The sequence below is a fragment of the Pectobacterium polaris genome (assembly GCF_002307355.1).
GTDB lineage: Bacteria > Pseudomonadota > Gammaproteobacteria > Enterobacterales > Enterobacteriaceae > Pectobacterium > Pectobacterium polare.
The window spans coordinates 3,572,019-3,629,689 of sequence record NZ_CP017481.1 but is presented as its reverse complement, the minus strand read 5'-3'; the positions used below and the strand labels follow the sequence as shown (position 1 = coordinate 3,629,689).

The window sequence follows — 57,671 nt, the reverse complement described above, 5'->3', positions numbered from 1 at the left end:
GTACGATAATAGCGCGTCGGTCTTTAAGCCACCGATAGCCGATGGGGTTAATCGCCCAACGGAAAATAACCAGCTTAACGTTTACGTTTAAGATGGTATCAGACAGATAAAAATGGGCAATCGCGTACTGTAAACGATCGTTTCGGTGCGTAGGTTGCCCTCTTTTTTTCACTTTATTTGCATCAAGCCCTCCTAAAAAAGCATCTTCTTCTATAGTAGTCATTACGCTAGGGATAGTCGGTTTAATCGCATATTTTTTAGCGTGTCGGTTTCCTAAACTGCGTCGCTTTTGTGTTTCCATGAGCATTGGAATGGCAAATATTTCTATGAGAGAGAACAGATGAAGAAATTACTTAATATTGCATTAATAAGAAGATTTACTGTTATTGCACTGTTTGTTTTTTCAGCATCGGCATGCTCATTGAATCAGGGCAGTAGCCATTTCGAAAAAGCATTGCTCACGCCTGAACAGATCAACGAAGCAATCGTCTATCAAAAGGATGCAGATAAAAATAGCGATGTTAAACCGAAAGAGGGGGAAAAATGGTTTAACGTCATCTTAGGACAGGAGCCCATTATCATTAGCGCCCCCCATGCTACCGAACCGTTTCGGGATGGAAAATATCGTTTCTCTGACGGAGGAGGGACGGCAGCACTGGCAATCATGTTGGGAAAACTGACGGGGTCGACGGTCATCTATACAACAAAAGCCTCTCCTTCAGACCCCAACTACTACGATAATAATGATTATAAAGCGAGGCTAGCCGAATTAATAAAATCACAAAAGCCGAAACTCATTATTGATATCCACGGCAGCCACCCTTACCGACCCTATGATGTCGATATCGGAACCATGAAGGGAAAATCTCTGCTGGGTAAAGACGAACTGGTGACCAAACTCATCGCCTCATTGCGAAATGAAGGCATTTCCAATTACTCAAACAACTATTTTGCCGCCTCCAAGAACGAAACCGTCACAAAGTTCGGCTCAGCACATGGTGTACCAACGATCCAACTTGAGGTTAACAGCGTTTGGATGGTGCCAAGTGAGGGTAATTATGAATCACATCGGTTTGCGCAATTGCTCCAGGGCATGGTTCGTTACGTCAATAGCGTAAAATGACAGTCGAGCACGCCCGGTTGAATCACGTCGATCAGGTTATCTGTATTAGCTCAGACCCAATATTCTAGTGTTGACTGTCTGATGAGTACTAGATATTGCGGACACACAGATTTAGTGATTCCATAAACAGGGCGTCCGTCTTATGAAAAATCATAAGACGGACGCTTTAACATACTGATATTACTGAGATAGAAAAGGCTGTTGCTGTCTTGCCTGCTACTCGGCTTACCGTCAGTCCTGGAACATACTCTATGAACTTATCTTGGTAGTGCAGTATCGCGCAATCTTCCATGATCCAGCTGCGGGCCTATGTAGCAGAAACAGCTCCTGATAAGCCGCTGGAGTGATGATGCCCGTTGCTTTGTCTGTTTCTGTTCCCTCGGTAGCGCTTCGAACGAATGCCCAGTCGGGGCTGATTTGCTCCACTTCCTTTATTTCATATTTCATACTGAAGCCGATTGTTTCAAATACGCTATTATAGGCCAGCTCAAGCTCATCCTTGCCTATTGACGCTGGTCTGCCCGGTCCCATAAGCACACCATCATTAGTATATGTTTCGATTAAAGCAGGGATGTCGGCGCGATTGAATGCAGTCAGATAAGCTACTGCTGCCGCTTCAATTTTCACCAGTTCTTCATTCAATGTCTTATTCATTATTATTCCTCACTAAGTGTGCGTGTGGTATCGGTGTCCAGGTAAGACAAACCGGGCAACCATCTCCCCGGAATTCCGATTCTGGCAGCCATGAGTGTTGGTCACCAAAAACTCGCTGGACACGATATCCGATAAATTTATGCTGCTGTGCAGCCTCGTGTGTCTTCCTCCTGATCGGAGAGGGGCCCATCTGGGTTTACCGACTAGGTAGTCATCGGCGTCATGACGACGCGATTTTTGAGCGTCATATCATTCTTTAAAGGAAAAGAATCAAAGAGGGCGTTTAAATAATTCATAAGATTTTCGTTAAATTTTTGACTTGGGAGGAGCCAGGAAACAATGCATTCGCTTAATATAAAGGTGATTTATTAAGTGGACTAGATGTATAAAAATACTTAGCCTTATCATTTAAATGATAAATGGTGTGGAGAGGAAGCTTTGCGTCGCGAAGAAATTGCAGATCTGACTGCGTTCGTAGTTGTTGCTGAAGAACGCAGCTTTACCAAAGCAGCTCTACGTCTGGGGATGGCGCAATCAGCACTGAGCCAGATAATTCGCCGTGTTGAGGAACGCCTAGGTCTACGACTTCTGGCACGCACGACACGAAGTGTCGCGCCAACAGAGGCTGGGGAGCGCCTGCTTGCGAAGCTTGGTCCGATGCTTCATGACCTCGACCTTGTGATTAGCTCTCTCGGTGAGCTGCGTGACCGGCCTTCCGGAACGATTCGACTCACGACGGTGGAACATGCGGCAAAGACGATACTCATGCCCGCCATTGAAAGACTACTACCAGAAAACCCCGATATTCATATTGAAATCAACGTTGATCATGCACTGGTGGACGTTGTGGCCAATCAGTTTGATGCTGGTATCCGCCTTGGAGGAGAGATCGATAAGGACATGATTGCTATGCGGATTGGTCCAGACATCCCGATGGCAATCGTTGCCAGTCCTGCCTATCTGACAAGATTCCCAGCACCAAAAATACCCACTGAGCTAATCGATCATAACGTCATCAATTTCCGGCTGCCAACATCTGGCACAGTAATAGGATGGCGCCTTATGAGTGACGGACATGAAATAAAAGTTAAAGGCAAAGGGCAACTGGTCGTCAATACTATTGAGCTACTGGTCAACGCAGTACTTAATGGCCACGGTCTGGGATATATCCATCTTGATCAGGTGCAGGGATTTATTGACAACGGAAAACTTATCCAAGTACTCGATAAATTCACACCGGACATACCGGGTTATCATCTTTACTACCCTAATCACAGACACCACTCTTCTGCGTTCTCTTTACTCGTAGAAACCCTCCGATATCGCAAATAATCTGTTATATATTCTGCAATTTGCGTGTGATCCGTTTTTGTCATCGGGATGGCTATCAAATGGACTGATTACCATGCGGCCCGGTCTGAATGGAATCTCTGACCTGTAGCTCCGACAAGAACAGATTTTCTTTCGAGAAATAGCCGCCGTCCAGCATCGCGATCAGGCGGTTAATCACTTCGTTGATCATATCGCTCACCGGATCTTTGACGCTGGAGAGCGACGGTTTCAAAAACGGGGCGGTGGGAATGTCGTCGAACCCGACGACAGAAACGTCGTGCGGCACGGCAACGCCAGCGTCATCCAACGCTTTTATTGCGCCAATCGCCATATCGTCATTGCTGGCGAGAACGGCACTGAACGATACCTGATTATCGCGCAGGGCGTTAATGGCGAGCGACCCGCTGCGCGGCGTCCATTTTCCTTTCACAATCAACTCATCCCGTACCGCGATATTGGCCGCTGTCAGGGCATCTTTATAGCCGGAAAGGCGTTCGATAGCGGTCGGCGAATCCAGTGAACCGGTGATAAAAGCGATATCTCGATGGCCGCGCGCGATCAGATGCTGCGTGGCGTTATAGCTGGAACCTTTGTGATCGCAACAGATGCAGTGGCTCTGGTGTTTACGCAGTTTACGGTTAACCACCATGATCGGCTGCTTGTGCTTCTCGATGATGTCATCCATTTCATCCACGGTGAGAAAACGGGGATAGATGATGATCGCATCACAGCGTAACCCCAACAGGAATTGAATCGCGGCGCGTTCTTCATCGGCGCTGTGTTTGCCATCGACCAGAATCAGCTGACGCCCGTTGTCTTCCAGCTTTTTGGCGGCCTGTGACAGCAGTTCGTTAAAATAGCTGCCGTTATAGAGCGTGTTGGTTACCACCAAACCAATACAGGCTGATTTGCTGGTCGCCAGATTCCGCGCCAGTAAATTTGGCCGATATCCCGTCTCCTCAATGGCCTGATAGACCAGCGTTTTGGTTTCTTCACTGGTATAGCCTTTGCCCGATAGCACGCGCGACACCGTCGCTTTCGATACGCCTGCTTTCTTCGCCACTTCCTGCATTGTCGACATGGGACATCCTGAGACGTTGAGTACTCCCGTCATTTTACACACTTTATATCCGTCATACTTCAAGTTGCATGTGCGTTGGCTGCGCTTAGTCACCCGAATCACTTACTTGAGTAAGCTCATCGGGATGCCTTCGCTTGCCGCCTGCCTGAAACTCGAATTATTTAGGATATGGGCCGGTAGCAGGGTGATGAGTGCAGAACCGAAGCGGACGAGGGGAGTAACACGCTATTCATGACGATCACGATCACATAAGCAAAATATTCATAACAAAATTATTGAAATCGCATTCATATATAAACACTATCATGTGGAACCGGTTACCCATCGGCGTTTCATCACGTTGCATGGAGCAGGGATACCGGCATGAATACTTTCATAACTGTATGAAATTGAATAATAAATGTGCGTGCATCAAGTGATATTCCCGTTTCGAACGGTGTGTTGAATTGGGTGTAGCGTGCGCGATTACGAGAGATTGTCTATCCATGTCAAAGAATTATGCGGCTGTATCCCGTTCGATCGTCGATGCCATCGGTGGTGCTGATAACATCGCTGCCGTGACGCACTGTATGACCCGTCTGCGCTTTGTGCTGAAAGATAATGATGCGGCGAATGTGGCCGAATTGAAGGCGATAAGCGGCGTGTTGGGTGTCGTGAAAAATGATAACCAGTGTCAGGTCATCATCGGCAACACCGTTTCTCAGGCCTACGCCGAAGTGGTGAAACTGCTGCCAGAAGGCGTGGAAGCTGAAAAAGCCGTACCAGTGAACAATAAAATTACGCTGCGACGCATCGGCGCGGGGATTCTGGATGCGTTGATTGGCACGATGTCACCGCTCATTCCCGCGATTATCGGTGGCTCGATGGTGAAACTGCTTGCCATGATCCTCGACATGACCGGGCTGTTTGAGAAGGGCGCCTCGACGATAACGATTCTGAACGTGATTGGTGACGGCGCGTTCTTCTTCCTGCCGATCATGGTGGCGGCGTCTGCGGCGGTAAAATTCAAAACCAATATGTCGCTGGCGATTGCTATCGCCGGGGTGCTGGTTCATCCGACGTTTATCGATCTGATGGCAAAAGCGGCGCAGGGTCAGCAGGTGGTGTTTATGGGGCTGACCGTCACGGCGGTGAAGTATACCTACACCGTGATTCCAGCGCTGTGTATGACCTGGATTCTGTCTTACATTGAAAAATGGGTAGACCGTATTACGCCAGCGGTGACCAAAAACTTCCTGAAGCCGATGTTAATCGTGCTGATTGCCTCCCCGATTGCCATTATGCTGATCGGCCCGATTGGGATCTGGATCGGTAGCGGTATTTCTGCGGTGGTGTACACCGTGCATGACTATCTGGGCTGGCTGTCTGTTGCCATCATGGGCGCTATTTGGCCGCTGCTGGTGATGACCGGTATGCACCGTGTGTTTACCCCGACTATTATTCAAACCATCGCTGAAACTGGCAAAGAAGGCATGGTAATGCCGTCTGAAATCGGTGCGAACCTGTCGCTGGGCGGATCTTCACTGGCGGTTGCCTGGCGCACCAAAAACCCGGAACTGCGCCAGACGGCGCTGGCGGCGGCGGCCTCGGCCATTGTTGCCGGGATCTCTGAACCGGCGCTGTACGGTGTGGCTTTGCGTCTGAAGCGTCCGCTGATCGCCTGTTTAATTACCGGTTTTATCTGTGGTGCCGTTGCGGGTATCGGCGGGTTGGCAAGCCATTCAATGGTGTCGCCGGGACTGTTTACCAGCGTGCAGTTCTTCGATCCGACCAACCCGATGAGTATTGCTTGGGTATTCGGTGTCATGCTTCTGTCCGTCGTGATTTCCTTCTTCGTTACCTTACTGCTGGGCTTTGAAGACATCCCAGTCGAAGAAAAATCAGAAGAGAAGCGCGTACAGGGCGATGAAGTTTCCGCGCCACAGCACGCAGCGAACACGAATTAAATTAAGCACTGATTAGTACAAAGGAGAATAGCGTATGTCTGCATCAACATTTCCCAATGGGTTCTTATGGGGGGCGCGATTGCGGCCAATCAGGCAGAAGGCGCGTACCTTGAAGGCGGTAAAGGGCTGACGACGGTGGACATGATTCCCCACGGCGTGAATCGTCTGCCGGTGAAACTGGGGCAAGAACCGCGTTTCGCGCTGCGTGAGGATGAGTTTTATCCCAGCCATCAGGCGATCGATTTCTATCATCGCTATAAAGAAGATATCGCGCTGATGGCGGAAATGGGGTTCACGGTGTTCCGTACCTCCATCGCCTGGAGTCGGCTCTATCCGAATGGCGATGAGCTGACACCGAACGCGGACGGCATCGCCTTTTATCGCGATGTGTTTGCCGAGTGCAAGAAGTACAACATCGAGCCGCTGGTGACGCTGTGCCATTTCGATGTGCCGATGCATCTGGTTACCGAGTACGGTTCATGGCGTAACCGGAAAATGGTTGAGTTCTTCGCCCGCTATGCTCGCACCTGTTTTGAAGCCTTTGACGGGCTGGTGAAATACTGGCTGACGTTCAATGAAATCAATATTTTGCTGCATAGCCCGTTTTCTGGCGCGGGGCTGGCTTTTGCCGAAGGGGAAAATCAGGAGCAGGTGAAATACCAGGCTGCACACCATGAACTGGTAGCGAGCGCGCTGGCGACGAAGATTGCGCATGAGGTTAACCCGGAAAATCAGGTTGGCTGCATGCTGGCTGGCGGCAATTTCTATCCGTGGTCGTGCAAACCGGAAGATGTCTGGGCGGCGCTGAATAAAGATCGGGAAAACCTGTTCTTTATCGACGTGCAGGCACGCGGCACCTATCCGGCGTATACCGGCCGTTTGTTTAAAGAGAAGGGCATCACGATTGCATCAGAGCCGGGCGATGATGAGATTCTCAAGAACACGGTAGATTTTGTGTCCTTCAGCTATTACGCCTCCCGCTGTGCCTCGGCGGATATGAACGAGCACAATAGCAGCGCGGCGAATATCGTTAAATCGCTGAAGAACCCGCACATCAAGGCGAGTGAATGGGGCTGGGGAATCGATCCGCTGGGTCTGCGCATCACCATGAACATGATGTATGACCGCTACCAGAAGCCGCTGTTTTTGGTCGAAAACGGGCTGGGCGCGAAGGACGAGATTAACGCACAGGGCGAGATTGATGATGACTATCGCATCAGCTACCTGCGCGAGCACATCAGTGCAATGGCGGACGCCATTGGCGACGGTATTCCGGTCATCGGCTATACCTCATGGGGCTGTATCGATCTGGTCTCTGCCTCCACCGGTGAAATGAGCAAACGCTACGGTTTCATCTATGTCGATCGCGACGACCAAGGTGAAGGCACATTAGCCAGAAAGAAAAAGAAATCGTTCTACTGGTATAAGAAGGTGATTGCCAGCAACGGAACTGACCTGAGCTAAAAGCAATAAGGTTACTCAACAATTCCTGCTATAGCCCCCTGACGGAGACGTCTGGGGGTTATTTTTTTCCTAAAATGCGAGGAACGTGAATTGTGGTGACTTACTTATTTGTGCATAATCGAGCATATTAACTACGCAACATAACGCATAATCGAGCCATGGTGAGCATTGCGATTTATCATCGTCAATGTTCAACAACGCCGTCATGCCAACGTGATAGGAAGGTAAACACCATGAGTCAGTCGCTTCCCGATATTGCCTTTTTTCATGAACTCGCCACGCTGGCTAGTCAGGAAACGTTACCGCGTTTTCGTGCCCTTACCGCAGACCAAATTGATACGAAGCCCAAAGAGGGCTTTCGCTTTGATCCGGTCACGGAAGCCGACCGAGAGGCTGAACGTGTCATTCGCGAGCACATTACGCGTCATTACCCCGATCACGCGATTATGGGCGAAGAATTTGGCCTGAGCGGGGAAGGTCCGGTGCGTTGGGTCTTGGATCCCGTCGATGGAACCCGGCCTTTCTTATGCGGATTACCGGTGTGGGGAACGCTCATCGGCCTGCTGCACCATGAACGTGCCGTGATGGGGATGATGAGCCAGCCGTTTACCGGGGAGCGCTTCTGGGCCGATGGTTCGCAGGCGTGGCGCAGCGATCGGCATGGGGAAATACGCTTAAACACGCGCAAAGGCGTGTCGCTCGAACAGGCGATTCTTCACACCACCGCCCCTGAACCGCTGACGATGCACCCGACAGTTCGCTTCGCCGATCTAGCAGAAAGCACGCTCATGACGCGCTACGGCGGCGAGTGTTACGCGATGGCGATGCTGGCAGCAGGCCAGATTGATATCTGCGTGGAGTTTGCATTGCAGCCCTACGACATTGTTGCGCTGATCCCGATTATTGAGCAGGCGGGCGGCACCATTACCGATCTCAACGGACAACGAGCGGAAGCGGGCGGCACGGTAGTCGCGACCGGTAATCCCGAGCTACACCAACAGGTGTTAGCCATTCTGAATGGAACGTGGTCATAACCGCTGTTTGTAAACCAGCAAAAGACAACGGCTAAGAAGGAATCATGATGAAAGTGGCACACGTGGCATTATGGACGGCCGATCTGGCCGCGCAGGCGGCATTTTGGCAAGAGTTCTTCTCCGCTCAGGTGGGGGAAAAGTATGTGAGCCGGAATCGCCCCGGTTTTGAATCGCATTTCGTTCAACTGAGTGAAGGCGCATCTATTGAGCTGATGACGCTGCCGGTGTTGGCTGAAGCCTTAACCAATAAAGAAGGCTGCGGCTGGGCGCACGTCGCAATTTCGGTCGGGAGCAAAGCGGATGTGGAAGTGTTAGCCAGCAAAGCGGCGGAACGCGGCATTCTGGTTGCCCAGCCTCGAATGACGGGGGACGGATTTTACGAAGCGATCGTCAGCGACCCAGATGGTAATCTGATTGAGATAACCTCAGACTGATAATTTATTACTCAATAGTTTCGTCGAATCATTAGTTGCGTTAAGGAACAGTCGGTTGTTGTCGTTAACTGGTTTTTGGACGCTCTTCTTCACTTAGCTATCTTTAAGATGTATCTGGAATAAGCGAATATTGTCGAGCGTTGAGAGGATACTGAAAACCAAAGTTCATACATTGTGAGAGAAAATTATATGTCATTGGACAGGCATGACCCGATATTTTTTAAGGCAAGCTCAAAGCGTTCATTCCAACCATCAGGTAACTCAACGGTAATATCTAGCGAGAAGCTCCCTGAGGTCGGTTTTTGAGTTACCATGTCTGATAAAAACGCTGGAAGTTTCTCCGCTTGTTCGATGATGTTTCCAGCAATACCAAAAAATAATTTATGAATTTCAGAGTATAGTTCGCTAACTCGTGAAAAATAAATTATTTCCTCCCATTCTAATGCACTTTTACATACTTCTGCATATAATTTGCATATCAATACTATTTCAGTATCCTTGCCCGGCTCGCCGGGTTCCCCCCAAGCTTTCTTAAATTCAAAATTAATTAATTTTGTAAATGCCTCCGTGATTAATGTTATTTCTTGAAATCGGTCTAACGTCCATTCAATGAATTCATCATCAGTAATTCGAATGATTGGTTTAATATATAGCCCCTGCTTTAACGCTTTCCATCGTTGTAATGAGTAATTCATTTCAAAACGTAAGACTTCAGCTGTAAGTTGATGCTCCCAATAATCTTCTTTTTCTAATATTAAACGTTCTGCTAGATAACTCAGTTTCCCAAATTCACTAAGATGGCGCTCTTCATATCTTTTCCTTATTTCAAATGCTACTTTTCCAACTTTTTCTGCTATATAGTTATCATGCTCGCGCTGCCATTCAAAAAGCAAACCAGCAGGGTATTTAGTAGGGTCATCATCTACTAGTTTATGACAGTTACTGCATAGCCATATTGCATTAGATATAGCGCTTCTCTCCATTGAAGTCATTGATGACTCATAACGTGCGGAACCTTGATGTGCGCCATAAATATGCGCAGCCTCTCCAAGATTTACTGAGTCATTTGGGTCAGCAGATGGCCCACTGGTTATTGCTCGACAGGATGGGTTGGAGCAATGATTCGCTGCTCGTTTAGCTAAAGTAGTGATAATTTGTTGTTTAAACCTATTATTAAATGACATTGTTCTAATGACCTTTTTTCGCGATCTATCATGGTTGTCTTTTTCTTATATAGAATAATAGAACAGCAAGTTAATAAGTCGATTTATTTTTTAGAACACTTAGCTGGAATGCGCTGCCACTGTGTTAAGTAATCAATCTTCCCAATGGAACAGTGCATCGAACTGTGTGAAGCCGCGATCTGTGAGCACCGTCGGCACGCGAGTGCCGGTGGGCAGCAGCGATGTCAATTGTTCCTTATAAGCGCGCACAAGCCCACACTTCTCCAGTTCTGATTGAACCTGCTGGCTCAATGCAATAACGGCGGGTGTCTCCAGCCTATCGATCATTTCCAGTTCAGGAAGCGCCTGAGAACCACCGTGAGCGTGCCAGTTTTTCTCGCTCTCCATAAAAACGAAATAGGGCGACAAGCGGCTTAATAAAACGGTTAACCCTGTGTGTTCTTCGCCATGGCAAAGCGGACGTTTGACGTCAAAATCCAGTGTGTTCTTATAAAACCAAGCGTCGACAAAAGAGGCATATCCAGAACCGTAGTGATTCCATTCTATCCTCGACTTGGTGTTGGTCAGGCGCATGACCTGCGCACAAACCCCTTTAAAATGCTTTTCGATAGCTTGTTCATCATTGCTTACCCAGGGATATTCATCCGAAATACACTGTGCTACGGGTTGTAAAAGACACGAGATCTCGTGCGGTGAAAGTAGCGGCGAGACGACCTGATGACTTTTACTTGTTGAACTTCTTGCCATTTTTGCTCTCCTTAAGAAATGGCTTAGCTTTTACAACAAACCGCATCAATTTCTGTCTACGGAAAACTTGCTGTGTCTATTCTGACATTCTTCAATTGAATAACTCGCTTGTCCAGTCGGAGAAAGCTCGAACGGCGGGAGAAAGAAAACGCGGGTGCGATGCGGGTTGTCTTCTGTCTGCAATGCATTACTGGTCAGCGCAGCAACGTGTCTGGCAGGGTAACCCCGCCGACTTTAATATTATTAGACAAAATCAAACCCTCAATGATTTTTCATGCTTTAATTGTTATGTTATAACATAACAATAGGTGTGTAGGGAGATTATCGCGATGGGTGCTTAAAAGCGAAACATTCGTGGCGATGAATCATTCCAAAGCAGAACAGTAAAAATGCAAATCATTAGAGAGTGTGAAATATGGCTGACGTTGTAGCTCGACAGAAAGCAGATGCAAGACTACCTGTGACCGTACTATCCGGCTTTCTCGGCGCGGGAAAGACCACGTTACTTAACCATATTCTGAATAATCGCGCTGGCCGCCGCGTCGCGGTGATCGTCAACGACATGTCAGAAGTGAATATTGATGCTGCGCTGGTGAGGGAAGGTGGCGCTGAGCTTTCACGGACGGACGAAAAGCTGGTTGAGATGAGTAACGGCTGTATCTGTTGCACGCTGCGTGAAGATCTCCTGCTCGAGGTTAATCGGCTGGCGAAAGAGGGGCGTTTTGATCAGTTGGTCATTGAATCAACCGGTATCGCGGAACCGCTTCCGGTCGCGGAGACATTCACGTTTGCGGGTGACGATGGGGAAAGCCTCTCTGAAGTCGCTCGGCTGGATACGATGGTGACCGTTGTCGACGGCTATAATTTCTTAAAAGATTACACGTCGGTGGACAGCATCCAGTCACGCGGAGAATCGTTAGGAGAGGGGGACGAGCGCAGCGTCGTGGATTTGCTGATCGACCAGATCGAGTTCTGCAATGTCATTATCCTCAACAAAACCGACCTTATTGATGCGGCACAACAGCAGAAGCTGGTTGCGATTATTCGTTCGCTGAATCCGGGCGCAAAAATACTTCATGCACAATTTGGTGCTGTGCCGCTGAATGAGGTACTCGACACGGGATTGTTTGATTTCGACAAAGCGGCGCAGGCCCCTGGATGGTTGAAAGAGCTACGCGGCGAGCATACGCCTGAAACGGAGGAGTATGGCATCGCCAGTTTTGTTTTCCGTGCGCGTCGGCCGTTTCATCCTGCCCGCTTCGCGCAGGTCATGGAAAACTCGCTCACCGGAGTTGTCAGATCTAAAGGCTATTTTTGGTTGGCAAGCCGTCCGGAATATGCGGGATCGTGGTCTCAGGCAGGCGGCGTGGCGCGTCAGGGGCTGGCTGGTTCATGGTGGGTCAGCGCACCAAAAGAAAGGTGGCCGACAGATAGCGAATCGCTTGATTACATTCGTTCCATATGGGTGGATGGCGTGGGTGATGCACGGCAGGAACTGGTGTTTATCGGTATCGATATGGATGAACATGCGTTGCGAACCCGTCTGGAGGCTGCACTGCTGACGGACAAAGAAATGACAGAAGGTCTGGCGATGTGGCTAGATTATCCAGACCCGATAGAGCCCTGGTTTGTGTCATAAAGTGTGGGTAATTTAGAAAAGGTCTGATTGCTCAGGCAGAGGGAAGATTTATCGTCCCCGCGCGTGTCGAGGACGATAAATTGGTTTATGAAAAATCGTACTTTGGTGCAGAAAAAACGGTATTACGGAATACGAACTCCCGTTTTACCGCGCTTCCGCTACGTTAGCTTTCATAGCTAACCGCATGCGCTTCCGTCGGTGCGGGAAGCTCCCATTTCGTCAGCATACCTTGCAGCGTTTTGTTGCTTAATGTGGTGTCTCGTTTACCGTTGCGGCGCAGCAATTCCTGACGCGGACGCTCCAGATAGACGATCTCCACTTCTGCGCCGTAGGCGTAGCACAGATCCAACGTGCGGGTGCGCATTTGCTGGCTGAGATGCGTGGCATTCCACACGAACGGTTCATGCGTTCGCAGCAGTGAACGGGCTTTGTCGGTTGCCCAGTGCACGGCTTTTCCTTCATTCTCACCGTGTTTCAGCCCCAGCTCTGTTCGCGCATCGTCGAAAGACACCACGGGTAAATCGCGCCGATGCGTCCGCACCCAGGTGTCTTTTCCCGACGCGGGCAAACCGCACATCACGGTGACTTTCGATCCCGGCTCCTGAAACAGCGGATAGTCTGGATGAACATCAGCACCGCGAAAATAGCTCAGGCGCGTGTGGGCATCGACAAACGCTCTCGGCTGGCCGTAACAGCCTTCTTCCCGCGCCAGCTCGCGGAACAGCTCAATACTGTCGAGCACGCGCGCTTGATCCTGACAGATGCGCCCACGCATATCGGCTTCCGCCAGCGTTGCGAGCAGCGGAATGCTCAACTGCCAAGAGAGTTCGCGAATCGTAAAGATCGGCGACATCCGACGGCGCTCATCCTCAAGGCAGTAAAACGGCACCTGATGCACCGAAATTAAGCGGCAAATCGCTTCCCGAATCGCAAACGGAACGCCTGCATCCCACAGCAGCACCCGGGCATCGATGGCGCCTTTGCGCGAGTGTCCCGGCTGACCAATCTGCCCCGTTACTGGGTCAATCACCGTCGTGCGGTATTTGGCAACGTCATGCAGCAACGCAGCAAAAAACAAGACTTCCTGCTGCTCGCGCGTAGCGTTCTGGTAATCAGGAAGCTGCAATAGCGACTCGACCACCATGATGGTGTGTGTCCAGACATCACCTTCGCCGTGATAGCGTGGCTCCTGCGGCGTCTCTTTGGCGCGTTGAAGCACTGGGAACGCGTCCAGACAATCAGCAAAATCTGGCTGCGCGCCAGAGGCGGGGACCAATCCCCTAATGGTATTCCAATCCATGATCATCATACTCCTTACTTATTGGGCATGGCGGTGGCGAGTGCGTCTAAAGAACGCAGCGTATTCAGCCCCAGCATTTCCCAGGATACGGTTGGACAGGGCGCGTACAGATCAACGCCGTCAGCCAGTTGGTTCGGCAAAATCGGGCGTCGGGAATGATGCGATCCGCTGTCCAAAATGGTCTGGATAAAGTCATGGCGTACCAGCTTGTAACGTGCCAGTACCTGTTCATCATCTTCAACCTTCAAATAAAGGCCTTCCGAACGGTCCGATTTATCGGTTTGCTGCCAGCACAGCGCGAGCGGTAAGCCTTCACGCTGCACGGTGGATTCAAACGAAGTCTTCCAGTTCTGGCTTTTCGCCAGCGAACGGAACACCAGTTTCCACAGCAACGCCGGATTCGTCGGCATCTCCCCGGCATAGAGCACCGGAACGGACAACACGGGCGAACCGGCCAGCATCGCGTGTCGGCGTGCTGTCGATAAAAAAATACCGTCACGACGATCGTAAATATCAAATTCGTGAAAGTAGTGCGGCAACCGGTCATAAAACACGGAATGCTTGCTGTACGCCCATTCGCCGTACATCACGAAACGGTCCTCCAGCAGTTCAAGAAAATGCATTTCGTGCGCGGTAGCCCAGAGCTTGAACTGATTGAACTGTCGCTCCCGCGAACCGCCAGCCAGATAGTGGCCGCGCGACTGGAGCAGGAGTTCCGCCGTTTCATTGAAGGACACGCCGCTGTTCGCGCCGTCGATCTTTTCTTCGATCACGACGTAACGGCCTGCCAGCGCTTTCAGTGCGATTTGATCCGACGCATCATCGCCGGGCTGTAAACGCGAACCTTCCAGATGCGGGGTACGCGGATACTTTAATAACGGTATTGAATGTAAATACATGTTTTTCGCCTGCTGCGTTATTGGCGCAGCCAGGCCCATCTACGGTAAAAAAGAGGGCCGACGAACGTATTCTGGCGCGAGTCAATAGACTGTCCACTGGCATTCCAGAGGTCAGAGTCGCGGGGGGAGGAAGCGGGAGGTTCGTTTTCTGCTCCGCACAATAGTGGGGAAAACAGGGAACTCGTACCGCAGCCAACGCTGGCGCAGACTGCGCCGAATCGAGGCTGCTTAATGCAGTCGTCGGCGGTTAGTGGGGGGCTGACGTACAGGGCACTTTAGGGCTCCAAATGACACATGGGGGTGAGTAAACGGCGCGATTCTAGCGAAGGAATTCTCCGACAACAAGTTTTTGTATAAAAAATGCTATTCTTTCCTGTAGTTGTAGAATGCGTTGTCGCGTGTAAACGTGGTAAAAAGGCCAGAGGCTATCGACGTCAGCGTGATAAGAATAGCGAGTGGTGAGATAGGGGATGCACACAATGAAGAGTCGAGGAATATAATGAAAATCAGTGTGATAAAGAAAGGGATTGCGGGTCTGTTACTGGTGCTGCCGCTGTACGGTGTCGCAGAGACAAAAGATCCAGATTTATTCGTTGGCTATACCACGCAGGATCTTACCGATGCGTTGCCTGCGCAGCTGTTGAACATGATTCAGCGAGACAAAGTGGTCGATCCGGCAAACCACATGGTGCAGACCGAGTATGTTGACCCTACGACAGGCAATAAGGCGTTGGTTTCATTGTTCATGCTGCCGCCAGATAGAGATGGCAATGTCCCGATTGCCTCCAAGCCCAGCGATCTGGATGCGGTGATCGCCAGTACCGAAAAAGAGATGCTGCGTCAGCGTATTAAGCCCGACCAGCGTGCGGGAAACATTGACGGTGCGACGCCTTTTCGCTGCTTACAAACGATTCTGAATAACAAGGTTTTGCATTCGCTGTGTTCGACGCTGATTAAAGGGCGCGTGCTGGAAGTGCAGGCGATCAACACGGTTGAAAATATTCAGGATGAAGCCGGGCTGAATAAGGTCATCGGGCAACAGAATGAATTCGTTGTCGAGATGGGGAAAACGTTGCTGGCGCTGAAAAAGTAATCCGTACTGACGCAGCAGGACAGGCGTCAGCGGTGACAGACCGCCACGGTTTCTCATCAACATTCCTGAGCGAAGGCAAGCACCTTCGCTTTTTTTGCACCAAAAATCCCCCGGTTCTCCCTTGCCAGATTCTCAGCGTTCGTGCATAACTGCCGGTGCCAAAGGGCCGATGCCTGAAATCAGGCATGACGAAACGACATTCATGACGAAATGTATTCATCACGAAACGACACCGGATAAACGCTATGCTTTTGTTACTCGTTTTGGCTGTGATTGTAGTCGCCGTTTACGGCTGGTTAAAACAGCCGCAGTATGTATCACCAGAGGTCAAGCCCCAGCCAGAAAACCCACTCTTTCGCGATGGTGCGTTTCATAACCCAGTGGCTCGCCCGACGGTCGATAGCCAGAACCGGTTTGCGCTGCTGTACCGCTTTCTTTTTGAAAAGGATGCTGGCGCGTTGCCAGATACCCGTCTGCCGTCGGAAAAGACCGATCTGCATCAGTTAAGTAAAACGGATAACGTCATCATCTGGATGGGACATTCCAGCTATTTCATTCAACTGGAAGGGAAAACGTTCCTGCTGGATCCGGTATTTAGTGACAACGCCTCGCCGGTGCCGCGCACCAATGTCGCTTTCAAGGGCAGCAATGTGTATTCACCGGACGATGTTCCCACCATCGACTATCTGTTGATCACTCACGATCACTGGGATCATCTGGATTACCCCACGCTGAACGCGCTACGCGGGAAAATCCGCCGCATCGTCACGCCAACGGGCGTAGGTTCCTATTTTGTAAAATGGGGCTTCCCGCAGAAAGACATTACGGAAGGCGGCTGGTTCAGCTGCCTGAAAGAGAACGGAGTCGAAATCCATGTGCTTCCGACACAGCATTTTTCCGGCCGACTCCTTAAGCACAATCAAACGCTGTGGGGTTCATTTGCGCTGATTACGGAACAACATCGTCTGTATCTCGGCGGGGACAGCGGCTATGGCGCTCATTACAAAGCGATCGCCGAGCGTCTGGGCGGATTCGATATCGCGATACTGGAATGCGGGCAATACGATCGGGACTGGCCTCATGTTCATATGACGCCGGAAGAGAGCGCACAGGCGGCCAGTGATTTACAGGCCAAAGCGGTATTACCAAGCCATAACAGCAAATTTAAGCTGGCGCACCATCGCTGGAACGATCCGCTGGAGCGCATTTCTCAGGCGAGTGAAAATCAAGACTGGCGACTGATGACGCCCCGCATTGGCGAACGCGTTCAGGTCGATAACCCGCAGCAGACGTTTAGTCAGTGGTGGTAGAGCAGGGCGGAACGAGAGTTAAGCTCATCCCTTCAACGTTCCTCACGTTGTTGAAGGGATGAGCGGTTCACCATCAAGCAAATGTTTTCTCACTCAGGCAGTCAATAAATGCCCGGAGTTTGGGAGACAGATCGCGACTGGCAGGCCAGAGAACCCACATTGGGCTGCTATTTTGAGTGAAGTCATCAAGGATGGTCTGTAATCGGCCATCGCGCAGGTATTTCGCCACGCTGAAATCTGGCAGGCAGGCAATGCCTTGGGCCTGTCGGGCCAGATGGATGCGCATTTCTATGCTGTTACAGACCAGCGAGAGCGGAATGTCGTAGGCGTTTTCCTCTGCTGCTAGCGGGAGCGGCCATTGCTCAAGGCGACCGGAGCTGGGAAAGCGGTAATGCAGGCAGATATGCGTTTGAAGCTCCATCGGGTGTTGCGGCAGTCCGTGTTCCTTAAAATATTCTGGCGCACCGACCAGAACGCGGCGGAACGTGCCCAACTGACGGCGCTTGAGCCCTGAATCCGCCAGTGTTCCGGTGCGTATCGCGGCATCAAAACCATCACCAATGACATCCACTAAACGATCGGAGAAATCCAGATCCAATTCTACCGCCGGATAGCGCTGCATAAAATCTGCGATGACAGGCTCGAACAGGCTGCTGTGTCTGGGCAGGCTGACGCGCAGTTTACCGTGTGGCGTCTCGCTGGCCTGCGTCATTTCCAGTTCAGCGGCTTCGACCTCGCTAAGGATGCGGCGGCAGCGTTCAAGGAATTTTTCACCTTCGGCGGTCAATGCCAGCGTTCGCGTGCTGCGATGAAAGAGGCGCACACCCAAGCGTGCTTCCAGTCGCGCAACCGCTTTGCCGACAGAGGAGGGTGATACCCCCAATTCGCGCGATACGGCGGAGAACCCAAGCCGTTCCGCCACGCGTACAAAAATGCCAATGCTGCCCAGTTTATCCATCATCACGCTGACCTATTTAAGACATTTTTGTCCGAAGTGTTAATAACCTTATCCTATTTTTCTCGATATGACTTTGACTTAAGCTGCCGCAAACGCTCGATTACCCCTGTTGGTGTCTTTGGGCATCACGTTATTGCAGACGAGAACGATGACTTCACTTTCTTTTTCCTCCGCCAGAATCTGGCTTCAACTGCTGGCCGCTTGCCTCACCGGCTTATTAATACCGCTGTGCTTCACCGGTCCGGCGGTCGTGCTACCGGCGATCAGTCAGGAATTAGGCGGCAGTCCCGCGCAACTTAGCTGGATTATGAACGCTTACATCCTCAGCTATGGCGGCGCGATGATGGTATCGGGCAGCCTGACCGACATCTACGGGCGCAGACGCATTTGGCTGATCGGGCTGGCCTGGTTTTGTGTTTTTACCTTCGCGATTCCGTTTTCCCCCAGCGTACTGTGGATCGATCTACTGCGCTTGCTACAGGGGCTGGGCGGCGCGGCGGCTTTTGCCGCGGCGATGTCATCGCTGGCACCGCTTTTTGCTGGCCGAGCCCGCGCGCGTGCTTTTAGCTTACTGGGCACCACCTTTGGCCTCGGGCTGGCTTTTGGCCCGCTGGTATCAGGATGGATGGTTGAGGCCAGCAACTGGCAAGGCGTCTTCTACGCAACGGGTATTGTGGGTCTGCTCGGCTGGGGACTGGTCGCGATAAGCACTCGACGGGTAAGCGAAACAAACTCCGGCACGATGGACTGGCCGGGCATGATCAGCTTCACACTGGCTTTGGGGCTTTTTACCTACGGCATGCTGCTGGTACCGGAACTGGGATGGCGCAATACGATGGTTATCGCCATGTTGCTCGCGTCGGTTGCCGTGTTTGCTGGTTTTGTGGCTATCGAACGACGGGCAGCACAGCCGATGCTGGATTTGGGATTTTTCCGCTCTCCCGGATTTATTGGTGTACAGGTGCTGGCCGCTTCACCCGCCTTCCTCTTCATCGTGCTGATTGTGATGCTGCCGGGGCGCTTTATCGGTATTGACGGCTACAGCGCATTGCAGGCAGGGCAGATGATGGTGTGGCTGGCAGCTCCGTTGCTTGTGGTGCCATTTTTGGCGGCGCTGCTGACGCGCTGGTTCACTCCCGGCTTGCTGTGCAGCGTCGGGCTATTCCTTGTGGCGGGCGGACTGCTCGGGTTAGCGCATGGGTTTGCTCAAGGAGGAGCTGCGTTACATTTACCGCTGTTGCTGATTGGTATCGGGATCGGCCTGCCGTGGGGGCTCATGGACGCGCTGGCCGTCAGCGTAGTGACGCCGGAACGAATCGGCATGGCGACGGGGATTTTCAATACCGTGCGGGTATCCGCAGACGGTGTCGCTATCGCCATGATTAGCGCCTTGCTCGCCACCTTGATCCAAAATGGCATGGCGCTGGAGATGGGGGAATCGGTCTCACAGGCTGCGCTTCTGGAAGCGGCCAGCCGCACCGCATTAGGAGAGCTGCATACCGCCGTGTCAATCCTGCCCGACCATGAGGCTCTGCTATCACAACGCTATGCGGAGTCGTTCATCACTGTCATGTACGTATTGGCAGGGATCGCCGTACTGACGGCCTGCGCGGTATTCGTTTTGCTGCGTGAACGACCAGAGGGTGCGAGTACCAGACAGCGGACGTAATATGGGATTTCATCATTCGATGGTATTAACGAAATGACCCGTACTGAGTGATAGGCAGAATGGTTCCCACCCACCTGGCGGGGCCCATTCACCCGAACCATAAATCACATTATTCTGAATCTCATTAATAATCACGCCATCGATAGCACATTGCTTTGATTGCCAGATGATTCCAGAGTCTACGTTAATGAGAAATGTGTATAAAAACGTCGTTGCAAGAAAGGTGCTGCCGAGCACGCCAGAGGTGATGTCTGGGACTGGATAAAGATGACCGACATAATCGTGTAAATGTATGCTTTTTACTTCATGCGATACGGTGTCGAATAGGTGAACATGCTGACCATACAATAATGCAATCTTATTTTCGTTAAGAAGAAGATCGCGAAAGCACTGCTCGAGTAGATAACCGTTATCATCAATCTCAACGTAAATACAGAGAATGACCACGGGTTCATCATGCTTGCAGATGAGAACGCTCTGTCGCTGCTTGGCACCATGAGGAAACGGATTGATATCAATCTTGAGAATGGTGCTTTCAGGATAAAATTCAGTATCGAGAAACTGTGCGGTATAGACCATAGTAAATTTTTAGCATTTTGCTACAAAGACGGTGATGTCATTATATGCTCGTTTTTCACGATCTCCGTCAACATACGTGCATGTTCTGGTATTTAAAATAACGTGGAAATTGGTTTAGCGTTATGATTTTATTTAAATGATAAGGATATTTTATGAAACGAGTGGTTTTTCCTCTCACCTTTCTGACATTAAGTGTGATGGGATCAGTACAGGCTGAATCTCTCCAGGAAAGTTTATTGCATTGTGATAACCGTTTCTTCAGCGAACTTTATATCCAGCAGAAGACATTCATCGGATCTGCGCTTCTGAAGACTGATAATAAACACCATGCCTGGTTTGTCCCTCCCAAAAATGGAGGAGATGTTATCTGGTTTTCCCAGCCAGTAAAATCTGACAACTTAGTGCTTTCTGGCTATTTCATACGTCAGAATGATTTAGATGAAATGGGAAAATACTACTTCTGGGGTTTGATTATTGATGGTTCAGCCGCAGAGGTTGCTGCTACTTTATCCAAAGTAAATTGGCAAAAAGCGGGAGATGAGTATTTCGCTAACCCTATGATAAAACGCCCCGGAGACCAGATGTGGAAACTTAACTCTGGTGCTGCAAATGGTATTGCTCCAGCGAAAGGAAGTGTGGAAAAACTTGCCTTGTTAAGTGACAGCGGGGATAAAGCACAATTACTCTGCTCGGTACAAGGTAGTGTGACAGATGAGATTTTACTGCCTCTGCGCCCTGACTTGATAGGGAACGAAAAATGATTAAGTCTTTTGGGCTATTTGCAATATTAGCTTTGCTGGCTGGCTGCACCAACCACAGCCAACTGAAGAAAGAAAATGTAAGTAACTCTCCAGCAGGAGTGATAAAAATTATGAGCGATGAGCAAGTTCTGACCTTTGCGGACTTGCGTAATGTCTCATCCTATCAGGGTAATAACCGTCTTCGTCGGCTATATACGATCAATAATTATACTGAAAGTAAAAAGATCGGTAAAAACCCCGATATTTATGTCATGAGCTCCCGTGCTATTAACGTCATCAATTGCGACTCTCTTGAAAGAGCGGTATTCGAACGTGTCTATTTTTCACAGCCTTATGCACTTGGTGATGTAATAGCAATAGTGGATGAAATAGGGCAATGGGGGCCATTTCATAAAGAGTCAATGATGGGACTTATCGCAGGTATGGTTTGCCAAATTGCGCCAGAACGATTGAAACCGGAACTACCAAAAGAAACACGTACGCCAGTGTTAGGGTAAAAAAACATGGTATTCATTTTTTAAGAGACGTTGCAGGATTGCATGAGATAACGAAAGCTATTTAGACGGTAAATAGCTTTCTTATTTAATCACATTAGATAGCGATTCCACTTTGGCTAACCTAAGGGCCATCGTATCCATATTCTCGCGTAGCCAGATGTAACGGACGCCATTAGGGCTAATATCTGCTGAATAACGATCGTTCATCTGATGGGATACCTGTACTCGACCGAGACTGCTTGAAAGCGGCAAGTCTGTTGCCGTATGGCGCAGGAGCTTGATATCAAAGAGGAGACATTTTGTATCTCCACTATTAGGTAAGGCCTTTTACCCCCAAGGTTTCACCTGCCGAGGGAAATTCAGGTGTTGAAAAATCAACCAATGCGAGTAACGTGCTATAATTGATTTGTTGCATACACTTCTTGCAAAAAGCAGACCTAAGCCTGAAGTACTTCTTTTCAAGGATGTGCCATGCCTCCACAAGCTGACGTCGGAATTCATCAACAAGCAAACAACGTTATTGTGCTCTACCGCGAGATGGCGTGGCTGTCACAGGCCATTAATCAGGTTATTTGCAGCTATTTAAAGCAAGAGGGGCATGAACGCCACTGGACAGATATTCCCCCTCCGGATCTGCAGGAAGGCACACCCTATGCTGATCTGATTATTGACTGGCAACTCTCTATTTTTGACCGTCTGGCCCTGGCGCTTGCCATGGCGCCGGGCGTGAAACCCGATACCCTCGATATATTCTTTGGGCTTAACAGCCTTATCGATCGTCCCTTTACGGAATTTGGCGGCGTCAGTGATAAAGCCTTTAGCGGTTTTATTCCCACCGGGCAGACGCTCAACTTTCTTATTAGCGCCAATGACCCCGACTGGCGCGCTCATGTTCAGGCTATTTTCTCGAATAAACATCGCCTGATGGCGGAACAGGTCACCCAACTGCTGTCCGTTGATGATGGGGTGCCCAAATGGGCCGGTATTTATCGCTTAAATGAAGAGTGGTTGCACTATTTTACGACCGGTGAGCGCCTGCGCCCGGAATTAAGCGCCAGCTTCCCGGCTCATCTGCTGGAGTCGCCACTGGAATGGGGAGATCTGGTGCTGGATGCTGACGTGATGGCGCAGATTGAAGAGCTGCATGCGTGGCTTAAACATGGCCACACGTTGATGAACGAGTGGCAGCTGGCGAAAAAGGTGAAACCGGGTTATCGGGCGGTGTTCTTTGGCCCGCCGGGGACAGGTAAAACCCTGACCGCCGCGCTGTTGGGCAAGGCCACGCAGCGGGACGTTTATCGCGTCGATCTCTCTATGGTGGTGTCAAAATACATTGGTGAAACCGAGAAAAACTTATCCCGCGTGTTTGATGCCGCCTGCTACAAAGAGTGGATCCTGTTTTTTGACGAAGGGGATGCGCTGTTTGGTAAACGCTCGGAGGTCAGTTCATCCAACGACCGGCATGCCAACCAGCTAACGGGCTATTTACTGCAAAAGATAGAAGATTTTCCCGGCACGGTGATTATCGCCACTAACCTGAAAACCAATATGGATGAGGCGTTTACCCGCCGCTTTCAGAGCATGGTGCAGTTTACTATTCCTGGTCCTAAAGAGCGGCTGCTGCTATGGCAAAACGCCTTTCACGGCGCGTGCGATCTTGCTGACGATGTCAATTTACCCGCCATTGCTGACCGCTATGAGGTTGCCGGTGGGCAAATTATTAACGTCCTGCGCCAGTGCGCATTAATCGCCATTCAGCGAGGGGAACGTAAAGTGAATCAGGACGACATTATTGCCAGCATTCGCCAGGAGTTCAGAAAAGATAACAAAATGTTTTTTGAATAAATACGCCGTCGAACCACGGGCAGCAGGCAAGTGGGAAAGCTAACTGGCTGACACAGCTGGATTGATAACGAGGATGGTTATTATGTTTACAAAACAGAAGCCACAGCAGCAATCAACCCGCCAGGCGGTATCCCAGCGCAAAGCGAGCCATGTTTCGGCCGCTCTTAAGGACAATCGTGCTGAGACCGTACAAAGACAACCCAATAAAACCGGGCTGCCCGATAACCTGAAAAACGGGATGGAAAACCTTAGCGGCATGAGCCTGGATAATGTCCGGGTGCATTATAACTCATCAAAACCGGCCGCCGTGCAGGCCCATGCCTATGCGCAGGGCAGCGATATTCACCTTGCTTCCGGCCAGGAAAAACATCTGCCGCATGAACTGGGGCATGTGGTGCAGCAGGCGCAGGGCCGGGTGGCGGCAACCACTTCCGTTGGTGGAATGGCGGTAAATGATAGTCCGGCGCTGGAGCATGAGGCGGATGTGCTGGGGGGAAGGGCGTTGCGGGGGGGAGGATAAATAGGCTTAATAAATATCGTTCTACGGTGACCGAGTTGTTATAGGTAGCTGAAAACAACCGATAAAATGCGAGAAATAAAAATTAAAAGGTTTTATATATGTATAAATACGTAGATAAGCCGAAAGGAAATAAAAGTAAAACTGTTTCGTATGACCAATCAAAAATGATGAGCGGGGGGGGGGCTACTTTTCAACTTTTTGATAATCGGCCTGAAACAATTCAGAGAAGAAAGTTGCAAGAGATGGCGAATAATAACCTACAACTAAAGCAACATCATCAATCACCTAAAGGCAAGTTTGGAAAAATAGAAAGATCTGACGTGCTCCAATTAAGTAAATGGAAATGGAACTATTATCTATTTAAATGGTTTCCCGTTGGCGAAGTATGGTCTGATCCACCAGAGTTCCAACCTGATATTACTAGACATAATCAGGAATATGATGATGGGATATATCCGCCCTCAAGAGTGATGTATGGAGAGGCGGACTTTAGTTATTCACACTCCTATGTCGGAAGACACCCCAACTTTGGTGGGCATACAATGGCTACATCATATGAAAGTGGGGAAACCGTTGAAAGATTGTATCCAAATACACGAGGCAATACCGGTTCATTATTGGATCATAGTGTAGATGTTCAACATGGTGTGGATGCAACTAGCCATAGTGGGGGATTCGATGTAATACATTTCAATTTCCCTCACACAGGTAATAGAAATAAAACCCAAGGTGCTTTGACTTCAGAGATGTTGGATTCATTTTTTAGAAATTGTCAAAAAAAAGAAGAAATAGGCTCGATTGTTAGAATGGGATTAGTTAATAAGCAAAGTTATAAAGGTATTTATGGACTTTATAAAACAGTGCCTAAATACGGATATAAATTAATCAAAAAAACAAAGTGGGATGTGCCTGGATATGGACACAAGCAAACCAAGGTGGACAAACCAGCATCTACAGCTGAAGGCGATGGTGCAGAGTTTTGGTTTCAATTGATGAGTAAAACGCAAACTGAAGCTAATTTTACCGACCTTCATCAAGTTGATACAGATTCTGATAATGATAGCGATGACGAGAGAGAAATGTTCAAAGACAAAAAGTTATCTGAATTCAGGGAATCTGGGACATATAACTATAATGGTACTACTCATGATATGAATAGTATTTTAAGTGGTATTCATGACGTAATCGGAAATCAGGCTTGGGGACGTTTTGAGGAAATAATCTCAGATTCCTTATTTTCGAATACATCAATGAGTAATTTTTTATTCAGTATTTCCACTATAGATACTTATTTCTTTGATCTGATTCAGGATAATCTTCCTCAGTTATGGGATAGCACAAAAAAATGAGCTCACGGTTGTTCCTATTCACAAGGGGCTATACTGATAATCTTGTAAGCTCATGACGAAACCTAAAAGCCATTAAATTAAACTGGTCGTTATAGGTGCTGAACAAAATCTATAACGTCCAATCAAGAAAAAATATAAAGGTTTTAGATATGTATATACAATCAAATAATCCGAAAACGATTAAAGCTAATTGTGTTGTTCAAAAGAAAAGCAATACAAAGAAAGCTTTTGGTTTTGTTGATAATCGACCTCAATCAATAGAGTTGGTTCAGTTGCGAAAGGTTTTTAATGAATCAGTTCAGTGTGTGAAAAATAAAGAGGCTAAAAAGGCACCATCCGAAGATGTTAAAAAGAAGATAAAAAAAGCTGATTTTCATAAACGGGTAATAAAAGGACTTCCGACAGGGAAAATGAAATATATAATCGGTCAACATGGTGCAAAGAGCTGTGAACAGAAACGTTTAAAGAATATTAAGGGTATAGCTGTATCAGGTTCAACTCATGAATCTGAACATACTATTGGGTACGCGGTACTGTCTGGTGGATTTTTACCACGAGGTGAATCGACAGATGCACAAGTACTTGAAAACATAGCCCCTGCTTACCAGGAGGTGAAGGCTTTACATCGTGATCACATAGGGACAGGTTCCAGTTCTACACCTGATGAAACAAATATGAACGCCGATCAATATCGAAATATGCAACGTGGGTTACTAACTGGTGAGACTGGCTATCACAAAGAGTTAGCCAACAGACCTTTTAATTCAATTGGAGTGTCGTTGACTGAAGGAAAAAATGCTGTTAGTAACGCCGTTCAGATAAATCAACTCGGTTACGGTCAGCAATTGCGCAATAAAAAATATTCACATATTAGCTCAACCGCACTGGGGCAAGCCAACGATTCCTATAAACGTATGGTTGATAATATGCAGAGTATAGATTATGTTAAAGATGCACACAATGCAGATAAAGCTACCGTATTGGAACACTCTAAATTAGAAATGATCCTGGCTCGGTATGCAGCGATCACCGGCAAATGGCCTAAGGAACAAGCGAGTGAACTGAATGAACTTCTTGGGGCCTCCACAGTCGATACGAAGAAAGTTAATCAAGTTATTAACTCACTTAATTTTTATTAACGTTTGTGGCTCTCGATTAGAACTTGTTTAATATATGTTATAAGTACACTTCTATCTCTGTTTTTTTTGGTAGTGTTTTAATTATTGTTGAATATTAAAATTACAACTTATAAAGGTATGTGGTATGTTTAAACAAGATGGCGGTTCTAAAGAAAAATGTAACGGAGTTGTTACTGATTATTTTTCTCAAAAGAAAAACAATTTGAATAAAGTTTTTGGGTTTACGGATAATAGACCTAAATCGGTTTCGCAACGAAAGCTGCAAAAGATAGAGAATAATGCTACTACAAATCCGGTGCTTCAGCGTGTTATAGATGAAGTCTACATAAAGTATAATATTCTACCCAAACTTACTAAGGCAAAGGAAATTTCACCCGACAATGTTGCTTTTTTGGATAAGATGTATTTGAACATTGAAGAGTCTGTGCAATCCAAAAATGGAGGCGCGATCATTAGAGATGTTATAAGGTTTTATGATTTCGTTAATCTATTGAATATTGAAAAATCAAAAGGTGAAAATAAATGGCATCCTACAGGTGGAAAAGTTCCTTCACTTGATGAAAGGATTTCTACAGGTTCTGTTTATCTTCATTTTACAAATCAAGATAATTTTATTTCCATTCTTCAGGCAGGAATAATTGAAGATAGAAGTCAGCTTCTTGGAAATAGGCCAGGTAGTTCCCCAGGAATTTATGTTGCGCCAGGAAGACAAACATTTAACCCAGAGGAAGCTCACCTTAATCTTTTTCTGGGTCAGGATGCCTATAAAGATAGGGGGAGTTTTGTTTTCGCCTTTACTTTACCAGAGGGAAGTGTTACTGAGGGTGCACCTTTAACAAGTGGAAGCCCCTACAAGGAAGCCAAACACATTGGTGATATAGATATATCTAATGCAATTTATAAGGGACTAAACCCATTTATAACAGGCCATCACTAAAGTTTTATAGAAAATAATAATCACTATTAATAGAGCCAGTTATTCAAGCTGCGATAGGTAAGGCATTGCATTTTTCCTGTCTTCCCAGAAAAAATCACTTTGGCGCACCATTGTTTATGCACACAAAAACTAGCATAAACAAGCACGGGGATAAGACTTCCGTCAGTTATCCCCATGCTGAAATATCACCCTTTACGGCTTATCCCCTTCCTTCCTCACCATCCTGACCGCAAATAATATCCAGCCCATTACTATTATAAAAATTAACATAATAGGCCCTTGATAAGCCTGAAACGCGGGGTCGGCGACAAATACCAGCATCAGTCCGCTAATAGACAGCGACGTCAGCGCCACAAACGGTAAGCGGCTCAGGTGTTTTCTCAGTGGGAACGACCAGATGCAGATTATCAGCAGCAACAGAATAAAGAGGAACGACACAAACAAACCGGCTCTTAGCTCCCAGCGATGAATACAGATCCAGTTTAACATTTGGCTGACGCTGTTCAGCACCTGATTAATAGGCGGTGGGTACTGCTGCGCTTCCGGGAAGAAAGTTTTATCAATCAGCTTCTCATTGACGTCGCTTAACGGCAGCGGCCAGTAGCCAGCGCCCAAAAAGCTCCAACTGGAGAGATTGACCAGTTGAGTCAGGGCAAGCGTTTCATTACGGTTATCTTCGCTGATAAGCATAGGAACCAGCCGTTTGTACACCTGCTGGACGTCAAGCTGATCTGACTGTTTGCTTAACCATCGCTGTAAGCCTTTTATCTGGTCGAGTTCGTCACCGGCTGTATCGAATTTTGTCGGCGAGCCTGGGCGAGCGATCAGCAGGTTGGTTCTTTTTGATAATTCATTGAAATCATTGAATTTAAAAAAACTCTTATTCCTCTCGACGACCTCTTTTGTGGGGACGATAACGTTCAGATAATATTTATCGCTGCTGGTGAGTTCACCATCTAATTCACTGACGCTGGAGTGGCGGTGCTCGCTCTGACGGAGCGCAACCTTAAGTTTGTCCAGGAATGAGAAAAAGGCCTGCTTGCTTTCTGGGGTGTTGAGGATGGAAAGGTCGATATCCAGCGTAATGCCATCGGCCATCGTCGGCACGCCCTCGAGCCCGAAGCTTATCCACGGCAGCAGATTATTGATGACGTATTTATCCATAGGCGCAGTAACGGATTCAACCAGCTGTTTGACCATATCGTCGGTAAACAGCCCGATCAGCTGACTCCGGGAGAGATCCCTTGGCGTCGTTACCACCAGGTCGAGCTTCGTGCGATAACGATGGGTCGTCTGAATAAACTGGCTGAATTTTTGATCGGCTAACCAGTTTTGTGGCAGCACCAACGTATTGCCTTCTCCTTCCGGTTTCATCACCGCACCCACGTAGCCAATACGGTCTAAGCGGCTAAAATCAATGGCTTGCCCTTTTACGAGATGCTGCCAGTAAGGATAAAAGCCATAAAAAGTCCCCATTGTGAATATCGATTTGACGGTGTCCTGACACCCGCAGTCCGCTGGGGCGACCCACTGTAGCGCTTCGGCATGAATAGGGATCGGGCCTTTTTTCATATTGAACATGTCATAGTTCTGCAGATCGTCGGGTTTAATGCCCAACTCATTAATCGCCATCTGAAAGAGATAGAGGCTGGGAAAAACTTCATCCTGAAGCGGCGCAAGCGCTTTCAATATTTCTTCCGGTGGAACGGTTAGCTTAAAATCGGCGATGGTTTTACCTAATGCTTCGGGATCCAACTGCCACACCAGCTGTGGCGCTGTCGTTTGAGTATCGCTTTGTGTGCTGGTCTCAATTATCTGCGTGGATGGGACAGGGGGACTGGCACTGGTATCATCAATGTTGTGATTTTCTGCGCTGCTATCAACTTCTTCACCGCTAGTGGACGGGGTGGTGTTTGTGCTGGTGCTGGTGCTGGTGCTGGTGCTGGTGCTCGTCGAGGCGCTGGTGCTGGGATGCGGGATCTCAATGATGCTGGATTTAATTAAGCTATCAATATTCGGACCTGGCGTCTGGGTAATATTAAGCTGATCGAATAAGTCGCTGAGCTGATTGTACAGCTGGCTGCGCTGATCGAACTGCTGCTTCTCTAATTTCACCAGGCTGGCCAGTACGGTCTTACGCTGCTCCAGACTGGCGAAATCTTTCTTAGCCAGTTGGTAATAATAAGGGGCTGTATTGCTGTTGGGCTTTTCTGGAACAGAGGGTTCTTCAGGTTTTGACGTATCAGCGTTTTTATCGGGGGCCGCGCGTTTGAGACCGAGTTCTATCTCTATCTCAGAGGACGTTAAAGAAAGCAGCTGCGGGGGCGTTATTGCCGTGCGCCACGTCGAATAAAGCGTATTTCGCTGGGCGGCGAGGTTTAACTCCAGCATCAGCGAATCGACAAATACCTGGTGCTGATCGTTGGATGTTTCGGGAACGTTGAACGCAAATTCATTGCAGAAATAGTCCAGCCAGTAGCGCGTGGTGGGGCCGACGACGCCGTCGTTGAGCCGCTGGCCTCTTTGCAACTGGGCCTGAAAATCGGCATTGTTCTGATAAAGAGAGGCAAGCCGCGTTTGTATCTCTTTCCCCAGATAGCGCTTATCGTTCGCCGTTAGCTGCTTGCTGCACGTTTTATACGGCTGGGCGCTGTCGACCAAACCGTATTGCGCGGCGTAGCCCGTCGTTGGCAGCGTGCACAGCAGGCCGCCAAACAGAAGTCCGCTGATGACCTGTCTGGCAAGGCGCGTCGTGGGCTGACGAATAAGCGATAACAGACTGAAACCAGGATTTATCATTGTTTTATCCTTAGCGCCATGACACAAACAGAGGGACATCCATCCAGGGGTATTTAATGGTCTGAAAACTCCACGGCAGCTGGTCGAGCAGCATGTCAAAGGTGCCGGGGATGATGTTCAACTGCCAGTGTTCAGGGGTAAGGCTGAGCATACCGTCACGTTGAATAAAGGTGGATTGCAACCCGCTGACCGAGGTTTTTCCTAAGACCCGCCAGTGGGCAATAATGGCCGTGAGCAATCCTTCGATAAGCTGCTCGGCCCCTTCCGGCAGTGCCACCTGCTGTGGGATGGGCGTGGAGGGCGCCACTCCGCAGAGCACCTTATTCAGCAACAGCTGATATTCAGGCGCGCTGTTGGTGTTATTCGTCATCCACTGCAGGCAGAACAACGCCTGCAGCTGCGCCTGGTTATCCACAAACTTACGCCCATCGGTCAGTGCCAGCCGCTGAAATAGCATGGGAATATAGACTGAAGCGATAACTAATCCTGCATTGTGAACGGTAACGGGTTCCGTGCTGACGGCGGCGTTATCCTCTGGTTTTTCCCATGGTGTCCCCGCGTCTTTCTTCATGTCCTTGCCTGTCATATCAATGGCCTCGATAAGCTGTTTGATTTCGACTTGCTGATGATTCAGCTGCGCCGCCCACGCCGGGGTATCCGGCGGTTTCTGTTCACTACGCCGTGCAATGTGTTCTAACGTTTTTCGCTGTGATGTCGAGGATATAAGCGGCAGTAATCGACCAATCAGCACCGCAACCGACGCGTCGTCGGGCGTGGTGTCCTGATGGCTGTGACTGCGCCAGCGCTGATTTAATTCGAGGAGAACAGCATCTAGGAAAGGCCCGGCGGTGATGGCGATCCCTTTGAGCCAGTGCTGGCGATAGAGCGTTTGCCAGAACAGGTATTCGCCCCGTTTTGGTGAGGCAAAAAGCTGGCAGAACGCCTGGCGTAGGGCCAGTAACGCAAGCGTTGTGCTGGTGAGCGTTGGCAACAGCAGCGCTTGATGTGCCTGCGGCGCGATTTCCTCCAGCCAGCGCTGCATATGACGCGGATTTGCCAGCATGCGCTGTAACCATTGCCGTAGAGAATGCTGCATCGGGTACTGCGCCAGGCTCACCAACCAGCCGGTCGCTGGCGCGGGCGCTTTACCGTCAAACCACAGCTGCAACCCTTCGCGTAATCTCTCCTCGGGGAGAAGGCTATCTAACCACCGTTTGCGTTCCGCCAGCGGCTGATGAATCAGGTTGCTGCTGAGAATAAACTGCTGCAGTTGAAGGGAGTGCTCAGCGTCCGGTGCAGCATTATGTCTGTTCATCTGGCGCAGCAGGCGTTGCAGCCATTGCTCCGGGGTGGCGGGGCAGTCATTGCTGAGCAGCAGGGGGTAAAACCAGTGCAGGGTCAACCTGAACTGCCGGACGATCGCCAGCAGCAGAGGGAGCAGCGCCAGGGTGCGCTCACCGATTGTCGGCTGCATACTGCGGACCAGCCGCGTGAGCTGGACGCTATTCCAGGTCTGCAGCTGTGTTGCCAGTGCCGGAGTATTGATGGCGGCATAATGCTGTACGAGTCGGCGCTGCGACTCACTGATGACCCTATGTTGGTCATCGGATTGAATATTTGCCAGCAGCTGATGTGCGGTGACCGGAGGCTGCGTATGTTGCCCGACAAGATCAATCAACTGCTGGCGCCATAAAAAGCCGCTATCGCTCAGGCTTAACCACTCGTTAATTAACACTTCGACGCGCACCTGATAGCGGGCAGAAAGCTGTTCGGTGATATTCAGCAAATACTGGTACTGATTAAATTCACTTCCTCGGCGGCTTATCACGTAGTGCAGCGACAGCTCCCATAGCGCGTTTCTTCTATTGCGGGTAGGGCTGGCATCAGGCGAATTTGAGGTGTGGCTAATGGCCGTTCCGAGGGTTTGGCTCTGATGAATAATCTCCCGTACGGTCCCGGTGGCCGAAGAATTGATAATGGCGGTTAATGTCAACAGAGCTGAGTCATCGAAATGCGCCACCCAGCGCTTTATGCTGGAAACGGAAAGCCCGATGCTGAGAATAAGCTGAGCCAGTCGTGGTCCGTAATCGCGCTGCCACCGGGTAATTTTGCTGTCCCACAACGTCTGACTGGCGCTTTGTAACGTCGTGACGATCTCTTCAATGTCCGCCAGCTGCGTCAACGAGAGGTCGCTTGTCAGTGATGGTGCAAGCGCTAGCTGAAAGAGAGAAGGAGACGACTCAGAATCCTGAGTGGACTCATCAGGGAACCGGTCAGGGTTGAGTTCGTCCAGCAGAGCGCTCAAGGTCGTGCCTGCCAGAGAAAGGTCTCCGGTGCTAAGTGCGTTATTTCGCAGAGCTTCAAGCTGGTCGCTAAAAGCGATATTACGCCAGGCCGCTATCCGCTGGATTAAATAGCGGAGGTAGTTTTTAGGGGTAAATGCGCCGCCGCTTTCCACGATAAGAAAGGCGAAGGTGATTTGCCATAGCATTGCTGCCGTCTCGCGTTCTGAGCTCCTGGATCCCTGCCAGGCAAACAGGCGCTGTTCGGCGATAAGGCGTAATAATGGCGTCGCCAGTGGCTCCAGTACCTCGACCAGCGACGCTAAGGTTTTAGCAGAATAGGTTTCGGCCCAGTGACGGCGAATATACTCAAGCTGACCACACCAGCGTAGCAGGGCTGCAAACGGCGACGAAACAGGCGGCCAGTAGCGCAGGAGCTGCTGTTCCTGGCCCGAACTGAGCGCCAGCAGCAGTGCGTTAATATCGGCAAATGGCGCTGCGTTGACGCCCGCCTGTTGCACCGCAGCGTCAAAAATGTGGGTTTCAGCTCTTTCCGGCGTTTTTAAAGACGACGTTGATGCAACGATTGGCTCGATGGTGTGGAGCAAATCCAGTAGTTGCCCCCGCAGCGCGCTGTCGATGGTCGTACTGTTAAGCGTTGAAATTAACGACGCCAGCAGCGCATCGGCCTTTTGGTTTTGCGAACGGGCCATCTGCACAACGAGGCCAGACATATAGCTTTGGCGGTTGAACGCGCTGCCGCGATTGATAAGCAGGAACTGAAGCGTAAACAGCCACAGCTGCTGGTGGATTTGTGACGGCGATAAAAGCCCGATGGGATCTGCTGGGGATAATGCCTGCTCGTTCTGAACAGGCGCCGTTGCCGCATCGGTGCGCTGTTTCGGCGACCACCATTCCGGCATATGCAATATTGCCTGCAAAAAGGGGTATTCCTGCGGCGTTAATACGCGAAGTAGCTGCAAACGCGCGGTTTGCTTCAGGTCACGCAGCAAAACCCAGGGAAGCTGGCTATCGCTATGCCGCTGGTAAAGGACCTTAATCAGCTGTGGTGAAAACTGCTGCAGCAGCTTTTCCCAGTCGGCAAGAAGCGGGGCTAAATTGTGTTGGGCGAAAGCCTGTGTGAAACGGTTAAACCACGCCAGTGCCAGCCGGTCGGCTAATTCCCCCCGTCGACTTTTAGGATGCGCTAACAGCAGCGACATGATTGTCCATTGCTGCGCCGCCGTTAACGACGGCAATAGCGCCGCAATGTGGCCGTCGGGGAATTGCTCAACGACGCGCTGCAATATCTGTTCAGGCCGGTGTGCGTGATTGAGTTGGTTAATTAATCGCGCGGAATGCTCGGCCAGCATCTCAGATAAGCCGAGGGTTTCCAGCGTCTGTTCACCGGCAGCCGACCACGGCAGCGTGCCGGTGCTGAGGAATTGCCAGAGCAGGTTCCAGCGCTGTTGCTGCTGGCTCAACACCTGCATAGCAGACGAAGAGGGTTCAGCGGCGTCTGAGGCCTGTTGGCTGGCGTGCAGCTGGGAGCGCAGCGTTGCCTGTAGCAACTGCCTGAGTTTTTCGGGCGCCGCCTGGTAAAAGCTGCTGGCGCTGAACGTGCCGAGATCGAGGGTTAGCCTGTCGAGAACCAGGGTTTGATGCTCAGGGCAGATCTCGTCAAATACCGTCTCCATCACCGGGAGAAACTGCTGAACCACCCACTGAGCGGCACGTGACTCAAAGTTTTCCGCATCGGCAAAGCCGGTGAAATCACATTCGAGGCTGAGGTGATTGATTTTGTGGCGCTGGCTCATCGGCTCTCTACCCCGTCTGTCTCAGTGCCTGCGCTTTGTATCAGCAGGTAAAGCTGCTGAGCAATGGCATCACACTCCGGCTGGCGCGCTTTGTGCTGTAAGGCGGCGGATTTTGCCTGGCGCCACTGGCTATACAGCGTTTCGAACTGGCTAAAAATCGCGAAATCAAGCCACCGGCACTGCGTCAACAGATGTGCCGGGCTGTTTTCAATGATGAGTTGCTCCACCTGTTCGCGAAATCTGAGGTTGCTAAAGCGCGCGGTGTAGCCCGGTAAAACCAGAATCACCCGGTTGGCGTAGTCGCTTAACGATGCGCTGGTCTCTTCAGTGCGCAGTAAAATCGGCTCAACGACGTACAGCCCTTCGCTGTCCCGGTTGAGTTGCACGAGCCAGCGTTGCAGTTGATGGCACAGCAGGGTGAGTGCCTGTTGGTCCTGGTGGCTGGCTATAGGGAACCATTGCCTGCTACCGTCGAGATCGACGCTAAAAAAGAGCTGATGATAGCCATGATCCTGGCGTGAGAGCAGACGGTAGCGGCGGTTATCAATACCAAACTGCAACAGCGCATCGGGCAGGGTTTGCTCGCGGAAAAGAGGGGCGGTTAATAGCCTGTCCTGAATATCAGCGTCATTTGGGTATTCCGTTAAGGGGTTTTCCGCGACGGGCAGAAGCGCCGCTTGCGTTTCGGGGTCGGTTAACCACCGCGCTTGTTTGCCGCTATCGCGACCGAAATAGTGCTGGTCTGACAGCGGGTATAATGAGTATCTGGCCAGCGCCTGCGCGTACCCCTCTGAGGCGTCGGCCTTGGGGAATAACCCCAGCAGTAACCCAAGGCGCTGGCAATATCCGCCCTGATGCGTGGGATGGAGTAAATTATCGCCAATTCCCCGACCATTGGTCATGGTGACGATATTCAGAATAAAGGCCTGTTTATATTTGAGGAGCTGTTTTTCTAAGCTTTCGGCAGAAAAATAGGGGTTGAACTGGCGGTGCAGCCACTCTGGGTAGCGTTCGCTATACAGGGCAAGCAGATAATTAAAAATACGGTTCTTGCGTTGCGGATAATCATCAAGCCGGGCGCGCAGGAGCTCCAGATTTGCGCTGGCGTCACGAGGGTAATGTTTATCGATATTATAAAACTCATCATCCTGCAGGCGATGGGCGTGATAGGTGTGCCCGCTGGTTAATGACAGCGAGAACAGGGCGTTTAACCCGGCGATATCATCACAAAAATTCGCCATCAGCTGGTCAAACAGCAGCAGGTAGCTGCGCAGCTGATGCCGTTGCGCCTGCTGCTGCGCATGGTAATGGTTTGGCGTTCCCGGCGCTAAATGGTAGTTCCTCGGGAACAGGGTTTGGATCGATTCATAACGTCTGAAATCAAAATATTGCCCCGTGGGCAGCGCGGAGGGGATGGCCGCTTTGAGCTGGGCTGAACGCTGTTGGTACTGGATCTGCTCTATCTGAATGGCCAGATCGGCGTAGTCAATGTTGACCGGATGCTGGAACTGAACGATCTCAATACCTGAATGCGTGGAGGCTTTCGGCAGCAGCAGATAAGAAAAAGGCGCAATAGTATCAACGAGCTCCGGCTTACCCTGACCGACGTTGTCGTCATGCTGGACAAATTCCAGACGATCGATTTGCAGGATCCCGTCCCCGGCGAGCAGAGCGTCCTTGATGACATCAACAGGTGTGTTTTGCGCGTTCGACGCAAGCCACTGGCCGATCTGGTTGTAGATGCAGGCGGCAAGCCAGGTCACATCCGCAATATCATCGCTAATGTGGATGACGGCGGTGAGCGTCAGGGGATGCTGCCCGGTTAATTCAATGGCGGCCAAATCCTCACCCACGGCCCGCACGCGATAAAATTCGTGGCGAATGCGCTGAATGGCGGCATGCTGCTGGTTATAAACCGAACGCGTGTCGCGCTGCTGGCTTAATGCGTAAAAGTGGTTGAGCTGCGCGTTGAGGGTGTAGATACCCAGCTGCGGGGCATGTTCGCTGTCGCGCAGCCACACTTTATCCAGCTCGGGAAGCCGGGCCAGTAGCCATGCTTCATACTCTTCAGGCTGCTGGGGCCAGGACGGGATGATCTCCTGCGCCAGGGCTAACCCATGCGCCCGGTAATCAATGTTTCCCGTAGGCTCACTAAGATAGTCGGTGACCTCAAACTCGCAGCGGTAGATAAGGTCGGTCAGGGCATAGCACACCTGCTCGAGGATCGTCATTCCCGGATCATGGGTATTGTAGTCAGTCCACAGATGGCCGCTCAGCTGCTGAATGTAGGTCAGGCCAAGCTGGTAAAGATGTTCAAAACTATTCGGATTATCATTATGGCGTTTTTTCGAAATAGTCTTAGACATTATTGAATTTACTCCCCGGTCGCCACGTGCTGGCACTGCTGCATAAAGGGGTCATTCCATAATTGCGTTATATGGTACTGAATGGTCTGGTCTGCGCCGAATGGCGTATTGGTGCGAATTTGCAACGCGTAAGGGCGCAGGGTGCCCCGGTGATTTTGTTGACGCCAGCGCAGCTGGATTTTATCGGCAGAAGAGTGAAAAAATGCCTGAGTCATATGGATGGGATTTTTATCTCCCCAGTGCCACCAGCGTTTATTGGGTGCACAGGTATTAATGGCGATAGCGTGCGCCAGCGCATAGCGTCCGCTGTAGCGGATGCCAATCCCGGCGACCACTTCGAACATATGGCACCCTTCAAGCTCAGGGGTAATATCGTGCCATTCGCCGTCAGCGGGAACCGGCGTATCAATCATCGCGCTGCCCATCCGGCCCTGAGAGGCAATGGTGCCGTTGACATCCAGCGCCTGCCGGGGCGCTGCGTTATTAATCCCCACCTGTCCTTTGGGAGTCATCGACAGACTGATGGCCTGTACCGTTTCGCCGCCCTCAGGGCTCTCATCAGTGATATCCGCCACCGGGTTGGCGAAAACCTGCAGGTTAATGCTTTGTGGGGCAAATCCAACGTGCCACAGCGGGGTATCAGGACTATTTTGCTGATAAAAACTCAGCAGGTGCTGCTGGTCTAATGCTCTGAGCTGCAGGCCCGTCTCCGCTGGCTTGATAAAGCCTTCATCACTCTGATTAACGCATGAATCTATTAAGTCTGAAAAATGCTCCGCTGACGGCATGGTCCCATGACGAAAATAATTCTTAAGCGTACTTCTGTTACGTTTAGCCATTATTTGGAGTGCCTTTAGGGTTAGACGTTGTGGATGTGCTGACAATAAATTGCTCCCCGATCACCAGTTCGCCAATGCCGACGGTCACCGGTTTATGGGAAAGGTTATCGGGTGAAATTTGAATGTACTGATGCTCTTCCGGAATCAACAAATACCATGGAAAGGCAGCGCGTATTGGCTGACTGGTCGCCGCGCTGTCCTGCAGGCTGTACTCGGTATCTTCATCAAGGCTAATTTTCAGCGCGGAGAGCGCGCTGACCTTAACGACGTTTTGTTGCCTGAGAATAAAGGCGCTGAGTTTCTCAAGCGATAAGCAGAACCCTAGCCCGGTGTTCAGGGTATCCGCCTCCCAGGGGCATAGCTGTGCTTTGATAGCGTATTCCAGTCTTCGTAACGCAGGGCCATGACTGACCCCCTCTTTTAACGTGACTTTGCAGCGGATCTGAATTTTTTCGTAGCCGGGGTTACGCACTTCTATCTGCACGTGTGAGCGCGAGACGGACAGCAGGAAACGACGAATAGCGAGCAGGTATGACGAATCTAACTGCTTCGGCGAGCAGAGCGAGTGATCGCAGGCGGTATGGAGCGGCGTCACGATAACCAGTACGCGGCCAGGCTCCCGGCCCTGAGAGTAGTAGCTGCGCGTAGGGAAACAGTGTACGGAACCGACTTCGGGAAAATTTTCCAGAATAAGGTGTTCGTAATCCCAGGGAGTTAATGCCTTGCCTTTATGACGCAGGTTTTCGCTCACCCGCATCTGAAAGTGCTGTTCGCTCTCGACTTCGGGGATCCTGATCATCGCATTGAGTTGCGCAATAGCGGCCAGATTGGCTTTTCGCGGCGTGCTGCGCCAGGCAGAAAACGGGAGCGGGGTGATGCCATCGTCGGTGAGGGGTGCGCCTTTGCCGGTGACTTTCACCACGTGCGTGGCGACATGCAGACAGTCAGGATATCGGTCGACCCCTTTGTTGGTACTGACGCGCAGCCAAAACAGGCCCGACGGCATCACGCTGTGGTCCGTATTGATGTCATTCGGCAGATCTAAGGTGACAATGCCGGTCGTCAGAAAATTGAGGGTAGTATCATGAATAATCTGATGCGGGTTGAGCGCCTGCCATTGATTATCCACCAGGTAATACCAGCGATAGGCGGTGGATGGCCAGGGCATCAGCAGCCGGGAGCTACCGTCAAATACGAAGAAAATATTTAAATATCCCGACAGCTCACTGGCGGTGATACCGATAAAACAGTGGCTATCCTCCTGGTAGTTCGGGAAGAACCGAGGCCGGTGGAGCTGGCGGGTTTGCCTGGGCGGATAAATAACGTTTTCGCCAAACGGGTGCAGGTGCAGGATCTCACTCTGGCTGTGCGCGTCGACGCTTAATAAATCAATGGTTGATTGCGCCGAATAGTCGATGGAAATATGGGTGACTAACGGCGTATAGGGCTGATTGGGCAGGATCTTTTTATGCTTTTTGGTGACGTTATAGGTCAGCGTGTCGCTCAGTAAGGGCGCATAGTCTTTATGACCGAATGCCGGTTCCGGGCCCGTGAGCAAAAGCTTAAACAGCCCGTTACGTAAGCCAGACTGGTTGCTATAGGGCGTTTTCGGCCAGGGGCGGGTCACGGGGGTGTAGCCATTTCTCATGTTTGAGAAATGAAGATGCCGGTCATGATGTAGCGCGCCGCGTGCCGGGGTAAATAACGCAAAGTCTGCGGGGCCGAATTCAACCCACTGCCCGTTGCTGAGTACTTCAGCACGCATCTGAAAACTGGCGTTGCTGTAGGGGTAAGAATATTGCGCATAGTACTGTTTGAAACCGTCTGAACTCCGAGGCAGGCCTCCCCAGTCCAGGTGCAGCGATAGCTGACTGATGGATTTGCGGGCAATCTCTTCGTTCGCCATAACCACATAAGCGTCAACATAAGGCTGAGAGCCAAATAAGAAGAAGGGCTGTGAGGAGTCAACTTGCCCTTCAGGGTTAAATAACTGCATCTGGGTTACGCCGCTTACCTGGGTTGTCATCACCAGTTTTGATAATTCAAAATCACGGAAAATGGCGTAGGGGAAGCAGTTGCTTTGCCGCTTCAGGGTTATTTTTAGCGATGCGCTGTGAGGGAGATGGGCCTGACGCGGGACCACGGGCGCAAAGCCGGTATCAATATGACATCTCACCTTGAACCCCGCCTGGCACTCATGGCTGGTGCAGGGGTAAATTTCTACCTTATCAAGCACCTCCCAACCGTTTTCAGTTGAAGCTTCAATATGAAAAACGCCCTGGAACAACTGGTAAAAAGCGGCTGTAGAGGAGTGACTGAGCAGCTCTTCAATGGTGGTGTAAGCCGTAGGATCGGTGGCAAGAATCGGTTTTAAAGCGGTCAGGGCGGTTGCAATATCCGTTTGGGTTAACCATGGCGCCGTATAAAGGCAGCGTCGGCTTACCATCTGACCGATGATACGAAAGAGCAGGTCTGTTTTTGATAAACCGTACTGCACCCCTTTCTCCGGGGTTGAACAGATATAGTGCAGCGTTTGCAGATAAAATAATTTGTAGGCGACCCAGACTCGCTGTGACGCTCTGAGCTGACGAAACTGGCTAAGCTCTTCCTGACTAATCTGTTTTGTCAGGCCCCTGGCGGTTATGCGGGCAGCCCAGTCTTCGAACAGATGGCTATGCACGGAGAGCAGCTGCGCAAATATTCGGCTTAACGCGGCGGCGGTTTGCTTATTATCATCCACGGCCAGTAATTCCTGAGCAACGATGCTCGAACGCACCTCTTTAAGATGCACCACGATTTCGATAATGCGGTTACCCTGCTGCATAGAAAATAAGGGGTCGGAGATAATCAACCCCATCGGTTGGGTGCTGTCTTCGGTTTTATATTTGTTGTTGAAGATATTGAACCGCTGAGCTTTGGGGAAATTATCACCGCTGGCGCCAGCCGTCACCTGCACCTGTTGCCCGCTAACCCCGCATACCAGACCCGTCTCTTTTTCGGGTGACACGAGCGGATCGCGCTGTAGCGTGAGGTTAAAGATGTGCGACACCTCGGCATCCGTAACCTCGATCGGGTAAAGACTGCGGTAAACGATCGGCTTAAAGTCAGGGTCGTCACCGGGACTAAATTCAGCTCCCTGCTCAAATTGAATCGTGCTGTTGGCCTGAGGGTTTAATAACAGCTTTAAGTACACCGCGTTGTCCGGGGTGGATTGTTTATCCTGCTGCAGAACCTGGCGGTAATAAAACTGCAGATGCTTTTCCGTGAACTGATTAAGGCTTTGTTGCGCGCGTTCAAACAATTTCAGAAAGGCAAAATAAAGCGCCTGCTGCGGGTTATTTTCCTGATGGACTAAAGCGGCCTGTAGCACCTGCTGGCTCTGCTGTTTTATCTGTTCAATGACATAGACTATTTTTGCAAAGCAGTGGCGCAGTTGTTCCATAAAGCTGCTGTGCTGCAATACGGGCGAGGCGGTATCGACCTTATGCTGATCAAGATTCCACAGCGGATCGAGCTCCTGAACGTGATGGCGAAATCGCTCGGGTAAACGGGTTATTACCAGACTGAGCGGCAGCGAGAGGTGATGTTGATATTCATGTAACAGGTAGTATTTAAACTGGTATGCCGTTTCTGGCGTGCCGGGCAGGTGTTGATACCAGGCCTGTAAACGTTTTAACAGAATAAATAAAAACGCAATGGTGGCATCTTCACGCTGCGCCAGTGCCTGCTTAAATAGCGTCTGGATATGCTTTGTATCACTGGTTGAAATAGCAGCGCAGACCACAATCTCACTTTTGTGAAATAGATTACCCCAGTTGCCATCCGGCTGGTCCTGCAGATTTCTGAAGGGCAGCTGCTGGGCAAAGTGATGCGCCCAGTCGACTAACTGCTCAAAGCTGAGCTCGTGTGGGGTGAACAGGGATGAATTTATCGCCTCATCCTGACGCTGCTGTCTTGAGGTCATTATGCGATATCCCACTCATTCGATAACGGCAGCAGCTGAGGCGAGACCAGCGTACCTTCGTTTAAATAGAAGGGGTAAACCATGTTACTGCGCGTATTGGTGGTGATAACGCTGTAGTCAATTTGAATCAGTAATTTCCCGGAGAGCGGCTCGGGTAAAAAATGGACATCCTCAACGTTGATGCGTGATTCGAAAAATAGAATGGCATGGCGAATTTCAGAGGCCAGCTGGGTTAATACCGTCTGGGTGAGCTCTTCAAAAACAAACTGATTTATTCGGCAGCCGAAATCAGGCGCCATCAGGCGCTCCCCTGGCGTAGTGGAGAGCAGAATGGTTAAGCTCTGTTCTATATCCTGTACGTCAGAGCTCATGATGACCTGATTATTAGGTCCGGTAAAACCGGGCGGAAAAGCCCATCCGGTGCCTAAAAATGCGTTGTCGTTTGTCATAAATATCACGCTATCCTCGCCGGTGGTCATTAACCGCCAATAATGACCGTGGGACATCCAAGGGTGATTGTTCCGCCGTGGCTGGTGGTGTCGCCCATTCTCGCCGCCGGTTTGCTGCCAATCAGCACCGTGGCCGATCCTTTGACAATAGTTGAGGGCGGTCCAACGCAGGTGCAGCTATCGCCGATAACCGCGGCGGGTAACGAGCCAATTAACACCGTGGGGACGCCTGGCCCGATAATGGGCCCGCCGACGTGAGGAATAGGGGGCAGCGCCGGGGTTATCATCGGGCATATCTGTAGATCCGTAATTCTTGCAGCAAAGGGCATATATCAACTCCGTTTGTCGCTAATTAATTTTGACCAGGGCGCCTTTGACGGTCGTAATGCCCGAGCAGGAGAGTTCTGCGGTTGCCGTTCCTTTCAGCGTTAACCCTGTGTTGGCTTGCGCGGAAACATTTAACCCGGAAATTTTGGCGTCGCCGGTGGCCTTAACGGTCGTATCACGCGTGGAGCTAATATTGACGGCCCCTTTGGCTGAGATAGTGATATCTTTGTTGCTGGTGATCGCAATACCGCTTTCATCCATGCAGAAAACATTACTATTCTGGTCGCTCAGGGTGATTGATTTATTTTTATCACTGATAACGATAGCGTTGCCGTTAGGTGTTTTTAACGTCATAACGCTGTTCTCGTCGTCAAAAATAACTTTCATTTTGCTTTTGGTGACCAGGGTCTTGATATAGTTGTCGGACGTGATCTCTTCCGGCATTTTATTTTTGCTGCTATAGAGCGAGCCCAGAATAATCGGGCTGCTGGGATCCTGGTTGATACAACCGACGATCACTTCATCACCCACTTCCGGGATGAAAAAATTGCCGAAGCCTGAGGATGCATACCAGCAGGCCAGCCGCGCCCAGATTAAATTCGCTTCGCTGTTTAGCGTCGGTAACTTCACCTGGAGGCGATAGTTTGAGTCCGGATCGCCATCCAGTTTGGTTACCACACCGATTTGTAGCCCATCGACGGGCGGCAGGTATCCTGAAGCTGGTGGTGCACCTATATCACGGTGATCCGCTGACCACATCGGTGACATCCCCAGTTCGGCCGTGGTGATCCACTGACCATTTTCGATGCTGTGGTGAACGCCGCTAACATAATGTGAACCGTTGTAGCGTTCACCCACGCCGGCCAGTTCAAGTAAACCGTTGATGGTAGCGCTGGCGTTTCCCTGGAAAGTGACGCTGCCGCGTACCTTACTCAGCATCGCTTTGACCTGCTGACCACCCGCCCAGCGCGTCAGAGAGTCGGTGCTCAAGGTAGAGGAGGTTTGCAGAGTGTAATCACTGATGCCCAATACCTTTGCGAGATCGCTGCTGGTGAAATTACCCTGCCCGGAGATGGATTGCGCTGAACCGGTGCCCGTCACCATGCTTTGCTTCGCCGGATCCCAGGCGGTAGCGGTGACGGAGCTGAGCTGATTTCGGGCGTCTACTTTTGCCGAAAACGACATTAAATCGGTTCCATAGGTCACGACCAAGGCCGCGGCAGCGCTTATTGCTGGCTTATCAACCGTCACCTTATTCGACTGGTTGGTGACCACGAAGCCATTTGCCTCCGCCCGGGTAAGAATAAAATCCCAGTCGGTGCTGTTAAACTGAACCAGTTCGGGGTGAGATTCGCTAATGCTGCCGACGGAGGCCGTGATGCTGGAATATTTTGCCAGCAGGCTACTGATAATGTTGCTGTCGGATTTAGCGAGAAAACATTGACTGTGTTTAGCAATCGTCAGCGCAATGGCCTGATCTTTACAGACAACGCTAAGGAATGAGCTGTTATTTAAAGTGATTTCTATCCCATGGCTAATAATAATACCGGCAAAAATCTCTTTTTCATCACTGGCATAGCCAGCGGAAATAGAAATGGTCGCACCCGGCTTAAACGTATCGGCATCGCTGATATCAAAGCGTTGTGTCGGCATATCGCCGTCGCTAATGGTTATCTCAGCGGTGGCAATATGATTCACCTGATAATGAATATGGATTGCGATAACACCTATGGAACTATCAATCGCTTTGCCACCCACTTTAATGATGTAGGTGGTGACACCAGAACTGTTATTGTTTAATGGAGAGGTAGCCATAGTTAACCTGATGTCTAAATTAACGGTGGGAAATAAATTTTTGTTCCGGGCTTAATCTGTCTGGCACTGGCCAGGTTATTCGCCCGGGCAACGTCAATGTAATAACTGCTGTCGTTATAGATCTTATGGCAGATCATGGGGAGGGTGTCTCCCGCTTTGAATTCAATGATATGCGTTAAATCGGGGGAGGACTGTTTTTTTAACGCACTTTTTTCTTGTTGCGTTAAATACTTGGCAAAGCTAAGCGATACCGTAGCGCGCAGCGGATTGCCGGAGGAATCGAAGAGCGAGTAGCTTATACTGATGGCGGTCAGGCGCCCCTGGAAGTTTACAGATGTGCCCCACGCAATCACGACCGGATTAGGCTCATGCTGTTCACCATGATAGGCATAAGTGACTTTTTTTAGCGTAGCCAGCTGTTTCTGCACGGTGTTTGTGCTGGTTTTTCCGGTGACGCCCGTACCGTCGAGCAGAAGCTCGAAGTCCAGCTTCTCGCTTTCATAGCCTTTAAACACCGTAGTTGGCGAGATATCACCTTGCTGTTGGGGGCCTTTATCCGTGTAGGAAATGCCAAAGTTATGCTTAATACTATTAGGATTTAACGTCGCCGAAAATGTCTGGGCAACGGTTCCCTTAGCCGTAATTGACTTTATTGTTATTTTTTCCATGCTGAATTCCCTTTGTCTAAATCATTTATCTTTCTCTTGTTTCATCAGGTGCGGGCATAAAGTGATAAGGGCGAACGGTGACTGGCAAATTATCTTCAGGATCAACGCCCGGTTGAGCGGAACCGTATGACGGCGTTTTATTATCGTCGTTGATGGTTTGTGATTTAATCACCAGCTGTTTTATTTCTAATGGCACAGTTATAAGTTCCTTTTTAAATGATGAAAGCAAATTTCAATTTCCTCAATCGCGATGTCATTTTGCGTTGAGTTGAAAGGTGCCATCTTCAGCTTGACCGGATAGGCATTAGAGGCCGTCCAACTTTTGCAGGTCGTTCCTTTCTCATTGAGCAAATTGATCGAGACGCTTTTTGTCTGAATCGGTTTTGAAAGCTCATCATTCAAAATATCTAGACACCAGCTAAGTAGCTTCGACGCTTTATCCGTTACCGCGCGTTTGAGCGTTAAATTGCTACTTTTTATCGCCTTAGGCAGATGGTAAACCAGGTTATTTCCTCCTTCACGATACTCTTCGGTTTCTATCTGGAACTCCAGCCCGGAGACTTCCTGAAAGGCTGTGTCATCGGCACAGCCACTGATAGAAACGCTGAAGTAGAAAGCGGGAAGCGGCCAGTCACCATCACCCTGAGCAGCACCCGTACCTTTTGCGGTTACCATGATGATACTTTCCCCATCCCGAGAATAAGATTTTGCTCAACACAAGAAATCAAACGGCGATTTCTAAGCCTTCATGGGCCAGCTCAATGGTTTCAACCGCCACTTCATTACTGTCCGACTTTAAATCGGTGCCGGTAACTTTGGTGGGCCAGGCGTTTTTTAACTTCCAGCTCATTACCGGTGCACCGCTTTCATCCAGCAGGTTGATGGTGACGGCGGTTCGGGCAATCGTGTTCATTTTGATCTTCGAATACCATTCGTAGAACTTGTTATCACTTTTAAAAATACCTTTCTTAAGCGTGACGTTGCCGCTTTTGATCAAGCCAGGCATTTTTATGGTCGAAAATACCGGGCTATTACCTGCGCGGTATTCGATGGGCTGTGCTTCTAAATCAAGTCCTGATACTTCCTGAAATGCTGAAACCATCCCCGCGCCAGCGCCGCCATCCCATTTCACTTCGAAATGAAATTTCGGCATTGGCCATACGGTATCGGACTGCGCTGAACCATCATCTGCCATGGGAGTCTCCTGAAAAAGCTATCTACGTTATATTTGACGATATTGACTGCTAACCACCGGGTCATGCAGAGGTCAGAATCTAGGATTCCTGCATTTTTTGCTGGAACGTGATTTCGATAAATTCAGCCGGTCGAACCATCGCAACCAGAACGGTAATTCGCAGAATGCCTTCCAGAATATCGTTGCCGGTCATTGTCTTACCCAAACCCACGCTCACGTTGTATGCTTCACCCGGCGTGGAACCGGCTAATCCGCCTCGTTTCCAGATACCGTACAGGAAGTTACCCAGCATGCTTTCCATTGAAACCCAGGTGTTGGCGACATTCGGCTCAAAGACATAGGCTTTCGAAGCCAGCTTAATGGACTCTTCGAGCATAATCATGGTGCGTCTGACGTTGATATAGCGCCAGTCCAGGCTGTTGCCATCAAGGGTTCTGGCTCCCCAGACCAACGTGCCTTCGCCGATAAATGGCCGAATGGCGTTGATTGATTTACCCTGGGTGGTGACGTTCAGATCTTCTTGTTCGTCATCGCTGATATTGACGGTCGGGGAGACCACTGCATTAACGCTGACGTTGGCAGGCGCTTTCCATACGCCGCGAGAGTTATCGACCATGGTATAAATACCGGCCATCGCCGCAGAGGGGGGCAGAATATTTTGCTGGAATTTAATGTCCGCCATAACGGTTTGGTATAACGGACTCATATTCGACAGGATCTTATGCAGTAGCACCGCATCCGGTCGCGAAACGTCAGCGCTGAGCCTGGCTATTTCGTCGAGCATCGCCTGTTTGCGCGTCGCTCTCAGCTTGTTACCACCGGTACTGAGTTCTTCTTCCGAAAGGCCGTCCAGGTCGCTGAACATTGCCGCAACTTCTGCGTTCAGCAGCTCAGCAAGCTTATCGACATTGCTGATGTTGAGGAAACTGACATCGCTGTCCTGCACGATGGAGGTGTTGAGCCACGGATAATAAGCGGCGGAGTAATCGAGATAATTGGTGCCGAGCTTGGAGCGGAAGTTTTCGATACAGTCACCGTCAGGATGCTGGCGGTCTTTATAACCGTTCCAGACATCCAGAATAGCAACGCGGTTTCTCATCTTGCCGCCACAGTGACCAAGCATGGCCTGCTCGACGTTAATACAATCGTCTTCAGCCAGCTGTATTGCTTCAGGAATAAGCAGCATGGTGGGTTCTGGTTCTTTGATCAGCGGCAGAATACCGCCCTTCAATGCGGTTGCATCGATATCATCAGAATAATTACCTACCGAAACGATATAGCAAGGGCCACCGCCATTTTGAAAGAAAAAAAGCATGCTGTAGTAAAGATGATGGCGGGTGTTTGATTGGGCTATCTGGTAGGTTTTTCCTGACTGCTTAAATGCTTCGCGGGTATTGGCATCAGGAGGGGTACTGATTTCGGATATCTCAAATAAATGTTGAGGTTCGCCGCCAAAATATTGACGATATTCCGACATGGACGTAATGCGCCATCCTTGATTGCTTAACGATTTACCACCATTATCTGCTTTTTCCGTATATCCAATAAAGGCGGGAACCGCAGTGGCAACTTCAACAACAGAGTTTGGGAATGCGTTCTGCTCAACAATATATACGCCAGGTGTTTTCATTACGCCCATAGTTTGGACCTTCATGTAATTGATTGGCAACCATGCCCATCTGTTAACACACAGAAAAAAGCGCTGTAAAGAAAGGCATTCAATTAAGAACTATCTGATTAACTATTGATATGTTTGGTATAGCGGTTGCCGTGTTTCCTGTCAACTGTCACTGGCGAGAAGTTCTGATGACATTTTTAATTTTTACCAATATAGACATTCCACCGTGCGGGCTTACCCTGATAGCATTATGCTATGCGCATATGATTGATATAAGAGGAATATATTCCCTTTTTGTCAGTTGACGTAGATATGGGCGATGGATGTTTTAAGCCCTTCGACAATGAATGTTGAAATATTGTCTGGCAGCGGCAAGGGAAGGGACTTAATCATCACGCTGTTAACGTTCCGCAGCGTGAAGGGTTCGGCATAAGTTTTTCTTAAGGGTATTGGATTGTTGGAAAGAAAAACTCTTGCCGTTTTATTAGCAGCCTGTTCATTTTCTTGCTCGGTAAACGAGTGGGGTATATTAAGGTTTTTTTTACCGCCGAACGAAAATATATAATATTTCCAATAGGCCGAGATAGCATTGAAGCGAACCCTGATAGCTTTTTTTTCTAAGCTGCAGTGAGATTTTGGCAGAACGATAGAGAGTATGCCGATAAGATTTTTGTTATGGGTTATTGCGCCATCACCGGCCGTTATTGCATTTAATTGGTTCACATCAACCCAATGTTCTGCAGTGATATCCAGTTCGGTGCTATCGGTAAATTCGGCGCTTAACATGGATATATCAAACATGTTGGGCATTTTTGTGATGTTTCTGAAACCGGGGTCAGCGCTGACAAGATAAAATCTTAAGGTCAATTCCTCTGTCTGATCGGCTAAATCGCTAAACCGTTCAGCATCAACAATCAGTTGAGCAAACCCCTGGCTTGATTTCAGCAGGATGCCATATTGCCGGAGTAACAATACGCTTTCCCGATCGGGAACGAGATCAATGGGGCCTAATCCATTGCTGCCGGCATTGTAATATTCATGCAATACGTTGATTGCTAAGATTGACTGATAGTCTGCCATTTAACGATCCCTTTTGGCCATCGTGGTATCTGACAAATGGATGTTACCCACCTGATTGAGAATAGACTCACTATCCGGTATCAGCGCCCTTACACGATAGTTACAGGACGGCAGATAGTGTGAGCCGAATATTCCCCACATATGATTAAGCTGATCGCCCGGTATGGATTCCAGCTCCATGTTGAGCTGTTCAATGTTTTTCGGCAGGTCAGGGGAGTTTTGTCGATTGAAACTGTTATGACGGTTGAAGAATGCCAGAAAATGGGAAAGAACCTTTAACCCGTCAGAGTAATGGCTGGTACTAAAATTCGCCGCCACTGTCACCGTCATGGTGATAAAAAGGGGTTGTGAGGCGATGGCTGTTCTGTTGCTGTTGTGGTTGTGCTCCGGCCGGTAATTTTTTGAAAACACGTCTTTTTCAATGTTGCTAATGAAAATGAGGATCTTGTTTTGTATTTTATCTGACTTTGAGCCATCGAGGTCCGTTGGCGGTGAGACAATCACCAGATCATCGGTTAAATCAAACACATTTTTAACCGACTGGTTCATCCTGTCTTTTAAGTATTCCATGCACAGATCGAGCATAAGATGTTCCTGATTAAGAATAGAAAATGAGATTCCGAACCGGCTTTTATAGCTATAACGCATTTATTGGAAGTTTTACAACCTTAAACGATGCTCGGTGTAACTTCGTTACAGGAGGATGGTTGTTTACTGACGTTGCCGCCGCTTCATCATTGTGCTTTGAGCAACGTCTCTTCCCTCAGGCGTGCAGGTATTGGAAGAATGACTTAAAAGGGTTGAAAATATTGCCAATGCAAAGAGCCTGCTATAATGGAGACGGCGCGCACGTTTCAGGAAAAATACATACACTACAGGATAGCTAACGAAGAGAGCCTCTAACATTACTAAATAAAATTAGAAAGGGTTTGAGATATGTATAAACAAGCTGAAAAGTCGAAAAATCGTAAAGGTAAAGCTGTTGATGATTCCGTTGCTCAAAATAAAAGTAACGGCAAGCAAGGGTTTGAGTTTGTGGATAATCGGCCTGAGGTTATGTCTCAAAGAAAACTGAAAGAAACTGGCAATAGAACATTATTAGGTGCGAGCGCACAGTTGAAGAGTAAAGAACACACTCATGGGTGTGGTTGCCCGTCATGCACTAATAGTCATCAGCCGTTACAAACAAAAAAAGTATTGCATAGTGGAACGGTTCAGAGATACACAACGGTTTCCATTAAAGATAATTGCGGTGAAAATGCCGTTGGTAAAAGTGGTAATGAGAGTTCTACGCGAAATACTTTTGCCAAATGGCCGGATCTCAAAAATAGCTTTGAAAAAAATGTACATCCCAAAGATATGCCAAAACTTGATGAAGACGGGAAGGATACAGGGGAAAAATATTCACGGAATGGATACATGTGTGCGGAACCCAATGCGTTATCATATTTATTACACAAGTATAATTATGTGAAGCATCCTTTAAATAGTGCATGGCTTGCCGGGATTGAGTTTCCGGAGTTAGCTATTGATAATAAAACAGGCCAAAAAATAAAGCCATGCCCTGTTTGTTCGCAGTGGGTATCAGATAATGCACCAATGAAAATAAGCGCGCTTGATGGTGGTTCTTTTACAAATCAGGCCCAACTAGAAAATGAGAAAAAGCTTGCCCTTGAGGAACATCTCCGCCAGGAGCAACAGGCTGCAAGGCTACTGAAAAAAGAACGACTGGCACAGGGGAGAGAGAATGCTAAAAAGGTGAGTGAGGCCAAGTCGGAGGTGATAAAAGAACTACGAACAATTGACGCCGCTATTATATTTGCTTTGATAGATCCCATCCCTAAAAAAGAAGCTGAAAAATGGGGGATTAATGGAAAGAAGAAAAAATTAGATACGAAAAAATTGAAAGACTTCACGGATGACTGTATTTTAACGTGGATAATGGGGTTAAAAGAAAGTGATATCGATGAAATTGAAAAATATAAAGATTTTAAAGATAACTCTGATTTTAAGAATGAATTTAAAGAATGGGCGGCGAAAAATTTAAAATAAAGATAATCACCCTGGTGAAATTCAGAAAATTAAAATGATTTCTGGCGAATTTGTTATAACGGCGTGTCATCATTACCGCTGGGTTTATATCGCAGGCTCTATGTCGTTTTCCGGTATGTCTTTGTGGAGTCGTGGGGAGTCGGCACCCCCCATAAAACCTATACCTCTCTTTGTAATTCCGCCTGGCTTAACGATGGCGCTGGCCCTGGTTCTTTTCTTTATGCTGCTGGCCCCTCCGGGGATCTCTGTGCTGAAGAGGTGAGCTCGAGGTGGTTTTCATGAAACGCCGCCAGCGCATCATGGTGGGCGACGCTGACAATCGCCGAGTCCGGCAGTCGGGCGCACAGCATTTGATAGATGAGCGTTTCAGTTTGCGGATCCAGCGCGCTGGTGGCCTCGTCAAGAAAAATAAACGCTGGCCGATGCAGTAACACCCTGGCAATCGCCACACGCTGCTGCTCTCCACCGGACAAACGGTATTGCCAGCGATCCTGGGTATCCAGCAGGCCGGTCATATCCGGCAGCGCAGCATCAACCAGCGCCTGCCGACATTGTGCATCGCTGAAACGGTTTTCATCATCGGGATAACAGAGTACGCCTTTCAGGGACCCGCCTGGCAGATAGCTTTTTTGCGGCAGAAACAGCATCGATTGTCCGCGTGAGAAGGTGATCTTACCTGCGCCGTGCGTCCACAATCCCGCACAGGCGCGCAGCAGGGTGCTTTTGCCAACGCCGGAAGCTCCCTGAATAATCCAGCGCTCTCCGGGTAAAACCTGCCAGAGATCCAGCGTCGTTAGCTGCCGGTTATCCGGCGTCAGCAAACGCAGATCGCTGCAGCGAAAACCGCGTATATCCTCCTCGTCACGGTGGATATCAGAAATATGCTGCTCCGCCTCGTTGAGTGCCGCTTCCATATCCCGAAGCCGGTTAGTTAACGCCAGCCAGCGGGTGAATCCCTGATAGGCCTGCATAAAATAGCTTAATGTTGCGCCCAGAGAGCCGTAGGCCATCTGGATGCGCGTCATATCGCCAAAGGAAATCTCACCGCGCAGCAGCTGGGGCAGCGCCAGCAGCGTGGGTACCGGCGAAATAAAGTGGGAAAACAGGCTCTGCCCGAACGATACATTGAAACCGCGCAGTATCACCGCCAGCGCATTCGCCCGCACGCGCATAAAGCGCTGCGTAAGGCGTTCGCCTTCGCGCCGTCCGCCGCGATAAAAGGCTATTTGTTCCGCGTTCTCTCTGACCTGTACGCCAAGAAAACGAAAATCACCCTCGGCATTTTGCTGCTGCATATTGAGGCTAATCAACGATTTGCCCAACCAGTGGGATATCGCGACCTGCATAATAATGGTGATATAGGCGGCATAGACCATATAGCCCGGAAGCGATATCTCACTGCCCTGCAACGAGAAGCGCAAAGTGCCGGAAATCGACCATAACAGTACCGTATAAGCATATCGAGTCGGCGTGTTTTGGTAATTTCGGCCCAGTCTTTCATCTGCAACCACTCTTTGGCAATCAGCTCAAAGGTGTTAGATGCGTCATTGACCTTGCGGATTTTATCGAACTGGCGAGCCTGTGCCGCGTTGAATCCCTGTGCCACTTGCTCACGCGCTTATTCGCATTTCTCCTACACCTCGGTAAGTTTTACTGCTGGGTACTCACCTAACGCGAACATACTGGATTTTCCGTTGAGTTTAAACCGATAGCGCCATGTCTTTTTGCCGTTGGGTTTCACTACGAGGTAGGGGGGCGTTTAAGTTATTTATTATACCGTTATTGTACTCACTTAAAATGAAGATGGAAGAATGTTGTACTCATCCATGTACTCATTTTTGACAGCGTTGTTACGAGATGAGTTGAGACGTTATGAAATGAAAAATCCACGCAATTGCGTGGATTTTATAGTTTTTGCGATACTCATGAGATTCAATAAAACCTCATGAGACAACAAACTTTAATTAGACGTTGAACAGGAAGTTCATCACATCGCCATCTTTTACGATGTATTCCTTGCCTTCTGAACGCATTTTTCCGGCTTCTTTCGCGCCTTGTTCACCTTTGTAGGTGATGAAATCTTCAAAGGCGATAGTTTGCGCGCGGATGAAGCCTTTTTCGAAGTCGGTGTGAATCTTACCGGCGGCCTGTGGGGCGGTGGCGCCGACAGGGATGGTCCAGGCACGAACTTCTTTCACGCCAGCGGTGAAATAGGTTTGCAGGTCCAGCAGTTCATAGCCCGCACGGATTACGCGGTTCAAGCCCGGCTCTTCTAATCCTAACTCAGCCATGAATTCTTCACGGTCAGCATCGTCCAGTTCGGCAATATCCGATTCAACGGCGGCGCAGACGGCCACAACGACAGAACCTTCAGCGGCGGCGATTTCGCGCACTTTATCGAGATATGGATTGTTTTCGAAACCGTCTTCGTTGACGTTAGCGATGTACATCGTTGGTTTCAGCGTCAGGAAGCTCAGGTAGCGGATAGCTGCTTTATCTTCATCGCTCAAATCCAGCGAGCGCAGCATGCCAGCGTTTTCCAACTGTGGTAAGCATTTTTCCAGCGCAGCCAGCTCAGCTTTAGCATCTTTATCGCCGCCTTTGGCTCTCTTCTGCACGCGATGAATGGCGCGTTCACAGGTATCGAGGTCAGACAGTGCTAATTCAGTGTTGATGACTTCAATGTCATCAGCTGGATCAACTTTGTTGTTTACGTGGATGATGTTGTCGTTTTCGAAGCAGCGTACAACGTGGCCGATGGCTTCTGTTTCACGAATGTTGGTCAGGAACTGGTTACCTAAACCTTCACCTTTGGACGCGCCTTTTACCAGACCGGCGATATCAACAAATTCCATGGTGGTAGGGAGGATACGCTGCGGCTTAACGATCTCAGCCAGCTTGTCCAGACGTGGATCGGGCATCGGCACTACGCCGGTGTTCGGCTCGATGGTACAAAACGGGAAGTTGGCCGCTTCGATGCCGGCTTTGGTCAACGCATTGAACAGAGTGGATTTACCGACGTTAGGCAGCCCAACGATACCGCATTTGAATCCCATGTTTATATCACCTTAAATAACTTATTAATCAGGCAATTACTATCTCTTGCCTGTCAGAATGGAAATATTTCGGCCGATTATACACGGAATGGCGATTTATCTCGATCTGCCATCCGCATTCTGACCAGATTATGCCGCTTTAAAGGCATGCAAGCGGTTCATCGCTTTGATCATGTCTTCTTTCATCAGGATTTCTGTGCAGCGCACGGCTTCGTCAATGGCATCGTCGATCAGCGTCTGCTCACTCATTGGCGGTTTACCCAGCACAAAACCGGTCACTTTGTTTTTATCGCCCGGATGGCCGATACCGATGCGTAAACGATGGAAGTTTGGGTTGTTGCCCAATTTACTGATGATGTCTTTCAGACCGTTATGGCCGCCGTGTCCGCCGCCCAGCTTAAGTTTGGCAATTCCCGGTAATAAATCCAGTTCATCGTGTGCAACCAGAATTTCATCAGGCTGAATGCGGTAGAAGGTGGCCATTGCCGCGACGGCTTTGCCGCTCAGGTTCATGAACGTGGTGGGAACCAGCAGACGTACATCTTGCCCAGCCAGATTCAGGCGGGAGGTGTAACCAAAAAATTTGTTTTCTTCTTTCAGCGGCTGACGGTAAGCATCCGCCAGACGATCGACAAACCAGGCGCCCGCATTATGGCGAGTGGCGGCGTATTCAGCGCCGGGGTTCGCCAGGCCGACAATTAATTTAATGCTGCTCACGGTATATTCCAGATTACGTGCTTAAACTGACGCAGGGTAGCGTGATAACGAGAGCGCTAGTTTACACACCGTATGAGGTATAGCCAAATATCGGCGTTTAAATGTAAAAATATTGTTATTTGTTTAGTGATGTGATTATTCGGATTTTTGTCTATTTGTTTGTTTAAACGTAAAAAAATATTAATCATTCCCCTTATCTGTGATCCCTCCCGCAATCATCTAAGTACATTATTGTCTATAATTACATCAATAATAAGACAGTAAACAGTAATGGCACTCCGATTCATCCACAGAATTAATCTGGAGGTGGCAGATGAAACGCAAGAACGTGACAGTACTAGGTAATATATTGATGGGTATCGGGATGATCATGATGATTGGCGGCATCGGTTTTTCTATCGCCAGCCAGTTCCCGAAACTGAATGTTCCTGAATATATGACTTACATTGATCTGGTCAGTATTTTTTCTGGTGCAATATTTTGGTTGGCGGGGGCGCGTATTAGCGGGCGTGAAGAAGTCGCGGATCGTTACTGGTGGGTTAAGCACTTTGATAAGCGTTGTCGCCGCCAGCGTCATCCATAATCGTTAATGACGTCATTGTGGTGTTAATGAACATGAAATAATAGAGCCGCTGTAGCCTCGCTATGGCGGTTTTTTGTTTTATAGAAATAAGAAAGCCACCTTGTTACAGGTGGCTCCTTCATTATCGTTTTTGAACGGTTACCCGATCAGCAGCGATTAATGTTCAAACATCGCAGAAATGGATTCTTCGTTGCTGATACGACGAATCGCTTCGGCCAACATCCCGGACAGCGTTAGCGTACGAACATTCGGCAGTGAACGAATGTTTTCCGCCAGCGGAATGGTATCGCAGACAATCACTTCATCAATTACAGAGTTCTTGATGTTCTCGTAAGCATTGCCTGAGAAGATCGGGTGTGTGGCATAAGCGAATACACGTTTAGCCCCACGTTCCTTCAGCGCTTCCGCCGCTTTGCACAGCGTGCCGCCAGTGTCGATCATATCGTCAACCAGCACACAGTCACGGCCAGCGACGTCACCGATGATGTGCATCACCTGAGAAACGTTGGCACGTGGACGGCGCTTGTCGATGATCGCCATGTCGGTATCGTTCAGCAGTTTAGCGATTGCGCGGGCACGCACAACGCCACCGATATCAGGAGAAACCACGATCGGGTTTTCCAGATTCTGTTGCAACATGTCTTCCAGCAGGATCGGGCTACCGAATACGTTATCTACCGGGACATCGAAGAAACCCTGAATCTGCTCAGCGTGCAGATCCACAGTCAGAACACGGTCAACACCCACGCTGGACAGGAAGTCAGCAACGACTTTCGCGGTGATTGGCACACGTGCGGAACGCACGCGACGATCCTGACGGGCATAGCCGAAGTAGGGGATAACGGCGGTAATACGTCCCGCGGAAGCGCGACGCAGAGCATCGACCATCACAACCAGTTCCATCAGGTTGTCATTGGTGGGTGCACAGGTGGACTGGATGATGAAAATATCACCACCGCGTACATTTTCATTGATTTGCACGCTGACTTCGCCATCGCTAAAACGACCGACAGCGGCGTCGCCAAGGCTAGTGTACAAACGGTTGGCAATACGTTGTGCTAGTTCCGGGATGGCGTTACCAGCAAAAAGCTTCATATCAGGCACGAGAAGAACCTCAGGCTTGCGTCCAGAGAAATATTGCACCTGCCAAGCAAGGAAAAACAACAGGTACAACATGCATACGGGTGTATGAATTAAGTTTGCTACAGACTGGCCGCATGGCAGCCGGTGTGTGGCAAAACCTAACGTTGCCCAGAAAGCGTACGGTGCAGCGGAGAGATATTAACACCTTTCGCGACGAAACCGTTTAACCATTCCGGGGCCTGGTCAAGCACCTGACGGGCTGCGAACTCGGTGTCAAACTCTGCAAACACACAAGCCCCCGTTCCAGTCAGGCGCGCCGGGGCATATTCTAGCAGCCATGAAAGTAGCTGTTCAACCTCACGAAAACGTTTTCTTGCGATAGCTTCACAATCATTGACGAAGGTCTGGTTTAATAAAGTTTCTAAATCACGAATTGGCGAATTCCGCGTCAACTCAGGATCGCTGAAAATCAACGGTGTAGCAATACTCACGCCAGGGTGAGCGACCAGATACCATTTTTCTGGCGGATTTGCCGGGGTTAACCGCTCGCCAATGCCTTCGGCAAAGGCAGAATGCCCACGAACAAAGACGGAAACATCCGCCCCCAATTGCAGCCCCAGTTCGGCCAACGTATCCACGCTCAGCCCGCTTTGCCACAAATGGTTGAGGGCGACCAAAACGGTCGCTGCATTGGATGAACCGCCGCCCAGCCCGCCGCCCATCGGCAGACATTTCTCAATACTGATGTCTGCGCCGAACTGGGCAGGGCGAATATTGTCGCGTTCGCAGTGTTGCTGTAATAAGCGTGCGGCGCGGACGATCAGGTTTTGCTCGTTCTCTACACCGTCGACAGGGGTAAGCAGGTTAATCTGGTCGTCATCACGCGGCCGAATCGTCAGGGTGTCACCGTAATCCAGAAACTGGAATAGCGTTTGCAGCAGGTGATACCCGTCCTCTCTCTGGCCGGTAATATAAAGAAACAGGTTCAGTTTGGCGGGAGCAGGCCATGTCTCGATAACCGTCGGTTGCATCGCTTATTTAACCATCCAGTTATTCATCTTCAGCTTAATACGCTGTTCGCCCTGGACCAGTTCCAGACTGGTTGGCAGCGGAGGCGTTAACTCAGTGTTGTAACTCTGATAGCTGACATTCCAGTTTTGGTTGCCCTGATGATAGGTGATGGTTTTCAGCAGATAGCGTTCATCCAGCGTGAATTCGGTGGCATCGCCTGGAATGCCGAGAATCCACTGGCGCAGATTGTTCAGCGGGATCGCCATGCCGGTCAGTTGCTGAATCATGTATTCGGCATCTTTACCCACGTAACGCTTGCCCTGATTGTCGGTGATTTGCACGCCGTCAGGCTGGGCACGCAGTTCTAATTCGGTGCTGCCGAGCGGGTTGGTCAGCAGCAATCGATAACGCTGCGGCGGTGTGTCCTGCCAGAAGAAATTGGCTGATACTCTTTTA

General features: G+C 49.6%; 48 protein-coding genes and 2 pseudogenes (2 of these 50 cut by a window edge). 20 read left to right on the top strand and 30 right to left on the bottom strand.

All coding sequences use genetic code 11. The features are described 5' to 3' along the window. Both BJJ97_RS16375 and BJJ97_RS16370 read left to right on the top strand, forming a co-directional pair. On the top strand, window positions 1–91 hold the 3' portion of the coding sequence (locus BJJ97_RS16375; RefSeq protein ID WP_072012457.1) for a hypothetical protein. 137 nt of this gene lie to the left of the window's left edge; only the last 91 of its 228 coding nucleotides appear in the window; its start codon lies off the left edge, out of view; the stop codon is at window positions 89–91. 249 nt (window positions 92–340) lie between these two features. Next, complete coding sequence (locus tag BJJ97_RS16370) at window positions 341–1,123, top strand: N-formylglutamate amidohydrolase (RefSeq protein ID WP_095994628.1); 783 nt, start codon at window positions 341–343, stop codon at window positions 1,121–1,123. A gap of 249 nt (window positions 1,124–1,372) precedes the next feature. Here the strand turns inward: BJJ97_RS16370 and BJJ97_RS16365 are convergent, their stop codons facing one another. Beyond that, window positions 1,373–1,777, bottom strand: coding sequence for a YybH family protein (locus BJJ97_RS16365; protein WP_095994627.1), 405 nt, complete (start codon window positions 1,775–1,777; stop codon window positions 1,373–1,375). A 438-nt stretch (window positions 1,778–2,215) separates the two neighbouring features. Between BJJ97_RS16365 and BJJ97_RS16360 the strand changes: the two genes are divergently transcribed. Then, window positions 2,216–3,109: a LysR family transcriptional regulator gene (locus tag BJJ97_RS16360; RefSeq protein WP_095994626.1), complete on the top strand. Its 894-nt coding sequence runs from the start codon at window positions 2,216–2,218 to the stop codon at window positions 3,107–3,109. Between the two features lie 55 nt (window positions 3,110–3,164). On the opposite strand, the gene BJJ97_RS16355 is transcribed toward BJJ97_RS16360, so the two are convergent. Beyond that, a complete protein-coding gene (locus BJJ97_RS16355) occupies window positions 3,165–4,190 on the bottom strand; it encodes a LacI family DNA-binding transcriptional regulator (protein ID WP_095994625.1) in 1,026 nt (341 codons plus the stop codon). A 485-nt stretch (window positions 4,191–4,675) separates the two neighbouring features. Between BJJ97_RS16355 and ascF the strand changes: the two genes are divergently transcribed. The 4 genes and pseudogenes from ascF (at window position 4,676) to BJJ97_RS16330 (ending at window position 9,068) form a co-directional block, all read left to right on the top strand. Beyond that, entirely contained in the window at window positions 4,676–6,136 is a 1,461-nt protein-coding gene (ascF, locus tag BJJ97_RS16345) for a PTS cellobiose/arbutin/salicin transporter subunit IIBC (RefSeq protein WP_095994623.1), read from the top strand. 34 nt (window positions 6,137–6,170) lie between these two features. Further along, a pseudogene (locus BJJ97_RS16340) lies at window positions 6,171–7,600 on the top strand (6-phospho-beta-glucosidase). Between the two features lie 233 nt (window positions 7,601–7,833). Continuing rightward, on the top strand, window positions 7,834–8,634 hold the full coding sequence (gene hisN, locus BJJ97_RS16335) for a histidinol-phosphatase (protein ID WP_095994622.1): 801 nt from the start codon (window positions 7,834–7,836) through the stop codon (window positions 8,632–8,634). A 47-nt stretch (window positions 8,635–8,681) separates the two neighbouring features. Beyond that, on the top strand, window positions 8,682–9,068 hold the full coding sequence (locus BJJ97_RS16330; protein WP_095994621.1) for a VOC family protein: 387 nt from the start codon (window positions 8,682–8,684) through the stop codon (window positions 9,066–9,068). Between the two features lie 185 nt (window positions 9,069–9,253). Here the strand turns inward: BJJ97_RS16330 and BJJ97_RS16325 are convergent, their stop codons facing one another. Both BJJ97_RS16325 and BJJ97_RS16320 read right to left on the bottom strand, forming a co-directional pair. Next, entirely contained in the window at window positions 9,254–10,252 is a 999-nt protein-coding gene (locus BJJ97_RS16325; RefSeq protein WP_095994620.1) for an HNH endonuclease, read from the bottom strand. A 132-nt stretch (window positions 10,253–10,384) separates the two neighbouring features. Further along, complete coding sequence (locus BJJ97_RS16320; protein ID WP_095994619.1) at window positions 10,385–10,999, bottom strand: hypothetical protein; 615 nt, start codon at window positions 10,997–10,999, stop codon at window positions 10,385–10,387. 415 nt (window positions 11,000–11,414) lie between these two features. On the opposite strand from BJJ97_RS16320, the gene zigA reads away from it, so the two are divergent. Continuing rightward, entirely contained in the window at window positions 11,415–12,638 is a 1,224-nt protein-coding gene (gene zigA / locus BJJ97_RS16315) for a zinc metallochaperone GTPase ZigA (RefSeq protein WP_095994618.1), read from the top strand. A gap of 163 nt (window positions 12,639–12,801) precedes the next feature. Here the strand turns inward: zigA and BJJ97_RS16310 are convergent, their stop codons facing one another. Together BJJ97_RS16310 and BJJ97_RS16305 are read right to left on the bottom strand one after the other, a co-directional pair. Further along, complete coding sequence (locus tag BJJ97_RS16310) at window positions 12,802–13,947, bottom strand: AAA family ATPase (protein ID WP_095994617.1); 1,146 nt, start codon at window positions 13,945–13,947, stop codon at window positions 12,802–12,804. Between the two features lie 5 nt (window positions 13,948–13,952). After that, on the bottom strand, window positions 13,953–14,837 hold the full coding sequence (locus BJJ97_RS16305) for an RNA ligase family protein (protein WP_095995385.1): 885 nt from the start codon (window positions 14,835–14,837) through the stop codon (window positions 13,953–13,955). A 499-nt stretch (window positions 14,838–15,336) separates the two neighbouring features. On the opposite strand from BJJ97_RS16305, the gene BJJ97_RS16300 reads away from it, so the two are divergent. Next, on the top strand, window positions 15,337–15,930 hold the full coding sequence (locus tag BJJ97_RS16300) for a hypothetical protein (RefSeq protein ID WP_095994616.1): 594 nt from the start codon (window positions 15,337–15,339) through the stop codon (window positions 15,928–15,930). Window positions 15,931–16,175: 245 nt separating this feature from the next. Next, complete coding sequence (locus BJJ97_RS16295; RefSeq protein WP_095994615.1) at window positions 16,176–17,240, top strand: MBL fold metallo-hydrolase; 1,065 nt, start codon at window positions 16,176–16,178, stop codon at window positions 17,238–17,240. Between the two features lie 73 nt (window positions 17,241–17,313). On the opposite strand, the gene BJJ97_RS16290 is transcribed toward BJJ97_RS16295, so the two are convergent. Beyond that, complete coding sequence (locus tag BJJ97_RS16290; RefSeq protein WP_095994614.1) at window positions 17,314–18,201, bottom strand: LysR family transcriptional regulator; 888 nt, start codon at window positions 18,199–18,201, stop codon at window positions 17,314–17,316. A 145-nt stretch (window positions 18,202–18,346) separates the two neighbouring features. Here BJJ97_RS16290 and BJJ97_RS16285 point away from each other — a divergent pair, with 145 nt between their 5' ends. Beyond that, window positions 18,347–19,867 (top strand): MFS transporter, encoded by a 1,521-nt coding sequence (locus BJJ97_RS16285; RefSeq protein ID WP_095994613.1) that lies wholly within the window; start codon window positions 18,347–18,349, stop codon window positions 19,865–19,867. Window positions 19,868–19,879: 12 nt separating this feature from the next. Here BJJ97_RS16285 and BJJ97_RS16280 read toward each other — a convergent pair whose 3' ends face one another. Beyond that, on the bottom strand, window positions 19,880–20,446 hold the full coding sequence (locus tag BJJ97_RS16280) for a hypothetical protein (RefSeq protein WP_095994612.1): 567 nt from the start codon (window positions 20,444–20,446) through the stop codon (window positions 19,880–19,882). 152 nt (window positions 20,447–20,598) lie between these two features. Between BJJ97_RS16280 and BJJ97_RS16275 the strand changes: the two genes are divergently transcribed. The 7 genes from BJJ97_RS16275 to BJJ97_RS16245 all read left to right on the top strand — a co-directional run bounded on the left by BJJ97_RS16275 (window position 20,599) and on the right by BJJ97_RS16245 (window position 27,494). Beyond that, the gene (locus BJJ97_RS16275; RefSeq protein ID WP_095994611.1) at window positions 20,599–21,207 is read left to right on the top strand and encodes a hypothetical protein; all 609 of its coding nucleotides are present in this window, start codon (window positions 20,599–20,601) and stop codon (window positions 21,205–21,207) included. Continuing rightward, window positions 21,204–21,704 carry a surface-adhesin E family protein gene (locus BJJ97_RS16270; protein WP_095994610.1) on the top strand — a complete coding sequence of 167 codons (501 nt, stop codon included), beginning with the start codon at window positions 21,204–21,206 and terminating at the stop codon, window positions 21,702–21,704. The genes BJJ97_RS16275 and BJJ97_RS16270 overlap by 4 nt, the downstream gene beginning before the upstream one ends. A 471-nt stretch (window positions 21,705–22,175) precedes the next feature. Continuing rightward, window positions 22,176–23,549 carry an ATP-binding protein gene (locus tag BJJ97_RS16265; protein WP_095994609.1) on the top strand — a complete coding sequence of 458 codons (1,374 nt, stop codon included), beginning with the start codon at window positions 22,176–22,178 and terminating at the stop codon, window positions 23,547–23,549. Window positions 23,550–23,631: 82 nt separating this feature from the next. Then, window positions 23,632–24,069: an eCIS core domain-containing protein gene (locus tag BJJ97_RS16260; RefSeq protein WP_095994608.1), complete on the top strand. Its 438-nt coding sequence runs from the start codon at window positions 23,632–23,634 to the stop codon at window positions 24,067–24,069. A 98-nt stretch (window positions 24,070–24,167) separates the two neighbouring features. Next, window positions 24,168–25,418 carry a Rossmann-like fold-containing protein gene (locus BJJ97_RS16255; protein WP_095994607.1) on the top strand — a complete coding sequence of 417 codons (1,251 nt, stop codon included), beginning with the start codon at window positions 24,168–24,170 and terminating at the stop codon, window positions 25,416–25,418. Window positions 25,419–25,567: 149 nt separating this feature from the next. Beyond that, window positions 25,568–26,557, top strand: a complete 990-nt coding sequence (locus BJJ97_RS16250) for a hypothetical protein (RefSeq protein WP_095994606.1) — start codon at window positions 25,568–25,570, stop codon at window positions 26,555–26,557. Between the two features lie 124 nt (window positions 26,558–26,681). Further along, window positions 26,682–27,494: a hypothetical protein gene (locus BJJ97_RS16245; RefSeq protein ID WP_095994605.1), complete on the top strand. Its 813-nt coding sequence runs from the start codon at window positions 26,682–26,684 to the stop codon at window positions 27,492–27,494. 192 nt (window positions 27,495–27,686) lie between these two features. Here the strand turns inward: BJJ97_RS16245 and BJJ97_RS22110 are convergent, their stop codons facing one another. The 15 genes from BJJ97_RS22110 to BJJ97_RS16175 form a co-directional block, all read right to left on the bottom strand. Next, window positions 27,687–30,293 (bottom strand): hypothetical protein, encoded by a 2,607-nt coding sequence (locus BJJ97_RS22110; RefSeq protein WP_095994604.1) that lies wholly within the window; start codon window positions 30,291–30,293, stop codon window positions 27,687–27,689. A 10-nt stretch (window positions 30,294–30,303) separates the two neighbouring features. Next, window positions 30,304–34,392 (bottom strand): contractile injection system tape measure protein, encoded by a 4,089-nt coding sequence (locus BJJ97_RS16235; protein WP_095994603.1) that lies wholly within the window; start codon window positions 34,390–34,392, stop codon window positions 30,304–30,306. After that, a complete protein-coding gene (locus BJJ97_RS16230; protein WP_095994602.1) occupies window positions 34,389–36,758 on the bottom strand; it encodes a hypothetical protein in 2,370 nt (789 codons plus the stop codon). Before BJJ97_RS16230 ends, BJJ97_RS16235 begins: the two co-directional genes overlap by 4 nt. An 8-nt stretch (window positions 36,759–36,766) precedes the next feature. Further along, window positions 36,767–37,597 carry a hypothetical protein gene (locus BJJ97_RS16225; RefSeq protein WP_095994601.1) on the bottom strand — a complete coding sequence of 277 codons (831 nt, stop codon included), beginning with the start codon at window positions 37,595–37,597 and terminating at the stop codon, window positions 36,767–36,769. Beyond that, the gene (locus BJJ97_RS16220) at window positions 37,590–41,561 is read right to left on the bottom strand and encodes a hypothetical protein (RefSeq protein ID WP_095994600.1); all 3,972 of its coding nucleotides are present in this window, start codon (window positions 41,559–41,561) and stop codon (window positions 37,590–37,592) included. Before BJJ97_RS16220 ends, BJJ97_RS16225 begins: the two co-directional genes overlap by 8 nt. Next, complete coding sequence (locus tag BJJ97_RS16215; RefSeq protein WP_095995384.1) at window positions 41,561–42,010, bottom strand: GPW/gp25 family protein; 450 nt, start codon at window positions 42,008–42,010, stop codon at window positions 41,561–41,563. The genes BJJ97_RS16220 and BJJ97_RS16215 overlap by 1 nt, the downstream gene beginning before the upstream one ends. Before the next feature lie 29 nt (window positions 42,011–42,039). Beyond that, entirely contained in the window at window positions 42,040–42,339 is a 300-nt protein-coding gene (locus BJJ97_RS16210) for a PAAR domain-containing protein (RefSeq protein WP_095994599.1), read from the bottom strand. Window positions 42,340–42,358: 19 nt separating this feature from the next. Beyond that, window positions 42,359–44,152: a type VI secretion system tip protein VgrG gene (gene vgrG / locus BJJ97_RS16205; RefSeq protein ID WP_095994598.1), complete on the bottom strand. Its 1,794-nt coding sequence runs from the start codon at window positions 44,150–44,152 to the stop codon at window positions 42,359–42,361. Window positions 44,153–44,166: 14 nt separating this feature from the next. Further along, window positions 44,167–44,820 (bottom strand): CIS tube protein, encoded by a 654-nt coding sequence (locus BJJ97_RS16200; protein ID WP_095994597.1) that lies wholly within the window; start codon window positions 44,818–44,820, stop codon window positions 44,167–44,169. Window positions 44,821–44,845: 25 nt separating this feature from the next. Then, window positions 44,846–45,016 carry a hypothetical protein gene (locus tag BJJ97_RS22105; RefSeq protein WP_157910785.1) on the bottom strand — a complete coding sequence of 57 codons (171 nt, stop codon included), beginning with the start codon at window positions 45,014–45,016 and terminating at the stop codon, window positions 44,846–44,848. A gap of 2 nt (window positions 45,017–45,018) precedes the next feature. Continuing rightward, a complete protein-coding gene (locus tag BJJ97_RS16195; RefSeq protein ID WP_095994596.1) occupies window positions 45,019–45,495 on the bottom strand; it encodes a phage tail protein in 477 nt (158 codons plus the stop codon). A 49-nt stretch (window positions 45,496–45,544) separates the two neighbouring features. Further along, window positions 45,545–46,015 carry a phage tail protein gene (locus BJJ97_RS16190; protein ID WP_095994595.1) on the bottom strand — a complete coding sequence of 157 codons (471 nt, stop codon included), beginning with the start codon at window positions 46,013–46,015 and terminating at the stop codon, window positions 45,545–45,547. A 79-nt stretch (window positions 46,016–46,094) separates the two neighbouring features. Continuing rightward, window positions 46,095–47,654 carry a phage tail sheath family protein gene (locus BJJ97_RS16185; RefSeq protein WP_095994594.1) on the bottom strand — a complete coding sequence of 520 codons (1,560 nt, stop codon included), beginning with the start codon at window positions 47,652–47,654 and terminating at the stop codon, window positions 46,095–46,097. A gap of 276 nt (window positions 47,655–47,930) precedes the next feature. Further along, a complete protein-coding gene (locus BJJ97_RS16180; RefSeq protein ID WP_095994593.1) occupies window positions 47,931–48,713 on the bottom strand; it encodes a hypothetical protein in 783 nt (260 codons plus the stop codon). After that, the gene (locus BJJ97_RS16175) at window positions 48,714–49,298 is read right to left on the bottom strand and encodes a DUF4255 domain-containing protein (protein ID WP_095994592.1); all 585 of its coding nucleotides are present in this window, start codon (window positions 49,296–49,298) and stop codon (window positions 48,714–48,716) included. 351 nt (window positions 49,299–49,649) lie between these two features. Here BJJ97_RS16175 and BJJ97_RS16170 point away from each other — a divergent pair, with 351 nt between their 5' ends. Next, complete coding sequence (locus BJJ97_RS16170) at window positions 49,650–50,765, top strand: hypothetical protein (protein WP_095994591.1); 1,116 nt, start codon at window positions 49,650–49,652, stop codon at window positions 50,763–50,765. A 218-nt stretch (window positions 50,766–50,983) separates the two neighbouring features. Here the strand turns inward: BJJ97_RS16170 and BJJ97_RS16165 are convergent, their stop codons facing one another. The 4 genes and pseudogenes from BJJ97_RS16165 to pth all read right to left on the bottom strand — a co-directional run bounded on the left by BJJ97_RS16165 (window position 50,984) and on the right by pth (window position 54,538). Further along, window positions 50,984–52,276: an ABC transporter ATP-binding protein/permease gene (locus BJJ97_RS16165; protein ID WP_227003529.1), complete on the bottom strand. Its 1,293-nt coding sequence runs from the start codon at window positions 52,274–52,276 to the stop codon at window positions 50,984–50,986. Further along, window positions 52,186–52,515 (bottom strand): annotated as a pseudogene (locus BJJ97_RS16160) (Arm DNA-binding domain-containing protein); the annotation flags it as partial. The gene BJJ97_RS16165 and the pseudogene BJJ97_RS16160, both read right to left, overlap by 91 nt. Before the next feature lie 214 nt (window positions 52,516–52,729). Beyond that, a complete protein-coding gene (gene ychF / locus BJJ97_RS16155; protein WP_039480662.1) occupies window positions 52,730–53,821 on the bottom strand; it encodes a redox-regulated ATPase YchF in 1,092 nt (363 codons plus the stop codon). A gap of 129 nt (window positions 53,822–53,950) precedes the next feature. Next, window positions 53,951–54,538: an aminoacyl-tRNA hydrolase gene (gene pth / locus BJJ97_RS16150; RefSeq protein ID WP_095994590.1), complete on the bottom strand. Its 588-nt coding sequence runs from the start codon at window positions 54,536–54,538 to the stop codon at window positions 53,951–53,953. A gap of 313 nt (window positions 54,539–54,851) precedes the next feature. Here pth and ychH point away from each other — a divergent pair, with 313 nt between their 5' ends. Then, window positions 54,852–55,121: a stress-induced protein YchH gene (ychH, locus tag BJJ97_RS16145; RefSeq protein WP_095994589.1), complete on the top strand. Its 270-nt coding sequence runs from the start codon at window positions 54,852–54,854 to the stop codon at window positions 55,119–55,121. A gap of 156 nt (window positions 55,122–55,277) precedes the next feature. Here ychH and prs read toward each other — a convergent pair whose 3' ends face one another. From prs to lolB, 3 genes are all read right to left on the bottom strand, one after another. Then, window positions 55,278–56,225, bottom strand: coding sequence for a ribose-phosphate diphosphokinase (prs, locus tag BJJ97_RS16140; RefSeq protein WP_010274915.1), 948 nt, complete (start codon window positions 56,223–56,225; stop codon window positions 55,278–55,280). A 137-nt stretch (window positions 56,226–56,362) separates the two neighbouring features. Next, window positions 56,363–57,235 (bottom strand): 4-(cytidine 5'-diphospho)-2-C-methyl-D-erythritol kinase, encoded by an 873-nt coding sequence (gene ispE, locus BJJ97_RS16135; protein ID WP_095994588.1) that lies wholly within the window; start codon window positions 57,233–57,235, stop codon window positions 56,363–56,365. 3 nt (window positions 57,236–57,238) lie between these two features. Then, a protein-coding gene (gene lolB, locus BJJ97_RS16130; RefSeq protein WP_095994587.1) for a lipoprotein insertase outer membrane protein LolB crosses the window boundary here: on the bottom strand, window positions 57,239–57,671 show its 3' portion. Its footprint extends 191 nt past the window's final position; 433 of the gene's 624 nt are visible here — the last part of the coding sequence; the start codon falls outside the window, past its right edge — the gene reads right to left on this strand; its stop codon occupies window positions 57,239–57,241.

What these genes read in the sequence shown, in the direction of transcription:
- BJJ97_RS16210 (WP_095994599.1), bottom strand. Translation starts at nt 42,339, where the DNA reads ATGCCCTTTGCTGCAAGAATTACGGATCTACAGATATGCCCGATGATA.
- BJJ97_RS16295 (WP_095994615.1), top strand. Translation starts at nt 16,176, where the DNA reads ATGCTTTTGTTACTCGTTTTGGCTGTGATTGTAGTCGCCGTTTACGGC.
- ychF (WP_039480662.1), bottom strand. Translation starts at nt 53,821, where the DNA reads ATGGGATTCAAATGCGGTATCGTTGGGCTGCCTAACGTCGGTAAATCC.
- BJJ97_RS16370 (WP_095994628.1), top strand. Translation starts at nt 341, where the DNA reads ATGAAGAAATTACTTAATATTGCATTAATAAGAAGATTTACTGTTATT.
- BJJ97_RS16285 (WP_095994613.1), top strand. Translation starts at nt 18,347, where the DNA reads ATGACTTCACTTTCTTTTTCCTCCGCCAGAATCTGGCTTCAACTGCTG.
- BJJ97_RS16310 (WP_095994617.1), bottom strand. Translation starts at nt 13,947, where the DNA reads ATGATGATCATGGATTGGAATACCATTAGGGGATTGGTCCCCGCCTCT.
- BJJ97_RS16170 (WP_095994591.1), top strand. Translation starts at nt 49,650, where the DNA reads ATGTATAAACAAGCTGAAAAGTCGAAAAATCGTAAAGGTAAAGCTGTT.
- BJJ97_RS16235 (WP_095994603.1), bottom strand. Translation starts at nt 34,392, where the DNA reads ATGAGCCAGCGCCACAAAATCAATCACCTCAGCCTCGAATGTGATTTC.
- BJJ97_RS16215 (WP_095995384.1), bottom strand. Translation starts at nt 42,010, where the DNA reads ATGACAAACGACAACGCATTTTTAGGCACCGGATGGGCTTTTCCGCCC.
- ascF (WP_095994623.1), top strand. Translation starts at nt 4,676, where the DNA reads ATGTCAAAGAATTATGCGGCTGTATCCCGTTCGATCGTCGATGCCATC.
- BJJ97_RS16220 (WP_095994600.1), bottom strand. Translation starts at nt 41,561, where the DNA reads ATGACCTCAAGACAGCAGCGTCAGGATGAGGCGATAAATTCATCCCTG.
- BJJ97_RS16245 (WP_095994605.1), top strand. Translation starts at nt 26,682, where the DNA reads ATGTTTAAACAAGATGGCGGTTCTAAAGAAAAATGTAACGGAGTTGTT.
- vgrG (WP_095994598.1), bottom strand. Translation starts at nt 44,152, where the DNA reads ATGGCTACCTCTCCATTAAACAATAACAGTTCTGGTGTCACCACCTAC.
- BJJ97_RS22110 (WP_095994604.1), bottom strand. Translation starts at nt 30,293, where the DNA reads ATGATAAATCCTGGTTTCAGTCTGTTATCGCTTATTCGTCAGCCCACG.
- BJJ97_RS16305 (WP_095995385.1), bottom strand. Translation starts at nt 14,837, where the DNA reads ATGTATTTACATTCAATACCGTTATTAAAGTATCCGCGTACCCCGCAT.
- BJJ97_RS16290 (WP_095994614.1), bottom strand. Translation starts at nt 18,201, where the DNA reads ATGATGGATAAACTGGGCAGCATTGGCATTTTTGTACGCGTGGCGGAA.
- hisN (WP_095994622.1), top strand. Translation starts at nt 7,834, where the DNA reads ATGAGTCAGTCGCTTCCCGATATTGCCTTTTTTCATGAACTCGCCACG.
- BJJ97_RS16365 (WP_095994627.1), bottom strand. Translation starts at nt 1,777, where the DNA reads ATGAATAAGACATTGAATGAAGAACTGGTGAAAATTGAAGCGGCAGCA.
- BJJ97_RS16200 (WP_095994597.1), bottom strand. Translation starts at nt 44,820, where the DNA reads ATGGAAAAAATAACAATAAAGTCAATTACGGCTAAGGGAACCGTTGCC.
- BJJ97_RS16355 (WP_095994625.1), bottom strand. Translation starts at nt 4,190, where the DNA reads ATGTCGACAATGCAGGAAGTGGCGAAGAAAGCAGGCGTATCGAAAGCG.
- BJJ97_RS16280 (WP_095994612.1), bottom strand. Translation starts at nt 20,446, where the DNA reads ATGGTCTATACCGCACAGTTTCTCGATACTGAATTTTATCCTGAAAGC.
- BJJ97_RS16180 (WP_095994593.1), bottom strand. Translation starts at nt 48,713, where the DNA reads ATGGCAGACTATCAGTCAATCTTAGCAATCAACGTATTGCATGAATAT.
- BJJ97_RS16195 (WP_095994596.1), bottom strand. Translation starts at nt 45,495, where the DNA reads ATGGTAACCGCAAAAGGTACGGGTGCTGCTCAGGGTGATGGTGACTGG.
- BJJ97_RS16225 (WP_095994601.1), bottom strand. Translation starts at nt 37,597, where the DNA reads ATGGCTAAACGTAACAGAAGTACGCTTAAGAATTATTTTCGTCATGGG.
- BJJ97_RS16300 (WP_095994616.1), top strand. Translation starts at nt 15,337, where the DNA reads ATGAAAATCAGTGTGATAAAGAAAGGGATTGCGGGTCTGTTACTGGTG.
- BJJ97_RS16185 (WP_095994594.1), bottom strand. Translation starts at nt 47,654, where the DNA reads ATGGGCGTAATGAAAACACCTGGCGTATATATTGTTGAGCAGAACGCA.
- BJJ97_RS16320 (WP_095994619.1), bottom strand. Translation starts at nt 10,999, where the DNA reads ATGGCAAGAAGTTCAACAAGTAAAAGTCATCAGGTCGTCTCGCCGCTA.
- BJJ97_RS16260 (WP_095994608.1), top strand. Translation starts at nt 23,632, where the DNA reads ATGTTTACAAAACAGAAGCCACAGCAGCAATCAACCCGCCAGGCGGTA.
- BJJ97_RS16250 (WP_095994606.1), top strand. Translation starts at nt 25,568, where the DNA reads ATGTATATACAATCAAATAATCCGAAAACGATTAAAGCTAATTGTGTT.
- BJJ97_RS16270 (WP_095994610.1), top strand. Translation starts at nt 21,204, where the DNA reads ATGATTAAGTCTTTTGGGCTATTTGCAATATTAGCTTTGCTGGCTGGC.
- BJJ97_RS16325 (WP_095994620.1), bottom strand. Translation starts at nt 10,252, where the DNA reads ATGTCATTTAATAATAGGTTTAAACAACAAATTATCACTACTTTAGCT.
- BJJ97_RS16265 (WP_095994609.1), top strand. Translation starts at nt 22,176, where the DNA reads ATGCCTCCACAAGCTGACGTCGGAATTCATCAACAAGCAAACAACGTT.
- BJJ97_RS16230 (WP_095994602.1), bottom strand. Translation starts at nt 36,758, where the DNA reads ATGTCTAAGACTATTTCGAAAAAACGCCATAATGATAATCCGAATAGT.
- ychH (WP_095994589.1), top strand. Translation starts at nt 54,852, where the DNA reads ATGAAACGCAAGAACGTGACAGTACTAGGTAATATATTGATGGGTATC.
- BJJ97_RS16255 (WP_095994607.1), top strand. Translation starts at nt 24,168, where the DNA reads ATGTATAAATACGTAGATAAGCCGAAAGGAAATAAAAGTAAAACTGTT.
- BJJ97_RS16175 (WP_095994592.1), bottom strand. Translation starts at nt 49,298, where the DNA reads ATGCTCGATCTGTGCATGGAATACTTAAAAGACAGGATGAACCAGTCG.
- ispE (WP_095994588.1), bottom strand. Translation starts at nt 57,235, where the DNA reads ATGCAACCGACGGTTATCGAGACATGGCCTGCTCCCGCCAAACTGAAC.
- BJJ97_RS16330 (WP_095994621.1), top strand. Translation starts at nt 8,682, where the DNA reads ATGAAAGTGGCACACGTGGCATTATGGACGGCCGATCTGGCCGCGCAG.
- BJJ97_RS16275 (WP_095994611.1), top strand. Translation starts at nt 20,599, where the DNA reads ATGAAACGAGTGGTTTTTCCTCTCACCTTTCTGACATTAAGTGTGATG.
- BJJ97_RS16190 (WP_095994595.1), bottom strand. Translation starts at nt 46,015, where the DNA reads ATGGCAGATGATGGTTCAGCGCAGTCCGATACCGTATGGCCAATGCCG.
- zigA (WP_095994618.1), top strand. Translation starts at nt 11,415, where the DNA reads ATGGCTGACGTTGTAGCTCGACAGAAAGCAGATGCAAGACTACCTGTG.